This is a genomic window from Pontibacillus chungwhensis BH030062, assembly GCF_000770675.1.
GTDB lineage: Bacteria > Bacillota > Bacilli > Bacillales > BH030062 > Pontibacillus > Pontibacillus chungwhensis.
This window is the reverse complement of record NZ_AVBG01000003.1, coordinates 230,188-287,057: the sequence shown is the minus strand read 5'-3', so window position 1 is coordinate 287,057 and position 56,870 is coordinate 230,188. Positions and strand designations below refer to the sequence as shown.

At 42.2% G+C, this 56,870-nt stretch carries 63 protein-coding genes and 3 riboswitches (2 of these 66 only partly in view); of the genes, 30 read left to right on the top strand and 33 right to left on the bottom strand.

Translation table 11 applies throughout. The features are described from left to right. Window positions 1–225, top strand: partial view of a LysR family transcriptional regulator gene (locus tag N780_RS06165; RefSeq protein ID WP_036781441.1) — the end only. 660 nt of this gene lie to the left of the window's left edge; the window shows 225 of its 885 coding nt (coding positions 661–885); its start codon lies beyond the left edge, outside the window; the stop codon is at window positions 223–225. Window positions 226–312: 87 nt separating this feature from the next. Next, window positions 313–1,476 (top strand): iron-containing alcohol dehydrogenase, encoded by a 1,164-nt coding sequence (locus N780_RS06160; protein WP_036781437.1) that lies wholly within the window; start codon window positions 313–315, stop codon window positions 1,474–1,476. Between the two features lie 222 nt (window positions 1,477–1,698). Next, window positions 1,699–1,784, top strand: a riboswitch (cyclic di-GMP riboswitch). Between the two features lie 391 nt (window positions 1,785–2,175). Here N780_RS06160 and N780_RS06155 read toward each other — a convergent pair. The 5 genes from N780_RS06155 to tenA form a co-directional block, all read right to left on the bottom strand. After that, window positions 2,176–3,867 carry a methyl-accepting chemotaxis protein gene (locus tag N780_RS06155; RefSeq protein WP_036781435.1) on the bottom strand — a complete coding sequence of 564 codons (1,692 nt, stop codon included), beginning with the start codon at window positions 3,865–3,867 and terminating at the stop codon, window positions 2,176–2,178. Between the two features lie 203 nt (window positions 3,868–4,070). Beyond that, window positions 4,071–4,709: a thiamine phosphate synthase gene (gene thiE, locus N780_RS06150; RefSeq protein WP_036781432.1), complete on the bottom strand. Its 639-nt coding sequence runs from the start codon at window positions 4,707–4,709 to the stop codon at window positions 4,071–4,073. Next, window positions 4,706–5,494, bottom strand: a complete 789-nt coding sequence (thiM, locus tag N780_RS06145; protein ID WP_036781430.1) for a hydroxyethylthiazole kinase — start codon at window positions 5,492–5,494, stop codon at window positions 4,706–4,708. Before thiM ends, thiE begins: the two co-directional genes overlap by 4 nt. Then, window positions 5,494–6,309, bottom strand: a complete 816-nt coding sequence (thiD, locus tag N780_RS06140; RefSeq protein WP_036781428.1) for a bifunctional hydroxymethylpyrimidine kinase/phosphomethylpyrimidine kinase — start codon at window positions 6,307–6,309, stop codon at window positions 5,494–5,496. The genes thiM and thiD overlap by 1 nt, the downstream gene beginning before the upstream one ends. Further along, a complete protein-coding gene (gene tenA, locus N780_RS06135; RefSeq protein WP_036781426.1) occupies window positions 6,302–7,000 on the bottom strand; it encodes a thiaminase II in 699 nt (232 codons plus the stop codon). Before tenA ends, thiD begins: the two co-directional genes overlap by 8 nt. A gap of 176 nt (window positions 7,001–7,176) precedes the next feature. Then, window positions 7,177–7,283: riboswitch (TPP riboswitch) on the bottom strand. Window positions 7,284–7,743: 460 nt separating this feature from the next. Continuing rightward, window positions 7,744–7,853, top strand: a riboswitch (TPP riboswitch). Window positions 7,854–7,938: 85 nt separating this feature from the next. Between tenA and thiW the strand changes: the two genes are divergently transcribed. Continuing rightward, window positions 7,939–8,427 carry an energy coupling factor transporter S component ThiW gene (gene thiW / locus N780_RS06130; RefSeq protein ID WP_036781424.1) on the top strand — a complete coding sequence of 163 codons (489 nt, stop codon included), beginning with the start codon at window positions 7,939–7,941 and terminating at the stop codon, window positions 8,425–8,427. A gap of 474 nt (window positions 8,428–8,901) precedes the next feature. Here the strand turns inward: thiW and ilvA are convergent, their stop codons facing one another. From ilvA to ilvE, 10 genes are all read right to left on the bottom strand, one after another. Continuing rightward, window positions 8,902–9,888, bottom strand: coding sequence for a threonine ammonia-lyase (gene ilvA, locus N780_RS06125; RefSeq protein WP_052114910.1), 987 nt, complete (start codon window positions 9,886–9,888; stop codon window positions 8,902–8,904). A gap of 43 nt (window positions 9,889–9,931) precedes the next feature. Continuing rightward, window positions 9,932–10,522 (bottom strand): 3-isopropylmalate dehydratase small subunit, encoded by a 591-nt coding sequence (gene leuD / locus N780_RS06120; protein ID WP_036781421.1) that lies wholly within the window; start codon window positions 10,520–10,522, stop codon window positions 9,932–9,934. Between the two features lie 111 nt (window positions 10,523–10,633). Then, on the bottom strand, window positions 10,634–12,052 hold the full coding sequence (leuC, locus tag N780_RS06115; RefSeq protein ID WP_036781419.1) for a 3-isopropylmalate dehydratase large subunit: 1,419 nt from the start codon (window positions 12,050–12,052) through the stop codon (window positions 10,634–10,636). Window positions 12,053–12,120: 68 nt separating this feature from the next. Next, window positions 12,121–13,227, bottom strand: coding sequence for a 3-isopropylmalate dehydrogenase (gene leuB, locus N780_RS06110; protein WP_036781416.1), 1,107 nt, complete (start codon window positions 13,225–13,227; stop codon window positions 12,121–12,123). A gap of 13 nt (window positions 13,228–13,240) precedes the next feature. Continuing rightward, the gene (locus N780_RS06105; protein WP_036781414.1) at window positions 13,241–14,785 is read right to left on the bottom strand and encodes a 2-isopropylmalate synthase; all 1,545 of its coding nucleotides are present in this window, start codon (window positions 14,783–14,785) and stop codon (window positions 13,241–13,243) included. Continuing rightward, window positions 14,772–15,809 carry a ketol-acid reductoisomerase gene (ilvC, locus tag N780_RS06100; protein WP_036781412.1) on the bottom strand — a complete coding sequence of 346 codons (1,038 nt, stop codon included), beginning with the start codon at window positions 15,807–15,809 and terminating at the stop codon, window positions 14,772–14,774. Before ilvC ends, N780_RS06105 begins: the two co-directional genes overlap by 14 nt. Before the next feature lie 77 nt (window positions 15,810–15,886). After that, the gene (gene ilvN, locus N780_RS06095; RefSeq protein ID WP_036781410.1) at window positions 15,887–16,408 is read right to left on the bottom strand and encodes an acetolactate synthase small subunit; all 522 of its coding nucleotides are present in this window, start codon (window positions 16,406–16,408) and stop codon (window positions 15,887–15,889) included. Beyond that, window positions 16,405–18,141 (bottom strand): biosynthetic-type acetolactate synthase large subunit, encoded by a 1,737-nt coding sequence (gene ilvB, locus N780_RS06090; protein ID WP_036781407.1) that lies wholly within the window; start codon window positions 18,139–18,141, stop codon window positions 16,405–16,407. Before ilvB ends, ilvN begins: the two co-directional genes overlap by 4 nt. Window positions 18,142–18,542: 401 nt before the next feature. Further along, window positions 18,543–18,788 (bottom strand): dihydroxy-acid dehydratase domain-containing protein, encoded by a 246-nt coding sequence (locus N780_RS19440; protein WP_084599410.1) that lies wholly within the window; start codon window positions 18,786–18,788, stop codon window positions 18,543–18,545. A 38-nt stretch (window positions 18,789–18,826) separates the two neighbouring features. Then, a complete protein-coding gene (ilvE, locus tag N780_RS06085; RefSeq protein WP_036781406.1) occupies window positions 18,827–19,735 on the bottom strand; it encodes a branched-chain-amino-acid transaminase in 909 nt (302 codons plus the stop codon). A gap of 515 nt (window positions 19,736–20,250) precedes the next feature. Here ilvE and N780_RS19725 point away from each other — a divergent pair. Further along, window positions 20,251–20,421, top strand: a complete 171-nt coding sequence (locus tag N780_RS19725) for a hypothetical protein (RefSeq protein WP_156969092.1) — start codon at window positions 20,251–20,253, stop codon at window positions 20,419–20,421. A 157-nt stretch (window positions 20,422–20,578) separates the two neighbouring features. Further along, a complete protein-coding gene (locus N780_RS06080; protein WP_036781405.1) occupies window positions 20,579–21,706 on the top strand; it encodes a DEAD/DEAH box helicase in 1,128 nt (375 codons plus the stop codon). 158 nt (window positions 21,707–21,864) lie between these two features. Here N780_RS06080 and N780_RS06075 read toward each other — a convergent pair whose 3' ends face one another. After that, window positions 21,865–22,158 carry a 4a-hydroxytetrahydrobiopterin dehydratase gene (locus N780_RS06075; RefSeq protein WP_036781404.1) on the bottom strand — a complete coding sequence of 98 codons (294 nt, stop codon included), beginning with the start codon at window positions 22,156–22,158 and terminating at the stop codon, window positions 21,865–21,867. A 239-nt stretch (window positions 22,159–22,397) separates the two neighbouring features. Between N780_RS06075 and N780_RS06070 the strand changes: the two genes are divergently transcribed. Then, window positions 22,398–22,649, top strand: a complete 252-nt coding sequence (locus N780_RS06070) for a hypothetical protein (RefSeq protein ID WP_036781402.1) — start codon at window positions 22,398–22,400, stop codon at window positions 22,647–22,649. A 38-nt stretch (window positions 22,650–22,687) separates the two neighbouring features. Here N780_RS06070 and N780_RS06065 read toward each other — a convergent pair whose 3' ends face one another. The 5 genes from N780_RS06065 to N780_RS06045 form a co-directional block, all read right to left on the bottom strand. Then, window positions 22,688–23,335 carry a LysE family translocator gene (locus N780_RS06065; protein WP_036781400.1) on the bottom strand — a complete coding sequence of 216 codons (648 nt, stop codon included), beginning with the start codon at window positions 23,333–23,335 and terminating at the stop codon, window positions 22,688–22,690. A gap of 69 nt (window positions 23,336–23,404) precedes the next feature. Then, window positions 23,405–24,103, bottom strand: coding sequence for a YqjF family protein (locus N780_RS06060; protein WP_036781397.1), 699 nt, complete (start codon window positions 24,101–24,103; stop codon window positions 23,405–23,407). Window positions 24,104–24,234: 131 nt separating this feature from the next. Beyond that, window positions 24,235–25,038, bottom strand: coding sequence for an alpha/beta fold hydrolase (locus N780_RS06055; RefSeq protein ID WP_036781395.1), 804 nt, complete (start codon window positions 25,036–25,038; stop codon window positions 24,235–24,237). A gap of 718 nt (window positions 25,039–25,756) precedes the next feature. Beyond that, a complete protein-coding gene (locus N780_RS06050) occupies window positions 25,757–26,134 on the bottom strand; it encodes an SET domain-containing protein (protein WP_036781392.1) in 378 nt (125 codons plus the stop codon). Window positions 26,135–26,334: 200 nt separating this feature from the next. Further along, window positions 26,335–26,955, bottom strand: coding sequence for an acetate uptake transporter (locus N780_RS06045; protein ID WP_036781390.1), 621 nt, complete (start codon window positions 26,953–26,955; stop codon window positions 26,335–26,337). A gap of 505 nt (window positions 26,956–27,460) precedes the next feature. Between N780_RS06045 and N780_RS06035 the strand changes: the two genes are divergently transcribed. The 4 genes from N780_RS06035 to N780_RS06020 all read left to right on the top strand — a co-directional run bounded on the left by N780_RS06035 (window position 27,461) and on the right by N780_RS06020 (window position 31,316). Further along, a complete protein-coding gene (locus tag N780_RS06035; protein WP_036781385.1) occupies window positions 27,461–28,579 on the top strand; it encodes an endonuclease in 1,119 nt (372 codons plus the stop codon). A gap of 96 nt (window positions 28,580–28,675) precedes the next feature. After that, a complete protein-coding gene (locus N780_RS06030) occupies window positions 28,676–29,329 on the top strand; it encodes a YdeI/OmpD-associated family protein (RefSeq protein WP_036781383.1) in 654 nt (217 codons plus the stop codon). A 157-nt stretch (window positions 29,330–29,486) separates the two neighbouring features. Beyond that, window positions 29,487–30,032, top strand: a complete 546-nt coding sequence (locus tag N780_RS06025) for a TetR/AcrR family transcriptional regulator (protein ID WP_036781380.1) — start codon at window positions 29,487–29,489, stop codon at window positions 30,030–30,032. Between the two features lie 165 nt (window positions 30,033–30,197). Continuing rightward, a complete protein-coding gene (locus N780_RS06020) occupies window positions 30,198–31,316 on the top strand; it encodes an MFS transporter (RefSeq protein WP_036781378.1) in 1,119 nt (372 codons plus the stop codon). 351 nt (window positions 31,317–31,667) lie between these two features. Here N780_RS06020 and N780_RS06015 read toward each other — a convergent pair whose 3' ends face one another. Continuing rightward, a complete protein-coding gene (locus N780_RS06015) occupies window positions 31,668–31,910 on the bottom strand; it encodes a YuzF family protein (protein WP_232299499.1) in 243 nt (80 codons plus the stop codon). Between the two features lie 175 nt (window positions 31,911–32,085). On the opposite strand from N780_RS06015, the gene N780_RS06010 reads away from it, so the two are divergent. After that, window positions 32,086–32,667: a cell wall hydrolase gene (locus N780_RS06010; protein WP_036781375.1), complete on the top strand. Its 582-nt coding sequence runs from the start codon at window positions 32,086–32,088 to the stop codon at window positions 32,665–32,667. A 127-nt stretch (window positions 32,668–32,794) separates the two neighbouring features. On the opposite strand, the gene N780_RS06005 is transcribed toward N780_RS06010, so the two are convergent. Next, complete coding sequence (locus N780_RS06005) at window positions 32,795–33,847, bottom strand: M14 family metallopeptidase (protein WP_036781373.1); 1,053 nt, start codon at window positions 33,845–33,847, stop codon at window positions 32,795–32,797. Window positions 33,848–34,105: 258 nt separating this feature from the next. On the opposite strand from N780_RS06005, the gene N780_RS06000 reads away from it, so the two are divergent. Then, window positions 34,106–34,648, top strand: coding sequence for a histidine phosphatase family protein (locus N780_RS06000; protein ID WP_036781370.1), 543 nt, complete (start codon window positions 34,106–34,108; stop codon window positions 34,646–34,648). A 171-nt stretch (window positions 34,649–34,819) separates the two neighbouring features. Here N780_RS06000 and N780_RS05995 read toward each other — a convergent pair whose 3' ends face one another. Next, window positions 34,820–35,053: a helix-turn-helix domain-containing protein gene (locus N780_RS05995; protein WP_036781368.1), complete on the bottom strand. Its 234-nt coding sequence runs from the start codon at window positions 35,051–35,053 to the stop codon at window positions 34,820–34,822. 11 nt (window positions 35,054–35,064) lie between these two features. Beyond that, window positions 35,065–35,541: a DUF2975 domain-containing protein gene (locus N780_RS05990; RefSeq protein ID WP_036781365.1), complete on the bottom strand. Its 477-nt coding sequence runs from the start codon at window positions 35,539–35,541 to the stop codon at window positions 35,065–35,067. 155 nt (window positions 35,542–35,696) lie between these two features. On the opposite strand from N780_RS05990, the gene N780_RS05985 reads away from it, so the two are divergent. The 4 genes from N780_RS05985 (at window position 35,697) to N780_RS05970 (ending at window position 37,512) form a co-directional block, all read left to right on the top strand. Beyond that, window positions 35,697–36,002 carry a hypothetical protein gene (locus tag N780_RS05985; protein WP_036781363.1) on the top strand — a complete coding sequence of 102 codons (306 nt, stop codon included), beginning with the start codon at window positions 35,697–35,699 and terminating at the stop codon, window positions 36,000–36,002. 39 nt (window positions 36,003–36,041) lie between these two features. After that, on the top strand, window positions 36,042–36,395 hold the full coding sequence (locus N780_RS05980) for a hypothetical protein (RefSeq protein ID WP_036781360.1): 354 nt from the start codon (window positions 36,042–36,044) through the stop codon (window positions 36,393–36,395). Window positions 36,396–36,544: 149 nt separating this feature from the next. Next, on the top strand, window positions 36,545–36,793 hold the full coding sequence (locus tag N780_RS05975; protein WP_036781358.1) for a hypothetical protein: 249 nt from the start codon (window positions 36,545–36,547) through the stop codon (window positions 36,791–36,793). 101 nt (window positions 36,794–36,894) lie between these two features. Then, complete coding sequence (locus tag N780_RS05970) at window positions 36,895–37,512, top strand: NUDIX hydrolase (RefSeq protein ID WP_036781356.1); 618 nt, start codon at window positions 36,895–36,897, stop codon at window positions 37,510–37,512. Window positions 37,513–37,867: 355 nt separating this feature from the next. Here N780_RS05970 and N780_RS05965 read toward each other — a convergent pair whose 3' ends face one another. Next, complete coding sequence (locus N780_RS05965; RefSeq protein WP_036781353.1) at window positions 37,868–38,914, bottom strand: NAD(P)/FAD-dependent oxidoreductase; 1,047 nt, start codon at window positions 38,912–38,914, stop codon at window positions 37,868–37,870. Between the two features lie 134 nt (window positions 38,915–39,048). Between N780_RS05965 and N780_RS05960 the strand changes: the two genes are divergently transcribed. The 4 genes from N780_RS05960 (at window position 39,049) to N780_RS05945 (ending at window position 42,848) form a co-directional block, all read left to right on the top strand. Next, a complete protein-coding gene (locus tag N780_RS05960) occupies window positions 39,049–39,894 on the top strand; it encodes an ABC transporter ATP-binding protein (RefSeq protein ID WP_036781351.1) in 846 nt (281 codons plus the stop codon). Next, a complete protein-coding gene (locus N780_RS05955) occupies window positions 39,845–40,774 on the top strand; it encodes an iron-hydroxamate ABC transporter substrate-binding protein (RefSeq protein WP_036781350.1) in 930 nt (309 codons plus the stop codon). The genes N780_RS05960 and N780_RS05955 overlap by 50 nt, the downstream gene beginning before the upstream one ends. 71 nt (window positions 40,775–40,845) lie before the next feature. Beyond that, window positions 40,846–41,841 (top strand): FecCD family ABC transporter permease, encoded by a 996-nt coding sequence (locus N780_RS05950; RefSeq protein ID WP_036781348.1) that lies wholly within the window; start codon window positions 40,846–40,848, stop codon window positions 41,839–41,841. Next, entirely contained in the window at window positions 41,838–42,848 is a 1,011-nt protein-coding gene (locus tag N780_RS05945; protein WP_036781347.1) for a FecCD family ABC transporter permease, read from the top strand. Before N780_RS05950 ends, N780_RS05945 begins: the two co-directional genes overlap by 4 nt. A 137-nt stretch (window positions 42,849–42,985) precedes the next feature. On the opposite strand, the gene N780_RS05940 is transcribed toward N780_RS05945, so the two are convergent. Together N780_RS05940 and N780_RS05935 are read right to left on the bottom strand one after the other, a co-directional pair. Beyond that, window positions 42,986–44,233: an MFS transporter gene (locus N780_RS05940; RefSeq protein WP_036781346.1), complete on the bottom strand. Its 1,248-nt coding sequence runs from the start codon at window positions 44,231–44,233 to the stop codon at window positions 42,986–42,988. A 4-nt stretch (window positions 44,234–44,237) separates the two neighbouring features. Next, window positions 44,238–44,723 (bottom strand): ArsR/SmtB family transcription factor, encoded by a 486-nt coding sequence (locus tag N780_RS05935; protein ID WP_036781345.1) that lies wholly within the window; start codon window positions 44,721–44,723, stop codon window positions 44,238–44,240. Between the two features lie 218 nt (window positions 44,724–44,941). On the opposite strand from N780_RS05935, the gene N780_RS05930 reads away from it, so the two are divergent. From N780_RS05930 to N780_RS05920, 3 genes are all read left to right on the top strand, one after another. Next, window positions 44,942–45,970 (top strand): serine hydrolase domain-containing protein, encoded by a 1,029-nt coding sequence (locus tag N780_RS05930; RefSeq protein ID WP_036781343.1) that lies wholly within the window; start codon window positions 44,942–44,944, stop codon window positions 45,968–45,970. 12 nt (window positions 45,971–45,982) lie between these two features. Beyond that, a complete protein-coding gene (locus tag N780_RS05925; protein WP_036781341.1) occupies window positions 45,983–46,333 on the top strand; it encodes a cupin domain-containing protein in 351 nt (116 codons plus the stop codon). A gap of 320 nt (window positions 46,334–46,653) precedes the next feature. After that, window positions 46,654–47,013, top strand: a complete 360-nt coding sequence (locus N780_RS05920) for a helix-turn-helix domain-containing protein (protein ID WP_036781340.1) — start codon at window positions 46,654–46,656, stop codon at window positions 47,011–47,013. A gap of 26 nt (window positions 47,014–47,039) precedes the next feature. Here N780_RS05920 and N780_RS05915 read toward each other — a convergent pair whose 3' ends face one another. After that, window positions 47,040–47,948 carry a DUF1002 domain-containing protein gene (locus N780_RS05915; protein WP_036781338.1) on the bottom strand — a complete coding sequence of 303 codons (909 nt, stop codon included), beginning with the start codon at window positions 47,946–47,948 and terminating at the stop codon, window positions 47,040–47,042. A 378-nt stretch (window positions 47,949–48,326) separates the two neighbouring features. Here N780_RS05915 and N780_RS05910 point away from each other — a divergent pair, with 378 nt between their 5' ends. After that, window positions 48,327–49,217: a vanadium-dependent haloperoxidase gene (locus N780_RS05910; protein WP_036781336.1), complete on the top strand. Its 891-nt coding sequence runs from the start codon at window positions 48,327–48,329 to the stop codon at window positions 49,215–49,217. A 111-nt stretch (window positions 49,218–49,328) separates the two neighbouring features. Here the strand turns inward: N780_RS05910 and N780_RS05905 are convergent, their stop codons facing one another. Both N780_RS05905 and N780_RS05900 read right to left on the bottom strand, forming a co-directional pair. Then, the gene (locus N780_RS05905) at window positions 49,329–49,838 is read right to left on the bottom strand and encodes a LiaF transmembrane domain-containing protein (RefSeq protein ID WP_036781334.1); all 510 of its coding nucleotides are present in this window, start codon (window positions 49,836–49,838) and stop codon (window positions 49,329–49,331) included. Window positions 49,839–49,868: 30 nt separating this feature from the next. Next, window positions 49,869–50,384 (bottom strand): ribonuclease H-like YkuK family protein, encoded by a 516-nt coding sequence (locus N780_RS05900; RefSeq protein WP_036781332.1) that lies wholly within the window; start codon window positions 50,382–50,384, stop codon window positions 49,869–49,871. A gap of 213 nt (window positions 50,385–50,597) precedes the next feature. On the opposite strand from N780_RS05900, the gene ggt reads away from it, so the two are divergent. The 5 genes from ggt (at window position 50,598) to N780_RS05870 (ending at window position 55,208) form a co-directional block, all read left to right on the top strand. Continuing rightward, the gene (gene ggt, locus N780_RS05895) at window positions 50,598–52,208 is read left to right on the top strand and encodes a gamma-glutamyltransferase (protein ID WP_036781329.1); all 1,611 of its coding nucleotides are present in this window, start codon (window positions 50,598–50,600) and stop codon (window positions 52,206–52,208) included. A gap of 536 nt (window positions 52,209–52,744) precedes the next feature. Beyond that, window positions 52,745–53,296 carry a chromate transporter gene (locus N780_RS05885; protein WP_036781324.1) on the top strand — a complete coding sequence of 184 codons (552 nt, stop codon included), beginning with the start codon at window positions 52,745–52,747 and terminating at the stop codon, window positions 53,294–53,296. Continuing rightward, the gene (locus N780_RS05880) at window positions 53,293–53,823 is read left to right on the top strand and encodes a chromate transporter (RefSeq protein ID WP_036781322.1); all 531 of its coding nucleotides are present in this window, start codon (window positions 53,293–53,295) and stop codon (window positions 53,821–53,823) included. The genes N780_RS05885 and N780_RS05880 overlap by 4 nt, the downstream gene beginning before the upstream one ends. 175 nt (window positions 53,824–53,998) lie before the next feature. After that, complete coding sequence (locus N780_RS05875) at window positions 53,999–54,661, top strand: DsbA family protein (RefSeq protein ID WP_036781319.1); 663 nt, start codon at window positions 53,999–54,001, stop codon at window positions 54,659–54,661. A gap of 124 nt (window positions 54,662–54,785) precedes the next feature. Continuing rightward, on the top strand, window positions 54,786–55,208 hold the full coding sequence (locus N780_RS05870) for an Hsp20/alpha crystallin family protein (RefSeq protein ID WP_036781316.1): 423 nt from the start codon (window positions 54,786–54,788) through the stop codon (window positions 55,206–55,208). Between the two features lie 42 nt (window positions 55,209–55,250). On the opposite strand, the gene rpiA is transcribed toward N780_RS05870, so the two are convergent. Together rpiA and ytzI are read right to left on the bottom strand one after the other, a co-directional pair. Then, window positions 55,251–55,946: a ribose 5-phosphate isomerase A gene (rpiA, locus tag N780_RS05865; RefSeq protein ID WP_036781314.1), complete on the bottom strand. Its 696-nt coding sequence runs from the start codon at window positions 55,944–55,946 to the stop codon at window positions 55,251–55,253. 125 nt (window positions 55,947–56,071) lie between these two features. Next, window positions 56,072–56,239 (bottom strand): YtzI protein, encoded by a 168-nt coding sequence (gene ytzI, locus N780_RS19720; protein WP_232299498.1) that lies wholly within the window; start codon window positions 56,237–56,239, stop codon window positions 56,072–56,074. A gap of 269 nt (window positions 56,240–56,508) precedes the next feature. On the opposite strand from ytzI, the gene dapF reads away from it, so the two are divergent. Then, on the top strand, window positions 56,509–56,870 hold the start of the coding sequence (gene dapF, locus N780_RS05860) for a diaminopimelate epimerase (RefSeq protein ID WP_036781313.1). 610 nt of this gene lie beyond the right edge of the window; only the first 362 of its 972 coding nucleotides appear in the window; the start codon lies at window positions 56,509–56,511; its stop codon lies off the right edge, out of view.

Here is a 56,870-nt window from a genome sequence, read left to right as displayed (position 1 = left end):
TTTACTAGCCTCGAAGCGATCAAGCAATGTGTAGCAGATGGTCTTGGGATTGCGCTCTTACCTAAGATTACGGTAGAACAGGAATTAAAGCAGAATAAGGTAGTTGAGCTACCGTTTCACCATGAGAAGTTAACCTTATGGACGCAGCTTGTATACCAAAAGAAGAAGTGGATTACACCTCCAATTCAAGAGTTATTGACCCTTATAACAGATCAAGCAGAGTAGCCATCATTTTTATTGATATCTATCATTAAAAACCTTGCATAATGGTTGGCTCCCTTAGCATGGTATGATGGCCGGTGAGGTGATTTTATGAATACATTTTTACAACACAATCCAACTAAACTTTATTTTGGCGAAGGTCAAGTTGAACATATTGCAACAGAAATTCCTGAAGACAGCCGGGTTCTCCTTGTATATGGGGGCGGAAGTATTAAAAGGAATGGTGTCTATGATGCCGTAATGGGTCAGTTGAATAGTATGAATGCTTCTGTCTTTGAACTTTCTGGGGTTGAACCGAATCCTCGTTTAACAACGGTAGAGAAAGGGGTTGCGATTTGTAAAGAAGAACAAATCGACTACCTTTTAGCTGTTGGAGGGGGGAGTGTAATTGATTGTACAAAAGGAATTGCGGCTGCTGCTCATTATGATGGTGAGGCGTGGGATTTATTTACACAGAAAGCTCCTATCGAATCAGCCATTCCCCTTGGCACTGTGCTTACATTGGCAGCAACAGGATCTGAGATGAACCCTGTATCTGTCATTACAAATTGGGACACGAAAGATAAAATTGGCTGGGGTTCACCACATGTGTATCCAACATTCTCTATTCTTGATCCATCCTATACGTTCTCAGTACCTGAAGAACAAACGGTATATGGAATCGTTGACAGTATGTCCCATGCATTAGAGCATTACTTTCATCGTACAGAGAATACGCCAATGATCGATGGGTTTATTGAGTCCTTATTAAGGACAGCCATTGAAACAGGACCGAAGCTTGTTAGAGATCCTCGATCCTTCGACCACCGTGAAACGATGATGTACCTTAGTACCACTGCTTTTAATGGAACACTCTCTAATGGAACAGATGGCGGAGATTGGGCTACACACCGCATTGAGCATGCGATCAGTGCAGTCTATGACATACCTCATGGAGGCGGATTGGCGATTTTGTTCCCTAACTGGTTAGAGCACGTACTTGAAGAAGATCCAACACGTGTAAAGCAGTTAGCTGTGAGAGTCCTTGGAGTGTCACCTGAAGGAAAAGAAGATAAGGAAGTGGCGCTTGAAGGGGCAAAAGCCTTACGTGACTTCTGGAATTCAATTGGAGCACCCGATCGATTAAGCGACTACGAGATTGATGCTGCCCATTTCGATGACATTGTTAAGAAAACATTTATCAAGCCAGGTGTCGGGACGTACAAAGAGATGGACCATGCTAGCGTTCTTGATATTCTGAATCGTTCATTATAGCACGTTACATATAAAAGGAGCGCATCTATCCAATAGAGGCGCTCCTTTTATTTAGTAGGCGAAGCTAGTTGCTTTCATAATCAACTGAATTAGCTATATCAATCAGTGACTCCATAGTAACTTTACTAGAAATCTTTAAAGAATAATAAATCCAACACTAACAGAGCCCAAGAAATATATAGAAAAAAAGTCACATATATGGTACTTTTAATACTAGATTACAACGTAAATAGGCAAATATATCGAAAGGTATGGACGCAAAGCCACGAGCCTAAAGTCTTAAGGAACACGGTCGTCGGGCTGCAACTTTCGAGAGGTCTTCGTTTGAGACTTCTTTTTTTAATCTATTCCTTTTCATTGTGTCTTTTATGTTTACTTGGAGGGAATCAAAACGAAGAACGTGTATTTTTTCGCTAAACGATTAAAGTTCTAAGGATAGGGTATAGTGAAGAGGAGTGTTCATAAGCATATAAAGACTGTACTATTTGCTTGATCATGAGGCAATCGCATACCAAAAAAGAATACATTGGATATGAGGAATCAATCAACCATGGAAAACAACCCAAACAATCGAATTACAAAAGAAGATATTGATCTACTTATTCAGAAGTTAGATGACTTAATTAATGAAGAAGAGGACAATATTTCTTGTAAATAAGAAATAAAACGCCCAAGCTTATCATAAGCTTGGGCGTTTCTTTATAGGGAGAACCTATTTACTTCATCGTCTAATCGCTCAGAAAGTTCAGCTAATTCTTTAGAGCGGTTAGAGATCTCTTCCATAGAACTGCTCGATTGCTCTGCAGACGCTGCGGCTTGTTCAACACCTGCTGCAGATTCTTCTGAAACAGACGCGATCTCTTCTATAGAATGATTCATTTCTTGGCTGTTATCTACGATTTCGGTTAGCGTTGTGGTGACTTGCTGGATGTTTGAGGCCATATCTGACACGGACTGATAAATACTCTCGAATGTTTCACCTGTCACTTTAATTTGTTTTGATCCCTTATCAACCTCAGCATATCCTTGTTCTAAAGACTGCACAACAGTAGCGGATTCCGACTGAATGGTTTGAACGATTCCTGTGATTTCGACAACAGAATGGGAGACTTGTTCAGCCAACTTCCTTACTTCATCAGCCACAACCGCGAACCCTTTACCGTGTTCTCCTGCACGTGCTGCCTCAATTGCCGCGTTTAACGATAAGAGGTTGGTTTGGTCGGCAATGTCTCGGATGACTTTAACAAGTTTTGATATTTCTTTCGACTGAGCATCTAGCCCTCTTACGCTATCAACCGATGTTTTCACAATGCCATCGATTCGCTCCATTTGCTCAACAGACTGATTCATTAAGTCTGTGCCTTCTTTTGTCATCGTTAACACGCTTGCTGATGTGTTTGAGATCGTTTCGCCGCTCCTGTGCGCTTGTTGAATTTCTTTGAGGAGATGATCCATCATGACTGCAAGGCGAGAGGAACTAGTCGCTTGTGTTTCAGCTCCAGACGATAACTCTTCCATGGTTACTGCGATTTGTTCACTTCCTTCTTTTACTTCATAAGAAGACTGTGTGAATTCCTCACTTTGTTTTGTGACAGTAGAGGAGACGCTCGCGATGTTTGAGATCATATCCTTTAAATCGTTTTTCATTCCATTAATAGCGATTGTAAGAGAACCAATTTCATCTTTTGAGTGGTGATGAATGTCATCTGAATCTAACCTTCCTTGAGCGACTTCGTTTGCTAAGTTGGTCACTTTACCTAGTGGCTTAATTCTGCGATAAAGCGTCAGATATGTAGTCGCGCTTAACAAAATCATAAGTCCTACTGCACCAATCGTTAAGTATAAAAAGGTCTCCATTTGGCGTTTGGCTGAGCCTGCTTTACGAGCTCCGAGGGCTACAAGCTCAATCTGGAATGTTGCTAAATTCTCATCAATACTAGCTTTCATACTTTGATAATTCTGATCAAACACTCTCATTTGAGCCATCTCCATATTGTTCTTCTCAACAGAAGAAATGGCTTTTGCTTCGATTTGTGCTAATTCATTTGATTTCTTCACAGCTTCTTCTACATGAGCCATGATATCGTCAGGAACATTGTATGTAGCTAATTCGTCTAAGGCGCTGTCTCTCCGCTTTGTTTTCTTTACTTCGGTGTTATAGTTTTCAAGATTTTCCGGTGCTCCGTATTGGGAGTAAATGCGTACCTGGTTCGTCAAAAAATCTGACGCTTCCTGGACCTGACGTCCTAGGCTTTGAAACTTCATTTGTTGTTCGACTGCTTCTGTTCGGTTGCTGATACTCATAAATAGCAATGATAAACTAATGATGGCAACTGCACCAAGCAACGTAACGGTTAACCCAATTCCTTTTACTAACTTGGATATTTTCAAGTGACCCACCCTTTCTTTTCAATTCTTATAAACGCATCATTCATAAGGCTCCCTCTAATTCCAAATATGTGGGTAAAAAAACCTATCCTCCTTTTTATCGGTCATTATGAAACAATATCAATTAAAATAGGTTAAAATGTTAGAAAATTAAATCAACTATTGAGTTGAGTAGAAAAAAGCCAGGGAGAGATCCCTGGCTTTGGTTATAGTGTAGCATTGTAAAGTTGTTTGGCTGCATGTGTACCATTTGGATGTGCGGTGATAGCGGATATGAAAGAGCCGCCGTCTGCGCCTGCTTCGAACACATCTTTTAGATTACCTGAATGAATACCGCCGATAGCGACGATTGGGAAGTCATGAACTTCTTTTCTAATCTTAGTTAAGCCTGTTAATCCGATAGGTGTTTTGGCGTCTATTTTTGTAGACGTTTGATAGATGGGACCGACCCCAATGTAATCGATGGAATCGAAGGGTGAGCTTAAGGCCTCTTCTAGAGAAGTGATGGAGAGACCGATCATAAGCCCGCTACACCGATTCACAACTTCACGAATATCGGAGTCATCCTGCCCAACATGAATGCCATCAGCTTTTATCCTAAGAGCAAGATCAACATCATCGTTGACGATAAAGGGGATCTGGTACTCCTGGCAAATGAACTGCAAGTCTTTTGCTAACTGGATTTTCTGATCACCTTTAAGGGAATGGGGACCTTTCTCCCTATACTGAAAACAAGTAATTCCACCCTGAATCGCTTCTAACAAAATATCTCTGGGGTTTCTTTGACAATCTTGACTCCCCATAATGAAATAGAGCTTTAATAAGGATTTAATCTGAGCTTTCATCTTGTTTCTACTTTCTGACGCTTTCTAACTTCCTCAGGTGTGATGGTGTAAAGGGCATCTAGGAAGTAAGGGTGAAGGGTCCCAGGTCCTTCAACGTGCGGGTGTTCCACAGCGATTTCACTTGCGATTGTATAGACGGATATGGCTTCAACGACTTTCTGGACGTTTGGGCCTTCAAGAGAGAGGAAGGCCGTTAGAATAGAGCTGAGTAAGCACCCGGTGCCTGTAATGCTACCTAAGAGCGGGGTGCCATTCAGGCATACAACGGTTTCATTTTGGTTGGCGATCACATCCGTTTCCCCGGTTAGGGCGATTAGACAAGTAAGGGAAGTGGCTGCTTTTTGAGCAAGCTTTACTACATCTCCATCTCCAGCTGAATCGACACCTCTTGATTGCCACTGATTCTCACCAATTAAGGCTGCAATTTCACTGGCATTTCCGCGAATCGCTGTAATATTTAGTTCATCTAGAAGTCTATGACAAGTTTCCAGACGAAAAGGAGTAGCACCAGCGCCTACAGGGTCTAATACAACGGGAATCCCTTTTTTGTTGGCCGCTTTTCCTGCCAAGAGCATGGCTTCTACATCTGTTGAGGAAATCGTTCCAATATTTAATAGAACACCACTTGAAATGCTTGCCATGTCAGATACTTCATCAATAGATTTTGACATAACAGGAGCGGCTCCAATGGCATATAACCCATTAGCGGTAAAATTCATGACGACCTCGTTTGTTAGGTTATGAATAAGTGGCGTTGTTTCTCTTAACTTTTGCAAATAAGTCATTATACATATTCTCCTTTCCGTTTTGTGTTCTGATAAGCCCAATGATTCGTAGGTCCTTGGCCGTGCCCAATCTCGAGTGTATGTTCAATGGCTGCTGATATGAAGGTCTTAGCCACACTCACGGCTTCATTTAAGCTTTTGCCTTTTGCAAGTTCAGCTGTGATCGCAGCTGCATAGGTGCACCCGGTCCCGTGTGTGTGCAATGTATCAAAGCGAGGAGAGGTAAAGGTTTTGAACGTATCTCCGTCGTAAAAGAGATCAGTTGCTTCTCCATCAAGATGACCTCCTTTAATGACAACAGAAGAAGAGCCAAAATCGTGTACAATCCTTTTGGCAGCATCGTATCGATCTTCTTCTGATTCCAAGCTTCTCCCTGTTAACGCCGCTGCTTCCGGAATGTTTGGTGTGACAATCGTTGCAAGAGGGAGGAGCTCATCGCGCATGGCTTGCAATGCTTTATGATCAACGAGAGCATCACCGCTTTGGGCAATCATGACAGGATCCACGCAAAGAGGTAACGTAAGAGGACGCAGGTGCTCTGCAATGGCTTCAATCATTTCAGAATTTGCAATCATTCCTGTTTTGACCGCGTGAACAGGCATATCGTTCGTAACAGATTCAAGCTGCTCTTTTATAAAACTAGCTTCTAAATGGCGAATTCCCTTCACACCTAACGTGTTTTGAGCAACAACAGAAGTGATGACAGACATACCGTACACCTCTAATTCTTGAAAGGTTTTAAGATCTGCCTGAATACCTGCGCCCCCACTAGGGTCCGTGCCCGCAATTGAAAGAGCACCTTTCACGTTACGCATGACTCGTCACCTCTTTGAGAGAGGAAGTTGGCCATGTTTCCAAGCGGTACGCCATTTCCCAGAATGCCCACTCTAACTGACAGCTCTTTATAAAAGCATCTTTCATGGCTTTCTTTTCCCGAGGTGAAGCAGTCTCTGCCCAGGCGTCTAGTTTTTTGCGAAGTTGATTCGTTGTGGCTTTTATTTCATCGTTCACATAAAAGGTGATCCACTCATAAAAAGGGTGGTCAGGTGTTGGCTGCACGTGCTCCATTAAATAGTCCCCAATTTCTAGGTACGTCCAAGGGCATGGAAGGAGTACCGCCAAGATTTCTCCAAGTGTCCCTTCGTGGGCATGGGTCTTCATATGTTTAATGTAGTGGTCAGCCGTAGGGGGAAGGGGATATCCCTGTAAATCCTCATACGGGGTTTCAATATAAGCGCATAGATTGTGATGGGGATGAATCTCGCTATTAAGAACAAATTCGATATTTTCTTTGAAAAACGCGATATCCTCCCGATCGCTACATTTAGAAATCGCAATTCCATACACATTCATGAATGCATGAAGGTACTCGGCATTGGCTTTCACGTAATGAGCTACGGCTTCTTTTGGGAGGTCTCCTTCTCCAATCCCTTTCACAAAAGGATGGTTGAAAATTGCTTGAAAAATCGGCTTTGCATCATGACGAAGTTGGTCAGTAAATGACATAGTAGTTGCCTCCTGGTTTTATTTATAGGAAGTGAACCAGGTAGTGAGGAGGGAGGGGGTTGGGGGTGTTGAACATAAAAAAACCGCTCCTAGAACTGGAGCGGTTTCTGGATTATAAAATAATAGATTGAGAGATCACATGAGAATAATGCGCCCACAAATCTTAGGTATAACAAATCCAACCGACTCCACTTCCCTTCGCTGGTACTAACCAGATCAGGTTCAAAGGGACCAAGGATTTCTCCTTATCTCAGCCAAAAAATGGGCGCCCCTAGTGGACTTCCTATATTGTACCGATACCTTAACATAGGTTTCCTGGATTTGTCTACATTGGAAAGGGTCCGTTACTTTAAAAGGGTTTGGGCTGGATGGGGGACAACTCGCTTTCCTGCGGCCCCACACGATGGGGGGTCGTTCGACGTAGTCACAGGACGTGACGTTTCTAGTCGAACTTCCTCTTTCTTTTTTACCTCCTCGTTCGCTGTCGCTCACTGTGGGGTCTTGCCTAGGCTCATATTTCCGCGGGAGTCTCGCAGTCCCCCATCCAGCCCTGGCTGTTAATAGAAAAACGGACCCACAGAAAAAGGAATGTATCACGGCTTATGTTAAGAAAGCAACGGAGGAATTTTTTCTCGAACTAAAGCCTTCCAGGATTAATAGACCATTTTTCTAGCTAAAAGATTAGGAGATTTGCAAAGTTGGAAGGTTGTGTTAGTCTAATAAACAAAGTTTACAAGATTTAATGATACTACTAGGGGAGCCTGAATGGGCTGAGAGGGGAGCAATGGAGCTTCCTGACTCTTACGAACCTGATCTGGGTCATACCAGCGGAGGGAAGTAGTCAGGCGATACGTCTGTATACTCTACCATTCGAAGTCAGGTCTATTACAAGATCTGGCTTTTTTGTTTCCCCTTATTTAGAAAGGGAGAGGAATGTAATGAACAAAACAAGAATGATCACGACAATGGCAATCTTTGTAGCGATTGGGACGTTAGGGGCGCAAGTGTTATGGTTTCCGGCTGGGATCGCCAAAGCCTATCCTGTACAGCATGTTGTCAATGTACTGGCAGCAGTGACTTTAGGACCGCTCCCGGCTGTAGCCATTGCGTTTGTGATTGGCATTTTACGTGTTCTTCTAGGGTTAGGGACGCTTTTAGCTTTTCCAGGAGGGATGATTGGGGCTCTACTGGCAGGGATTTTTTATAAGATTTCCAAGAGAAAAGGATTGGCTGTTGTTGGGGAAGTGTTGGGTACAGGTGTGATTGGTGCGTTGTTTGCAGTACCTTATGCGCAATTATTTATGGGTACTTCCGTAGGGGCTCTAGCGTTTTTACCGCCTTTTTTCGTAAGTAGTGTGTCAGGTGCTTTTCTTGGGTGGTTTGTGCTGTCGAGAGTTGGGGAGAGGTTGAGTGTTCGTAGGGTTTGAAGTGTATGGTGTGATGCAACTCGGTTTTGAGTATAGATATGCTTATTTCTGACCTTTTATAGTCGATGACCAATCAAAAGGTAAGAGAAAGGCTTGATCTGTAACCTTTTAATTGCTAGAAACGGTAAAAAGGTAATAGAACAACACTATCTACGCCCTTTTGAGAGATAAGTGCTTCAAAAGGTCAGAGATAACCTGAATCAGTGACGTTTTATGGTGAGAGTTTTAGAAAAGGTAAGAGATCCAGTCAGCGGATAGCCTAAATCAAAAGAAAAAGCCCAGACCATATTGGACTGGGCTTCTCATTCACTTGTTTGCATCTAGCTGCGGCGCCCGGCAACTAGTAGACTTCCCTCACCTCCGGTCGATTAGTCAACATCGATTCGCTTATGCTCATCGTGTTTCCTAGATCTCGCGGTGGTTCAGTCCAGTCTATACGTTGCTAAACGGGCACCTCCGCTTTTGTTATAGCTTTCAAGAAGCTACAAATGACGTGCTTTTTTGAGCTGCTGATACAGGGGTTGGTTCTTCCTGCTGGCTCAAGTTTTGAATCATGGGTAATCGTGCAAGATCCATGTTGCCTCCGCTTACGATGATTCCCGTATGATTCGATTGGATGTTGGAACCGTGCTCGAGAACAGCTGCAAGTGCTGAGGCTCCGGCTCCTTCGACAAGTGACTTGTTTCGCTCAAGCATCGTAACGATGGCTTTTGCGATGTGTGTTTCTGACACGGTTACGATCTCATCGACGTATTGCTTGATGAGTGGGAACGTGTTTTGACCAGGTTTCTTCACGGCGATTCCATCTGCAATGGTGGAAACACTCTTTAAGGTGGAAGGTCCTTGTTTGTAATACTGATTGTACATAGCACTCGCTCCTGCAGACTGCACGCCGATGATCTTAATAGACGGCTTCACAGATTTAGCTGCAACGGCGACACCACTAATCAGTCCGCCTCCTCCGATTGGAACAACTAGCGTATCAAGGGATGGATTTTGTTCAAGCATTTCAAGAGCAATCGTACCTTGGCCGGCCATCACGTCATAATCATCAAATGGATGAATAAAGACGCTGCCATTTCGGCGCTGATCAGCACATGCTGCCTCAAATGATTCTTGGAAAGATTCGCCGGTCAGCACGATTTCAGCTCCGTAGCTCTCTGTTGCCTTGACTTTAGCCTCTGGCGTATGCTCAGGCATAAAGATTTTCGCCTTGATTCCTCGTTTGGAAGCGGCAAGGGCTACACCTTGTGCGTGATTTCCTGCAGATGCAGCGATGACACCTCTTTTAGCTTCTTCTTTAGTTAGCTGAGAAACTTTAAAGCTGGCCCCCCGAACTTTGAAAGCACCTGTTTTCTGCATGTTTTCCATTTTGAAATAAACTTGTTTTCCTGTTAGGTCGTTGATTGATGTTGAAGTTGTTAGTGGGGTGCGGTGGACCACGTCTTTAAGGTGCTCCATCGCCTCCGTGATTTTGGTTCCTGTTAAGCAATTCCCAATGTCTTCACACTCCTACTTTTTTAGATTCGTATTGCTTGATCTTATTTTCATGGGTGAGGGTGACGGATATGTCATCCCACCCATTGATCAACATTTCTTTTTGGTAATCATTGACTTCAAACGACGTTTTGAATCCTTCATTGTCGTATATAACCTGGTTTTCAAGGTCAGCGGTTAAATGATACGTTTCGTTTTCTGCTTTTTGAATGAGCTGGCTAATTTCTTCTTCTGGTAGTGTGACAGCAAGAATGCCGTTCTTCACGCAGTTGTTAAAGAAGATATCGGCAAAGCTTGGGGCAAGTATGACTTTGAATCCATAATCTTCAAGTGCCCAAGGAGCATGCTCACGAGATGAGCCGCAACCGAAGTTCTCACCTGCAACGAGAATAGAAGCCCCGTTGTACTTAGGTTGATTTAATGAGAAGTCTTCTTTCTTTGTTCCATCATGATGAAAGCGCCAGTTGTAGAAGAGAAACTGGCCAAACCCTTGTCGTTCAATGCGTTTTAAGAATTGCTTCGGTATAATCTGATCAGTATCTACATTGGAGCGGTTTAACGGATAAACCAAACCCTCATGCTTCCGAATCGGTTCCATTGTCTTATCCCTCCTGGTAAAGGGGGGAGAGATCGCTTTTCTGCATTAAAGCAGAAGAGCGTGCCAGTCCCCCTTTGTTGCTTTAGCGTAATGAACGGTGTCAGGCACGCTTTAGTGTTGTAAAGCGCTTGTGAATTGGCGGACGTCTGTGAAGTGGCCGGTGATGGCTGCGGCTGCGGCCATTTCTGGGCTCACTAGGTGAGTACGTGCGTCTGTTCCTTGTCGTCCTTCGAAGTTACGGTTTGATGTGGAAGCACAGCGTTCTCCTGGTGGAATGACGTCATCGTTCATAGCTAGGCACATGCTACAGCCGGCATCCCGCCATTCGAAGCCTGCCTGTTTGAACACGACATCTAATCCTTCTGCTTCAGCTTGTAGTTTTACGGATTGAGAACCAGGGACCACGATAGCTGTTATAGAAGAGTGAACCGTTTTGCCTCGAACAATTTCGGCAGCTTTTTGCAAGTCACTGATCCGTGAATTGGTACAAGAACCAATGAAGACGTGCTCAATTGCAATGTCTGAAATGGGCTGATTCGGCTGTAAATCCATATAGTTTAAAGCGTGTTCAATCTCTGCCCGCTTATTATCTGAAGTAGCTTCAGCAGGGTCTGGAACTGATGCTGAGACCGGCAGGCACATGCCTGGGTTTGTTCCCCACGTAACTTGTGGTTCGATTTCAGAAGCATCGATCTCAAGCGTATGATCGTACACAGCGCCTTCGTCTGAAGCTAGAGCCAGCCATTCATCTGCGGCTTCATCGAAAGCCGCACCTTCTGGAACGTGGCGTTTACCGCGAAGGTACTCGACTGTTGTTTCATCAGGGCTAATTAAACCAGCACGTGCACCGGCTTCAATCGACATGTTACAAACTGTCATACGCTGTTCCATCGTAAGGGAGCGAACCGCATCGCCTGTATATTCAATCACATAACCTGTTCCGAAGCGTACCCCGTATTTCCCGATAACAGCTAGTATTAAATCTTTCGCTGTAACGCCTGTGCCAAGCTCTCCGTTTACTTTTATGTTTAAAGTTTTCGGAGATGCTTGCCAAAGAGTCTGTGTGGCTAGCACGTGTTCAACTTCACTCGTTCCAATACCAAATGCTAACGCGCCAAATGCACCATGTGTAGAAGTATGACTATCTCCACAAACGATTGTTTTGCCTGGCTGAGTAAGACCAAGCTCAGGTCCGATGACGTGAACAATGCCTTGATCAGGGTGATCAATATCAGCTAAAGGGATGCCGAATTCATCGCAATTTTGTTTTAACGTCTCCATTTGTTTCTTAGAGACGGCATCTTTAATGATATGACGTTCACGCGTCGGTACGTTATGGTCCATCGTGGCGTAGGTGCGTTCTGGGCGACGAACAGAACGACCGTTCATGCGTAATCCTTCAAACGCCTGTGGTGATGTGACTTCATGAATTAAATGGAGATCGATATAGAGTAGATCTGGCTTTCCTTTTTCTTGATGGACAACATGTTGATCCCAAATCTTTTCAACGATTGTTTTGGGCTGGGTCATGGTCTCACTCCTTTATGAAAAAATAGGGGAGGGGACATAAGGTGTTTGGTCACCTTATGTCCATCTCACTAAACGTAACAAGTCATAATACTGTGTGTGGCATCTTGTGTCGTCACTCGCTCTAGGACGAGGCGAGTCATTTCTTTAGTGCCGACTTGTTTACCGCCTTTAACGTCTAAATCGCCTGTGCAGTAGCCATCCTCTAGTACTTGTTGAACAGCTTCTTCAATCACAGCTGCTTCTTTCTCTAATCCGAATGAATGGCGAAGCATAAGTGCGGTTGAAAGAATCGTAGCAAGTGGATTTGCAACTCCTTGACCTGCGATGTCTGGTGCTGAACCGTGAACTGGTTCGTATAACCCCATACCGTCTTCTCTGAGACTAGCAGAAGGAAGCATCCCGAGTGATCCCGTTAATACAGAAGCCTCATCACTCAAAATATCGCCGAACATGTTCTCTGTAACGATGACGTCAAACTGTCTTGGATTTGTGATGAGCTTCATCGCAGCTGCATCGACTAGCAGGTGTTCTACTTCAACATCCGGATAATCTGCCTTTTTCTCCTCAACGACTTCTCTCCAAACTTTACTTGATTCTAAGACATTCGCTTTATCCACGCTTGTTAAGTGTTTGCGTCTTAAGCGAGCGCTCTGGAACGCATTATCTACAATTCTCTCAATTTCATGTCGCTGATAGGAGAGGGTATCAACAACTTCTTGGCCGTTGTTCCGTCTTTCACTAGGTGTTCCAAAGTATAGACCACCTGTTAATTCACGAACGATTAGAAGGTCACTCCCGGCAACAACTTCATGTTTCAACGGGGAAGCGTGGAGAAGTTGATCGAACCCTTTGATTGGACGAAGGTTAGCGAAAAGACCAAGCTGCTTGCGGATCCCAAGAAGCCCTTTTTCTGGGCGAAGGTGAGAAGGATTTTGATCCCATTTTGGTCCACCAACGGCTCCTAGTAAAACAGCATCGGATTGCTGACAAGCTCGAACTGTATCTTCTGGGAGAGGAGTGCCATGTTTATCAATGGCTGCTCCTCCAATATCGTGTGTATGATACGTAAATGTATGGTGGAAGCGTTCAGTGACGGCTTCTAGAACTTGTTTAGCAGACTCGATGACTTCCTGACCAATTCCATCACCAGGTAACAATACGATTTGCTTTTCCAATAGTAGAACCTCCTTATACGGGCGCAGATTGTTTATTTAATAGTTGTTGATTTAAAATAACGCGGTTAACGGCATTTAAGAATGCGTTCGCAGAAGCTTCAAGAACATCTTGTGCTGCCCCACGGCCGCTCGCTGCCGTTCCGTTAACAGTTAGCCTTACGTGTACTTCTGCAAGGGCGTCGCGTCCTTCACCAACTGAACTCAAGCGATAATCTTCTAAGTGAATATCCTCATGGATTAGAGCCTCAAGGGTGTTATAGATGGCTTCAACACTACCTTGGCCTGTTCCAGCTGTCTCTACGCGTGTATATTCTGGTGTCGTCATAGCTACTGTGGCAGTAGGGATGTTGGCGGAACTATATTGAACCTGGAAAGCTTCTAGTTTATATTTGGCAGCATCCGATGAGTCGGTTTGAACATCTGTCAAAATTGTAAACAAGTCTTCGTCTGTTACGTCTTTCTTCCGGTCTGTTAAACTCTTGAAAGCTTTGAAAGCATCTTTAAGCTTTTCTTCAGAAAGGTCATAGCCAAGGGATTTCACTTTATCTTCGAAAGCGTGACGGCCTGAATGTTTCCCAAGAACCATATTACTAGCCCCGATGCCAACCATTTCAGGCGTGATGATCTCGTAGGTGGAAGCGTTCTTCATCATGCCATCTTGGTGAATACCAGATTCATGGGCAAAGGCGTTCTTTCCTACGATCGCTTTGTTGCCAGGGACAACCATCCCAGTAAACTTGCTGACTAGATCACTCGTGCGTTTGATTTCGTTTAATACGAGATTGGTAGAATGCTCGTAGAAATTGTTGCGGATCTGAAGGGCGACAGCGATTTCCTCAATGGAAGCATTACCTGCACGTTCCCCAATGCCATTAATGGTTCCTTCAATCTGAGTTGCGCCGTTTTCAATAGCAGCTAACGAGTTTGCAACCGCCATGCCAAGGTCATCGTGACAATGACAGGAAAGGGAGACGCGATCAATGTTTGGGACATTTTCTTTCACGTAACGGAACAGTTCTCCGTATTCATATGGAGTTGTATAACCAACCGTATCTGGCAGGTTAACAACCGTAGCTCCAGCGTCAATGACCTTCTCAATGATTCGAACAAGGAACTCTTTATCGGATCGACACGCATCTTCTGCTGACCACTCAACTTGTGGGAATCGTTCCCTTGCATATTCGACCATTGCAACAGCAGTTTCAATGACTTCATCAGGAGTCTTCTTCAGCTTATGCGTCATGTGAATAGGGGAGGTGGCTAAGAATACGTGAAGACGAGGTTCTGAAGCGTCTTTCAATGCCTCCCAAGCTGTATCAATATCCGATTTCTTCGCACGTGCAAGCCCGGTTACGGAACTGTTTTTAACGGTGCGTGCAATCTCCTGAACCGATTCAAATTCATTTTGGGAGGAAGCGGGGAATCCCGCTTCCATAATATCTACTCCAAGTTTCTCTAGTTGTTTGGCGATCTCAAGTTTCTCTAGCTTATTTAGATTGACTCCAGGGGACTGTTCTCCGTCTCGTAGGGTTGTGTCGAATACCTTAACGTGCGCCATTTGCGACCACTTCCTTTTCTTTTTTAGATTTGGCCTGCTCTTTCACGAAAGGCATTAATTCACGGAGCTCCTTTCCAACCTGTTCAATTTGATGGCTGTTTTCTTTTACATTGATGGCGTTGAATTGAGGGCGATTTACCTGGTTCTCAAGGATCCACCCTTTAGCGAATGCACCTGTTTGAATATCAGTCAGAACATCTTTCATGCGAGCTTTCGTATCTTCGTTCACAACGTGAGGGCCGGATACGAAGTCACCCCACTGAGCTGTGTCAGAGATTGAATGACGCATGCCTTCAAGACCGCCTTCGTACATAAGGTCAACGATTAGCTTCAGTTCGTGCATACATTCGAAGTAGGCAACTTCTGGCTGATACCCTGCTTCTGTTAGCGTTTCGAAACCGGCTTTTACAAGGCTTGTAAGGCCACCACAAAGGACGGCTTGCTCACCGAACAGATCCGTTTCTGTTTCTTCCTGGAAGCTAGTTTGAAGAACACCTGCACGACCTGCGCCAATTCCTTTTGCGTATGCTTGAGCGAGCTTCTCTGCCTGACCGCTGTAATCTTGATACACACCATAAAGGGCAGGAACTCCAGCGCCTTCTTCAAATGTGCGTCGTACAAGATGCCCTGGTCCTTTTGGAGCAACTAGGAATACATCCACATCTTCTGGTGGTACGACTTGATTAAAGTGAACGTTGAAACCATGGGCGAATACAAGAGCATTTCCTGCATCTAGGTTTGGTTTGATTTCTTCTTCGTAAACAGAAGGTTGATATTCATCCGGAAGAAGAACCATAACCACTTCTGATTCTTTAACAGCGTCAGCAACGCGTTTTACTTCAACCCCGTCTTGTTCTGCTTTATCCCAAGATTTCCCCGGGCGAAGGCCAACGACAACGTCAAATCCGCTTTCTTTCAAGTTTTGTGCATGTGCATGACCTTGAGAGCCATAGCCTACGACTGCGACCTTTTTATTTTTTAAAACCTCTTCGTTAATGTTCTGATTGTAAAGTACTTCTGCCATTTTCAATCCATCCTCTCTGATTTTGGTTTATTCATTGAATATTCAAACTACTTAAGGTGTGAAAGTTCCCGGTTCCCTTACTGCAATAGGGATTGTGGGGTGAACTCAGCGACTTGTGGCTGTTGTCCTCTTAAGAAGGCCGTCAGCCCTGTTCGCGCTAATTCCTTCACGCCGTAAGGGCGGAGGAGGTCTATCAGCGCTTCGACTTTCTCTGATTTTCCAGTAACCTGAACCGTCATGCTCTCTTTACTGACATCAATAACGGTGGCTCGGAAAGGCTCAATAATCGTCTGGATTTCGTTGCGGTTTTGAATGTTGCTGCCAACTTTGATTAGCGCCAGTTCACGCGCTACGATCGCTTTATCGGTAATGTCTGATACCTTTAAAACATCAACTTGTTTATTGAGCTGTTTTGTTAATTGTTCAAGCTTTTGATTATCCTCGACTTCTACTACAAAGGTCATTTTGGAAATGCCTTCTGTTTCTGTTCTTCCAACAGAAATGCTTTCGATATTGAATTGGCGTTTGTGCAAAAGGCCGGTAACGCGGTTTAGTACGCCACTTCGGTTCTGCACGGTTGCCGTAATGATTCGTTTCATCGTTTCACCCCAATCATTTCGTGTAGCCCTTTGCCTGGGGCGATCATTGGATAGACATTCTCTTGTTGAAGGACGCGACAGTCTAGAAGGACCGGTCCATCGTAGTCAAACACATCCGGCAATATTTGAGAAAGTTCATCTTGCGACTGAACGAGTTCGCCGCGAATGCCGTAACTCTCTGCAAGCTTTACAAAGTCTGGTTGTGTTTGAAGAAGGGATTCAGAGAATCGCTCATCGTAAAATTTCTCTTGCCACTGGCGAACCATGCCAAGCGCACCATTGTTCACGATGACAATTTTGACAGGTAATTTCTTTTCTTTTAAGACAGACAGTTCTTGCAATGTCATTTGGAAACCACCGTCTCCGACGACCGCGACGACAGGTTCGTCAGGGGAGGCAATTTGTGCACCGATTGCAGCAGGGAAGCCAAAGCCCATCGTGCCAAGTCCGCCTGAAGTGACCCAGCGGTTTGGTTTATTAAAGGAATAATACTGAGCTGCCCACATTTGGTGCTGTCCGACGTCTGTTGTCACAATCGCATTTCCGTCTGTAACTCTGTGAAGGGCTGAGATGAGCCATTGTGGCACCATTTCTTTTTCAGGGTTATCGAACCAAAGAGGGAAGTTTGCCTTATTCCCGGATACTTCTTTCAACCAGTCACCATGGTTTTTCATATCAACATCCATGTTTTCAATTTCTGTGAGCGCCTTTTTAGCGTCTGCAACAATTGGGATGTGCGTCTCTACGTTTTTGCCAATTTCAGCAGGGTCGATGTCAACGTGAGCGACAGTTGCTTTAGGAGCGAAATGTTTGAGATTCCCTGTTAAACGATCATCGAAGCGAGCTCCGATATTAATAAGCAGATCGCACTCATAAAGGGCTGTGTTAGCGGCATAGGTTCCGTGCATACCGGCCATTCCTAGGCTTAATTCATTCTCGCCAGGGAAGCTGCCAAGTCCTAAAAGCGTTGTTGTTACAGGAAGCGCGTGCTTTTGGGCGAAGTTTTTCAATTCTTCAGAAGCACCAGCGTGTATAACGCCTGCACCAGCCAGGATAACTGGTTTCTTAGCTTGAGATAGAGCTTCTTTCAACTTCGTTAGCTGAAGTGGATTAGGCTTTACCGTTGGCTGATAGCCTTGCAGGAAGAAAGTTGTATCATAGGATTCCTCTGCAATGCTTGATGAGATATCTTTTGGAATATCTACAACAACAGGACCAGGTCGACCAGTAGAAGCAATGTGGAATGCTTCTTTCACTATGCGAGGCAGGTCGCTTAAGGATTGGACTTGGTAATTGTGTTTCGTGATCGGTGTTGTAAGACCCATTACGTCAGCTTCTTGGAAAGCATCTGTTCCAATAACGCCGCTAGCCACCTGACCTGTGAATACCACAAGTGGGAGTGAATCCATCATCGCATCCGCAATACCGGTTATTAAGTTTGTAGCACCTGGCCCAGAGGTTGCAATCACAACGCCAGGTTTGCCTGAAACGCGAGCGTAGCCTTCCGCTGCATGAATGGAGCCTTGTTCATGGCGTGAGAGAATGTGATCAAATGCGTCTCCTGCACGATATATGGCATCATAAATGGGTAAAACGGCTCCTCCTGGATAACCAAATAACGTATCAACACCAACTTGCTGAAGTGTGTCTACGAGAAGGTCTGCTCCTGTTTTAGGAGCTTTTGTGTGCGACGCAGCAGATTGCTGCGTTTGATGTTTTGCTTCTACCTTCACCTGTAATCCCTCCATTTCATTTGAATTTGTTTAGTAAGAACTAGCTTAAAGCTAGTTATTCATTGATTTTTTTCATAATAAAAACCATCCCACCCCATATAAACTCCACGTGTGTTGTGAAGAGTTAGGGGCGAAATGGTTATTTTCGCGGTACCACCCTGATTTCGCAGCATGATGCTCACTGCCTTACGAGACAAAAGCACGAGGTGTGCATCGTCTCTTTCGATAACAGGTGCTCATTGTACACCTGACTTGAGCCTACTAAACAGAGTCGTTCAGCCAAGCACTCAGGGAGGATGTCAGAATAAGGTGTATTTCCGGGCTTCCAGCAACCCCGGCTCTCTGTGAATACAGGTTCTTACTCTTTTATTCCCGTCGTAGATTTATTCGATATCCACTTTTTATACTTTCATGACTCCGCCTGTATTTGCGGACGTAACGAGCTTCTGGTATTTAGCAAGGTAGCCGCGACCATCTATTTTACTTGGCGGCTTCTCCCATGCTGCTCTTCGTTCTTCTAATACATCGTCTTCTACAAAAAGTTTAATCGTTCTTGCTTCTAGGTCGATCTGAATTGGGTCACCGTCAGCGGCTAAGCCGATCGGGCCACCTTCAGCGGCTTCTGGAGAAACGTGACTGATTGAGATGCCACGTGTTGCATATCACTTCTCATGATTCGTTACTCCTAACTAACAGCAACATCTTTTTGATTCTCTGGGTAACACTGAACACCGTCACGTACGACAAGATCGCGGAATAATTGGAGTAATTCGTTTGTCATTTCACCTGGCTTACCATCTCCAATTTGTCGCTTGTCGACGTCAACAACAGCAATTACCTCAGCAGCTGTTCCTGTTAAGAAGACCTCATCAGCCACATATACATCGTGGCGTGTGAAAGGTTCTTGTTTTAGTTCATATCCATGTTCCTCAGCAAGGTCGATAATCGCATTTCGCGTTACGCCTTCTAATGCTCCGAGGTAAACAGGAGGGGTATAAATCGTGCCGTTTTTCACGATAAAGATGTTATCGGCAGATCCTTCTGTTACGTACCCTTGATCGTTTAACATAAGAGCTTCGTCTACACCGGCTTGGTTCGCTTCTAATTTCACTAGGATATTATTTAAGTAATTCAATGATTTTACTTGTGGACTTAGTACGTCTGGGCGATTGCGTCTTGAAGCAACGGATCCAAGGCGTAAACCTCGTTCATATAATTCCTTAGGGAAAAGCGCGAGTGCTTCTGCGATGACAACAACGCGTGGTGTAGGGCAGCTTGCTGGATCTAAGCCAAGATTGCCAGGTCCGCGTGATACAACAACTCTGATATATGCATCAGACAATTCATTTTGACGAATTGTATCCACAATGACTTGCTTAAATTCCTCCTTTTCGTATGGTAATTCAAGCAAGATTGACTTCGCGGAGTCATAAAGGCGGTTTACGTGTTCGTCTAGTTTGAAGATATTGCCGCTATAAGCTCTAATCCCTTCGAACACCCCGTCTCCATATAAAAATCCATGGTCGTAGACTGAAACAACCGCCTCTTCTTTCTTAACAAATTGGCCGTTTAGGAAAATCCATTGACTGCTCATACTTACACTCCTTCCCTTTAATGTATTAATGCTTAAACTCAGTAAAGTATGATCGGTAAAAATGTAGCCCGATTGCTTCATCTAAATTTTTAACTTGAAACAAGGGGCAATTGGTTCATGAATCAATCGCGAAAAGTTCATTTGCTTTTCAATGAATGATTTAAATTATGGATAATCATAAGCCGTATTGAAGGCAAGGTCAACAGCTATTTCTTAACTTTTCTGACAGTTGTGATAACTCTGTAAATTAGAAAACGCTTACATCCTTGAGAGCGTAGAGGTTGGGAAAAATGAGAAGAAATGAAGAAAATAAAGAAAAAAAGTAAGGAGGTTTGAAAGCTTTACACAGTCGGGTCTATACCTTTGTGAAAGGAGTAGAAACTAGTGTGAATGTAAAGGTTTTATTCATTTTTTTCTAATTTTTATTTAGTCATTGAGCGAGGAATGTCTAAAGGTGCCGAGGAGTGCGGGGGATTGACTGAAGAGGGTCTGGAGTTACGAAAGGGGGAGTTGAATTGACTAAAAGAGGGTCTGAAGTTACGAAAGGAGGAGTTGAAGTGACTAAAGAACGGTGGGAAGTTACGAAAAGGAGCAGGGGAATTACTAAAAGGAGGTCTGAAGTTACGAAAAGAGGAGTCGAAGTGACTAAAGATCGGTGCGAAGTTACGATAGAGGAACTCGCATAGACGAAAAATGTTAATAACGACTCTTTTAATAGCAGATATGCATTTCAAATAACTTATTTATACTTCTTCTTCATAAAAAATGTAGATAGCCTCGCCTTGTAACGGCTATAATAGAACAAGTAACCGTAAGAGCGGTAGATTAGAAAGGATTTGTATAATGGAACAACAATCACCATTTTTTGAAAGCTTAAAACCTTTCATTCAGGAAGCATGGAATAAAGCAGGGTTCGAACAACCGACTGCAGTTCAGAACGAAACAGCTCCAATTATTGTGGAAGGTGGAGACGTTATTGCAGAAGCTCCAACAGGGAGTGGGAAGACATTAGCGTATCTCTTGCCTGTACTACAAAAAATTGATCAAGAAGCGAAGCAGGCGCAAGTGTTGATCTTAGCATCTTCTCATGAACTTGTGATGCAGATTTTCGACGAAGTCAGGAAGTGGACAGAAGGAAGCGGCATTAGAAGCGCGTCCCTAATCGGTGGAGCGAATGTGAAACGCCAGCTTGAGAAATTGAAAAAGAAACCTCACGTAATCGTTGGAACACCAGGGCGTGTGAATGACTTAATCGAGAAGAAGAAGCTTAAAATGCATGAAGTGAAGACGATCGTTCTTGATGAGGGAGATCAGTTGCTTGTGCCAGAACATATGAAAACGGTCCAAAGCATTGTCAAAACTACACTCAAAGAACGTCAACTTCTAGTCTTCTCAGCTACACTTTCTGAAGCTGCGGTCGAAGATGCACGAAGCATGATGAAAGATCCGGAAGTGTTGAAAGTAGAAGATAAGGAATCAGAACAGCCTGATGTAGATCATTACTATATTGTGAGCGAAGGCCGCAAGAAAGCCGATACGCTTCGTAAACTTGTTTATTTAAAAGAATTTAAAGGGCTTGCGTTTATGCGCGATATTGGCAATTTAACTGTATTTGCTGAGAAGCTCGACTACCGTGGCATTGATGTTGGTACCCTTCACGGAGAGACGAAAAAGCAGAATCGTGCTCAAGTATTAAAGAAATTTCAACGTAACGAGTTCAGATTAGTCATGGCAACAGATGTCGCCGCACGCGGGATTGATATGCCTGATATTAATCATATTATCAACGTTGATCTTCCACGGGCAACGGAATACACACACAGAGCAGGACGAACGGGGAGACTCGGTTCTTCATCTGGTACGGTTATTACAATCGTTACCCCTGACGAAGAGAAACAAATGAAAAAGTTAGCCAAAGACCTAAACCTAACGATCAAGAAAACAGAAATCTACAAAGGTCAACTTAAATAAACAAGAACCGCATGCTCCGATGAGCATGCGGTTCTTTACTGTGTTAAAGCGTGCCAGACACGCGCTAGCGCTTTAGAGCAATGAAGCGTGGCAGACACCCATTAGTGCTTTAATGCTATAAAGGGTGTCTGGGGTCCAGCTTTTGCTTTAAAACGTGTCTAGTCTTCTAGGTTTGTGTAGGCTTCGTCGTAACGTTGGGCTAGATCGAAGTCTCTTGCTGACAATCCTTTCACGTCATGGGAAGTTAACGATACAGTTACTTTGCCGTAATCCACGCCAATGTATGGATGGTGGTCTTTTTCTTCTGCAATGGCGCCTAGTTTGTTGACGAATTGGATGCCATCTAAGTATTCGTTAAACGTGTAAGTACGTTCAATTGAACCGTCTTTTCGACTCCATTCTGGTACGTCTCGTAGTGAATGTTGAATTTCTTCTTCTGTATATGCTGCCATGATTCATCACCTGCTTTTGTATTTTTATAAAATCATTTATGGCTCCTGCTCAGAGAGGAAGCTCTTTAGTTTTTTTACCTTTTTAGTCTTTCCTTTAAACGTCTGTTCATGTTATCATCTCATCCTTTGGGAAATCTCTCACCCAAAGCCCATTTATGCATATTATTAAGATTATCTTGCTGTGATATGGGTAACGATAAGAATAAGAGTTATTTTTCAGGAGAGGTGAAACAGAAACAATGAGGCTTTTTACACAAGAAGACATTAAAGCCGACAACGGGCATTACGAAATTTATCTGACGATTAACAAGCAACAACTGCTTAAGCACATTGATGATGAAATGACAGCTTTTATAAAGAAACAAGCCATTGACCATATACAAGCCAAGTACGATCACGTACCGATTCGGGTCGTCCGAATCATGATTGGATCTATGCTCTACTTTTCTTTTGCCGTAAATCAAAAGAAACAATTAAGTCCACTCACGTAAAAAAGAGGCGCCTCCTTACTATATAGGAGGCGTCTTTTTTATAGTGCTTTTAGAACTAAAAGAAAACACTGATACCCGAAATATACCCCGAATCCCATCAGCACACAGCTTGCTACGATGCAAATCATCTTCATAGCGACTGCGTTCATTAAGGTGCGACCAAAATGAACGGTCAACGCAAGGTTTGCGTTCCAAAGACCGATTCCTACAAAAACCAAACTACTCGTAAAAAAGGCGTAAAGGTGATTTTCCTGCTGTAAACTGGAGCTTAAAACAGAGCCATAAATGCTAATCCAAAATAATAAATTCATCGGGTTCGTCCCAGCGATCGTCATGCCTGTTGCATAGGATCTCCAACCTACGTTTGGGAGACTTCGTTGGTCGTTTTCATCATGCTCTTCAGGTTCAAAGCTCGTAAAAAAGTTAGCCCATCCTGAGTGAAGGAGAATGAAACAACCGAGTCCCATCAGGGCGATCTTCACCCATATAAATCCTAAGACTTGCGATAGTCCAAAAAACATCGCCCCCATGAGGATCAAGTCTGAAGACATGCCTCCAAGCCCAACTAAAAAAGCAGGCCAAAACCCATAAAGTAACCCGCGTTTCACAATTTCGATGTTAATGGGGCCAACAGGTGCTGCAATGGATAAGCCAAGTACAATCGAACTAATCATCATAGGAAACATAATCTAACCCTCTCATTAGCTTGTCTATAACTAGTAAATGAGAGAGGAGGGGGAGTTTAGAACATTATTTTATAGGTATCGTTCAAATGGAAAGATACTTGTATGAAGGCTTTTTGAAAAATACACGACAGGCTTCTGGTCAAATACATAAGAGGGGAGAAAGTCTGTTAATCCATTCACTGGCATCTCAACCTCTGCTTTTTGTAATTGCCAATTTTGATGAAAAATAGGTCCCTTATATATACGTTTGCCTCGATTTATCCAAAGCGCATAACGTTCTGTAAGCCAGTACATCAAGGATCCTGGTTGAGTTCTAAGTACAGGTGACAATGGACGGTACCTAGCGTGAAAATGAGCGGGTGGCATACCGATATGCGTTCTTCTGCTTAAGGAGTGATAGGTATCATCATTTTGACGTAAAGACATCCTGGCTGTTACATAGTTTAAACCAAACACATACCTAGCGATGCTGACACCCGTAATATGATTTGCATCTAGTGTATAAAAATAAACACCTGGCTCTCCATTGTACCTAACGTAGGTCCTGACGTTTAGTTCAAGTAACTGATTAAAGCCAGGGACAACAGGAAGCCCGCGAAGTTGAATGTTGGCCATTCTAAACGGTACTATAGCGATCCATGCCCACCCGTCGTATGTATCGATTTCAAAGCAATCCGGAACGTGTGGCCTTAGGTCACTTACTTTAACAGGCCAATGTATAAATAATAAGTCATTCCACTCTTGTTTCATAATCCAAGGTCTTCTCATGCGAAAACACTCCCCTCATTCTTCTTTTGTTTACCCCGACAGACGTTCGAACATACATGACAAAAAGCTCGGGGATGAGATAAAAAAGAACTAATCACTGCATTAGTGATTAGTTCTTCAAGTGCGTCAACTTATTTTAAAAGCTTCAATAATTCTTCATTACATTTTTCGCGTTCGTCATAAATGAGACCATGGCCACTAATTTCAAAGGAAACAAATGTAGACTCCTTAATCTCTTCGTGCAAAATTTCTGAGAATGCATAGTCACAAATGTTGTCATCTTCTCCGTGCATAATTAGTGTGGGTACGTTAATGTACTCTAGTACATGGCGTAAGTCTTCATCGCGTAGGGATTTTGCCGTCTCGATTGTCGCATGTCCGCTTGCCTCTAATCCTAAATGGAAAAACCACTCATTGAATGGAGCTGATGTAGCTTTATGGAAGAAGTTCACACCGAAATCTTTCAGTGCGTTTGGACGATCGTTTTGAAAAGCGTTAATGAGACCATCCACTTCCTCTTGTGCCATACCGTGCTGGAAACCATCACGACTCGTAAAGCTCGGTGCAGCGGCTCCAATTAAAATAAGTTGTGCGAGTTGATCGTTCGCATGCTTCGTGGCGTACTGAATACTAATCGGTCCACCCATCGAGAAGCCTGCTAGGAAGAAATTCTTGAGATCTAATGATTCCACAACGACTTTAATATCATGAGCGAGCGTATCGTAATCGTAGCCAAATGCTGGCTTATCTGATTGACCAAATCCTCGTAAATCAATGCCTATAAAACGGTATCCTTTCTGAGGAAGTTCATTCATTTGATACTCGAACATCTTATGATTTAAAGGCCAACCATGAATGAAGACAATGGGCTGTCCTTCTCCTATATCTTCTACAAAAAGCTTAACCCCTGGTTCTACTTCAATAAAATGAGACATTCTTACACTCCTTTTAAGTACATAGATAGTGCACGTATTCCCTCATAATGGAAGGATAAACCCTGGGAGAAAGATCGTTTATTGTTCCACATACTCCTTATGTGGAAGACTTGAAGCTCAGGCGTTAGATATAGAATAGGGTCGTTACGAAGATTGAGCGGTAGGGGTGTCTAGGGAACGACTCGCTTTCCGCGGGCGGTCCCACTCGATGTGGGATCGTTCGACGTTGTCACAGGACGTGACGGTTTTAGTCGAACTTCCTATTTCTTTTTAGAGCCTCCTCTTTCGCTGGCGTTCTCTGTGGGGTCTCGTCGACCTCTTTTTCCCGCAGGAGTTTTCCTATTCCCCAGTCACCCCTTGCTATATTTTATACTAACGTCCCCTTAGCTTGAGCTTTATATAAAACCACTTGAGGCAGTTTCCGTTACTCTTGATATGGCAAGGTGGGCCTGGAAACTGCGAGACTCCCGTGGGAAGAAGAGCCTAAGTGAGACCCCGGAGACCGGCATTGCCGGTTGAGGAGGCTCACCAGCTCCCCACAGGAAAGCGAGTGGTTTCCAGGCCCACCTTAAACTCCACCAAAGCAAACGGAAACAATGTCTCAGATTTGAGCCCTCAAGATTACTTCCTAATTCTTAAGTAAGCATATAAAAAACAGTAAACTTTCAAAAAGCCTTAAATATAAAAATACGCCCCGTTTAGGGGCGTATTTTAAAGATTATTCTTTATCGAACCATAGAAGTTCTTGGTCATCAACAAAACCGTTATAGTTAATGAGGATTTCCTCACCAGCTTTAATATCCGTATAGGCGTAAAACTCGAACGTATCATTATCAAAGTTAATGACGTAATTTGAATTTGGTTGATACGAGTGGTTAAATAGCATGCCGTACCCTAGAAGAAGGGCGGTATGGTTTGCGCCGTATTCAAAAGCATAATCAGCAAGTAGCGTTTTTTCAATATGCTCATGGTCTTCGTTTGGATAAGGGATGACAGGGGCTTCATGGATTAGCTCACGCTTCTCTATGTCACGCGTAGCGAAAACTCCTCTGTTATACTCTCCATCTGAGAGACTTGATGTTTTAATTTCAATCATGTGTATCACCACGCATTCTAATAAACTATACCTAGTCTGACACGTCTCAACCAAAAAAACAACCCACCCTTTAGTGGGGTAAAAGAGTAAAACGTGCCAGACACCCTTTATTGCTGTAGTGCGTTGCAGGGTGTCTGGCACGCTTCATTACGTTAAAGCCCTGAACGGAAAACCGTTCAGGGCTTCTTTGAATTCTTCATTTAGTCTTTGAAGATGCCAAATGGCTTTCCTACTGGCAGGGTTACGCGGCCGAAGTGGGTATTGAGTACACTTGCAGCGGAGCCGTAGAAGCTTAAGAGCGCGATACAAAATTCTGCAATAGCAGCTAATGAGTGCATAGCGTGTGGCATAATTCCTAATGTAGATAAAGATAAGCCGATAAATAAGAAATCAATAAAGACAAAGATAAAGAATAATACTTTATGGGTTTCCATGGCACCGACTGTCATGAAAAGGCTGAAGATTAAGTATCCAATATAGGCAATACCTAACTGGTTAGGGTCTACAGCCGCAGCAGCAGCCTCACCAAATACGCCAAAGTCGATTAACCAAGATGTTCCAACGCCGAGCCAGAACAAACCGAACGCACCAAAGGCTGTTGTACCAAATGTATTATTGTGTTTCGAATCCAGCATACTTGCGATAAGCTGTGCGATTCCTCCTAAGAAAATCGCCCATGGCAAGACAAAGGATACACCGTCTGTCCATCCTAACTTAGCTGAAGATGCCACAAGCGTAACCATCGCAAGACCGAATAAGCCAATAGCAGATGGATCTGCTGTTGCTACTTGAACTCGTTGAGTCGATTGTTGTTCATTCATGATGATACCTCCTATTAAACATACTTAGCTAATTTACATAAAAATGAGCGAGCATGCAATAGGAATTGTTATGTAAGCGTGATTTTCATTAAAAAGAACGAAGAAAAATCCAATAGGGGAGAAATTGATTGCTTCATGGTAGCCGATTTTATTTTAAAGAGTTTAAAATAAATGGAAGAAAGTATAGTGATATGAATAGGAGGTATATGGAAATGGATCAATCTGAAAATATAGAGGGCGTTTACTTTGGAGACATGTTTATTCAGTATGGTGTTTTTGTAATCGTCATAGCCATAGTAACTTATCTAATAATAAGAAAGTTAAAATCGTGATAACGGATTACATTCAATACATACGTTCACTTACGTAAATACGGAAATTTTGTTGAGCGTTTTGTTGAGCCTCTACTATAGAAAACTGTGTTTACTCAAAAGAGAAGGAAATCATGTGTGAAGCACGAAACTGTTCATAAAAATAAGACTGTCCACCAAGGGAGTGTCAACGCATGAGAAAATCTATAATTTGCCTAATCAGCCTGTTGCTCTTGTTAGGTGGGTGTGTTTCGGAAGTTAAGTCCTTTCTTGAGGTAGGGGAGGGGATAGGGACTCCGAATGGAACAAAAGTTACGGTAGAAGGTTATATCGTCGGAGTACCAACAGCGATTGATTACGTTGAGCAGAGTAACTTCTCAAGTGACTACGCCTTAGCACTAGCTGATGATCCAAGTGAGACCGATGTCTCGAACATGCTCTTCGTTAAACTTGATTCTGGCTACCGAAGCGAATTTGGTCTCCAAACCAATCCTGATAAGTTCGGAGAAATCATACGTGTAGATGGTACGCGTGATGATTACTTTAATCATGAAGGTGTGGAATCCATTACATCGATCACCTTAGAAACGGATTCTGGAGATGATGGTGATTCGGGTGATGGCGGAGAAACGATTGGTGACTATTACCGATCGGCTGAAGGACTAACAGGAAGCACCCTGAAAGAAGAACTTCACACGATAATAGATGATCATGCGGAATTATCATATGATCAGGTATGGGATGCACTCCGTCACACAGATGAGGATCCAACGAACTCAAATCATGTACTACTTTTATACACAGGGGATTCCATTTCAAAATATAAAAACGGTGGTCTTGTTGACGAATGGAACCGTGAGCACGTTTGGGCTAAATCCCACGGTGACTTCGGTACTTCGATGGGGGCTGGGACAGATATCCATCACTTACGTCCAACAGATGTCTCTGTCAATTCGACTAGGGGAAATTTGGATTTTGACAACGGAGGAAATCTCCATTCAGAAGCACCAGACACCTATTATGATTCAGATTCATGGGAACCTCGTGACGAGGTGAAAGGTGACGTAGCGCGGATGATCTTTTATATGGCCGTACGCTATGAAGGAGACAGCGGTGAATTGGATTTAGAGGTTGTAGATAGCGTTGGCACTAGTGGACCTTCTTTAGGGAAGCTATCGACGTTAAAAAAATGGCATGAGAGTGATCCGGTTGATGCCTTTGAACGAAATCGAAATGAAATTATTTTTACAGACTATCAAGGAAACCGAAATCCATTTATTGATCATCCTGAATATGTCAAGCAGATTTGGTAGAATCCATCTCTAAGTCCTCCTTTCTTTAAGAAAGGAGGACTTACTTTATATGAAAGAGAATATCTCTATATACAAAAAGCAGGGGAGTTTTTCGATATGTCTATTGCAGAGAAGTTAAAATTGAATAAGCTTAATCATTTTGTTGTATTAAATAAGCCGGAAGATGTGCTCGGTATTGAGGCTGATACTAGTTATTTAAAGGAAGCGCATGACGGTGTGATGATCTTTGTTCAGTCCAAAGAAGATTTGCAAGAAAGGATAAGCATTTTCCTCCAGAATCCTCACCTTTTAACAGAGAAAGGGTACCTTTATGTGGCCTATCCTAAAAAAGGGAATAAACGTTTTAACACATATATACATAGGGATGAATTATTCGAGCTTATAGGTATTGGCGAAGACCGTTATATAAATGGTACAGATATAAAGTTTTCTCGTTTGGTGAGTATGGATGAAGACTATACAATCGCTGGGTTGAAAAAAGAGAAAAAGAAACCGAAATCCACCACCGCACCTAGTCAATGCGTAGCAGATTATGAAGAACACATTGAGGATGTTAAAGCCCTTCTCGAAGACCATCCAGAAGTTTTACGTCAATTCGAAAACTTAACTCCAGGGTACCAAAGGGACTGGGCCCGACAAATTTATTCAGCAAAGCAGCAGAAGACAAGAGATAAACGAACGGAAAAAATGATTGAAGTGTTATCCCAAGGATATAAATCTCTTGATTTATATCGGAGAGAGCAAAAGTGATGAGATAAAGAAAATGGTTGTTAGAGCAGAGAGTCCACTCTTTTTAGAGGGCTCTTTTTTTTTGTAAAAAGTAATGCCATTTTTCCTTTGACTTAGCACCCCTACCATGCTAACTTTAAAATAGAATGAACGTTCTATCTAAACTGGAGGTTTGCCATTGAGTAAGAAGAGGGAACAACTTTTAAACGTAGCCGAACAATTATTTTACGATTACGGATTTCACGGTGTTGGTCTAAAACAAATTATTCAAGAAGCCAATGTCGCTACCATGACGCTGTACAATCACTTCTCTTCAAAAGATAAGTTAGTAGAGGAGTCCATACGACACCGTGAGGAGCGTTACTGGGCGTATATGGGTAAGGTTGACCAACATACAGACATCCCCTTTGTTACATTAGCTGAACAACACGGACATTTCTTGAAGGACGTATCTCCTCAAGGGTGTATGTTTCTAAGAGCAATTGAAGTATATGCAGAAACAAATCCAGAGATCGCGCAAATTGCCCGTGATCATAAAGCAAAGCTACTCCGATTTTTTGAAGAACTTGGGGAAAGCATAGGAATCAAGGAACATAAGGATTTCTCTTATCAATTCTTATTGATTTTAGAAGGTGCGACCTCGATGACACAGATAACAGATTCGGAGCAAGCAACCGCACACGCCATCACCATGACAAAACGATTACTAGAGACCTATCACTAAAAACGGCATCCGAACCTTGGGTACCGTTTTTCGTATAAGCTCATAAGCCAATAGAAAGAAAGCGTGACTGCGACGATCTGCTTGCCCAACCGGTGAGCGTATCTTTTTTTACACAAAGTAGAAAGAACGTTCTATCTAAATTTCATGAAAAGGTGGGAATGAATAATGAAATTTACGAAACTCGTTTTTCCTGGCGTAACGATGATCGCGGTCACGTACGGACTAGCCCGTTATAGCTATGGCTTATTGCTGCCAAACATTCATGCCGCCTTTGGCATGTCAGATCTAGTATCTGGTATTATATCTTCTTTATTTTATCTTGCGTACTGTTTTACCATTCTCTATTCCACTGTTATGACTTCAAGAAAAGGTCCAAGACAAATGATCTTGCTCGCTGGTTCGTTTGCTTTGTTTGGGCTACTTATTATAAGCGGTGCAAGGTCGGAGTGGACACTTGCGCTCGGGGTCCTGTTAGCAGGTGGCAGTACGGGACTCGTGTCACCACCTTATGGGGCAGCCATTGCCTTATGGATTAAAGAACCTTTGCAAGGTAAAGCCAACACATGGATCAACTCCGGTACGAGCATTGGAATTGTGGTGACGGGAATGGCCGCGATCCTGCTGACACCTCATTGGCGCATAACGTATTTAATCTATGCAGCCATTGCCTTAATCGTATTAATCTGGAACTACAAAATCATTCCACAAGAGGAACCTTCACTTCGATTTGAACAAGGACGCTTGACGCTTAGTGCTTTAAAAGGGAGTCCTTCCATTGTAATAGGTTCGATCTTAATGGGAGCATCTAGCGCTTGCTTCTGGACATTCTCCCGTTCTTATATCGAAGTATCAGGTGATTATACCAATCTAGAACTCTCTTTATTTTGGATTGTGATCGGTTTATTTGGCACACTAAGTGGCCTTGGGGGTGCCGTTATTGAGAAGATTGGTTTGCAAGCGGCTTACACGATATTTGGTGTCATGATGGGCATTGCGCCTATTCTACTCGCTGTGGCACCTGGAGATCTACTCTTAGCCTATACAGCAGCGGCTTTATTCGGTATTGCAAACTTGTTTATGTGTGGATTGCTCATCGTATGGGGGATCCGGGTCTTCTCATCAAACGCTTCATTAGGCATAGGGGTTCCATTCTTAATGCTATCCATTGGCCAAGTGATCGGTTCCATTCTTGCAGGTGGGTTAGTAGGCGGTATCGGATACGCGTTAACGTTTGGTATATATGGTATCGTTTCAATTGTAGCTTCTTTCTTACGCACGGCATAACTCGGTGGGACGCTTCCTATTCATAGGGAGCGTCTTTAGTAATGTCTTTGTATTGGAGGTGGTCCGTTACGGTAAAAGTGCTTGGGCTGGCTGGAGGACCACTCGCTTTCCTGCGGGGAGCTGTGAAGCCTCCTCGTTCGCTATCGCTCTCTCCGGGGTCTTCCCTAGGCTCCTATTCCCGCGGGAGTCTAGCAGTCCTCCAGCCAGCCCTATCATATATAGATAAACGGACCGTGGTTAGAATTTTTAGAGTAAGCAGACCAACTAGCATGAGCAACAAAAAAGGCTTTAAACTCTTAGTTAGAGTCCTTTTGGGGTTACGTGTAATATGATAGATTGATTCCATTATAGTTATAAAGGCATAATCGAGACAATTTGTTGAATACGTATGAAAAATGTTGAATCTCCGATCTGAAGTACAATATGATCGGGCTGTACTTCTGTTAAGGTTCCTCTTGTCGTATCTTTTGTTGTTTCGATGATTAATTCATTCCCCACTACGGATTGAAGGCGTTGAATGACAAAAGGATCTACTAATGTCTGATATTGCGGGGTCATCCACCCTTCACGCCAGTCTGTGTGTTGATAATACATTCGATTTCCTCCTTAGGCCAATGTCCATATAAACTATGCAACTTGTGGCCTAGGGGTTCCCATCCTTTCTATCTTCGGCTATCTCTTCCAGTAGTGGCAACAATTAATAGTGAAAACAGGTGAACTCTTGTGTTACCTTAATATCAGAAAACAGCAACTTGGAGGTCGATACAACGTGTTAAAGAAATTAGGAATTATTGCAACTATTACTTGTTCCATTTTCGCTTTTTCATTCCCAGGCCAAAGTGAAGCTCATGCCAACACTCATACCGTCCAAAAAGGCGAATCTATATATAAAATCGCAACGAAATATGGAGTATCTTACAAACAACTTCAGGAGATGAATGATAAGGGTGAGTCCACTATTCATGCTGGAGAACAGTTGAAGCTTCCTGTCGTTCCTAATGGCTATGAAAGAGATTTATTGAGTCGCCTTGTTGAAGCAGAGGCTAAGGGGGAGAGCTATGCAGGAAAAGTAGCCGTAGCTACGGTTGTCTTGAACCGTGTTGAAAGTGATCTTTTCCCTAATTCCATTCATAGTGTCATTCACGATGGGATTCAGTTTTCTCCTGTGTTAAATGGAACCATTAAAGAAGCCGCTAGCGCTGAATCGAAGCGTGCTGTTGAAGAAGCTCTTGACTATCAAGGTTATGACAATGACTCTCTCTTTTTCTATAACCCTGATAAAGCACAAAGTGACTATTTAAGTCAACGAGAGGTTACCACTGTTATTGGTGATCACGTATTCATGAAATAATAGATGAATAGAGCAAGCACTCCCTAATGAGTGCTTGCTTTTTTTGTATAAACATGGAATAAGGGAGGTGAGAAGTCGCATGAAAGTAAAACGAGCCCCTATTCACAAGGGCTCGTTTTGGTATGGTTTATTCTCCGGAATAGTTGCTTTCAGGAAGCGTTTCCCAAAAGGAGGCGTCAGTGGATTCTAATGTATCATCAGCTAAAGCTTCTAGTGTAGATTTCATAGCTACAACAGCTTGTTGAATCAAATATCCGTTACTTTTCTGGCCTAAAACGTAATCTTCACGGTAATGGTCAGCCATGCCTCTCATCTCAAATAATAGAGTAGAAATTCCGTATTCAGCAGCCAGCCCATTTCGGCTAATCGTTTGAGCAGTTCCGCCAGGATATTTTGATAATAATTCGTATCCTTTTGAGTCAACAGCGTTGTATACGACAGCTCCTAGTTTCTTTGATTGCTCTCTAACTTCCTCTTCTACTTCAGCATTCGTTGGATAAAGAATTGAACCTGATACAAGTTCACCTGTGTCACCAAGAGTCGTTTGTGTACCTTGATGGTGTAGATCAATCATATAGTCTGGACTATATTTCTGTAAAACATTCTCGTGTAAAGCTTTCGTTTCTGGTTGTTTTCGGTCAACGTGGTCGCGGTTTAAGTCAACACCATTCGCATTGTACCTTGTATGTGTACCTGAAACGTAATCATCTAATGAGAAGTTAACGTCTCCTTCAGCACCGTCAACATTTAGTCTTGGGGCTACAAGAATATTCACGTTGTCTATGATATGTTTCACTTCTTTACTGTTGTTTGTTAAGTATTTGATCAGTTGAAGTGCTCCCTCAGTTGTTAAGGTCTCATTCCCGTGTTGTTGGGTAAGGAAAAGGATCGTTGGATTGTCTTCGTTCATTCCAAACTTCGCAAGATACAAATCGCGTTCTTTGACAGATTGTCCAAATACCTCTAGTTCAAGTGCTTCTGATTTTTGATCAAGCTTTTGAAGAAGGTCAGACATTTCTTCATATGAATGCAGACGCTCATTTTTAATGGTTTCGTTCCCGTTGTAGTTCGGTCCGTTTGGTCCGTTTTCTCCTGCAATAATAGTGCTGGTGTTAGCGAAAGCACCTGTTGAAGTTATTAAAGCTCCTGCTAAAGTAAGTGTCACTAATTTTCGTTTCATTTGTCATTCCTCCTTTAAGTCTGTACGCGTTCACTTCTTCTTGTTCTGTTAAAAGACCTTTCAGAAATACGTGAATTCGTCCATATTCACTAGCAGAATAGCTGAAAAGTCTTGGTTATAAATGGAATGATTAACAGAATATCCTTCTTTCGATTGGAGTAAAAGGGACCACATTTTTTGTCAGAAAAAGTATGTTCGTGCAGGTAATCGTATGAAAACATAGAAGTATGTAGTAGTGAATTTGGGAGGTGCAAAGGTGTGAATAAGGAAGTTTATATCATACGACATTGTAAAGCTGAAGGGCAGGAGCCAGAAGCTACGCTAACAAAAGAAGGTATGGTTCAAGCACAGAAGTTACAGGTGTTTTTTCAAGATAAAGAAATAGATCGCATTCTCACTAGTCCATATAAACGTGCGATTCAGTCAATCCAACCTCTTGGGCGAGAGAAACGTCTAGCTATTGAAGAAGATGCGAGACTTGAAGAACGACGTTTAAGTGGTGAGCCTCTCGCAGACTGGTTAGAAAAGTTAGAACGTACATACTCTGACAGGGAGCTTACTTATGAAGGAGGCGAATCTAGTCGTATCGCATCGGAGCGGGCTATGTCTGTTTTTGAAGAGGTGCTTCAGGGAGAAGGGAAGACTATTATCCTTGTCACACATGGAAACTTGATGTCCCTGATAGTAGGAGAATTCGACCAAAGCTTTGGATTTGAAGAGTGGAAGAGATTAAGTAACCCGGATGTTTATCGTATTATACCTTCTAGCAGAATAGTAGAACGAATATGGGGAGAGGATTAGTCATGTATGAGTGGAAGGGAGCATCCGGAGTATGTGTGAATCAATATAATGATTTGCTGATGGTGTTGCAAGGTAAACCGGCAGAAGTGAAGAAGTGGACTGTACCCTCAGGTGCTTAAAGATGATTACATAAAGTAGAAAGAGCCACTCGTCTAGCGAGTGGCTCTTGTTTTATTCGGCTTCATCTTCATCTTCATCTTCATCTTCCTGGTACTCCAAAATGTCACCAGGCTGACAATCAAGGGCTTTACAAATCGCATCAAGCGTGGTTATGCGGATAGCCTTGGCTTTCCCGTTTTTTAGTATGGACATATTCGCCATTGTGATCCCAACTCGTTCAGAAAGCTCTGTCACACTCATCTTTCGCTTCGCTAGCATCACATCGATGTTAATAATTATCGCCATGTCATTTCACCTCAAACTGTTAGGTCGTTTTCTGATTTTATATCTGCAGCACTTTGTAGCAATTCTTGCAAGACGGTAGAGAAGACAGAAATAATTAGGCAGGCAAAGATGATGGCAAGCCACATCAAGATAATGCCAGGTTGTAGAGCGCTTTGAGTGATGAGTATAACCATTCCTACAATATACATTCCTATAATAATAAGGGCATCGTATTTAATCTTCCGAAGTAATTCAACAGCTCGCTCAGAGAAGGCTGTTTTCTCTTCAATTAGTTGTAAAAGTTGATACGCCTGATAAAGCGCCATTAAAAAGGGGACTACCGTTAAATTAATCCCGATTAATACAGGATACTGCAAATGGCTGAACTCCGGATAAGATTGTGCTGCTTCTGAAGCTAACCGGGGAAGAGCGAATAAACTTAAAGAAACTACAATGATGCCAAACAGGATAAGGGATCCTTTTAAAAAGACCGTCGTTGCTCGTTTCATAATGCACCTCGTTTTATGTATGATGCTCTCATTATAATGCTTTATTTATTGATTTACAATAAATTATTATCTGTTTATAATAAAGTTATGTTCGTTAGAAATTATTTGGAAATTAGATTTTGATGGAGTACATGCAAAATAGAGGGGGAGTCTTTGTGAGGAAGAAAGTTCTTGCAGGAATTGGTTTGTTGTTTCTTGTCATAGGGCTTACTATATTTAGTCCTTATAACGTACTATCTGAATTTAACGAGAAAGGTGCTGTTAAATCCTTTATTTCTTCAGATCGTAAATTTAAAGGGTTAGAGGTTGTTGATATAGATTACAGAGGGTCTGATACTTACTTAATCCAGACCAAAGACGGTGATCTTAAGAGATACTTTATCGTGATGAGATATAACTCTTCTGTAATGAATGGGCATTGGAAGGTGTTTGAAGAAACCTCGCGAGAACACTATTATTAATGAACTATGCAAGCATTTATGTGAAGGGAGGATTAGCTTATGGCGATTTTGCTCCTTATTATACTCATTGTGATCTCTGTGTTCTTATTTAATGTTCTTTTAGAGACGATTGAAGAAAGAGGGTTTGGGCCTTTCCCGAAGAAGTTAACACTATTCGTTTGTTGTTTTTTAGTGGTACATTGGGTTTTATTATTTATAAATGGATACATGCAGCCTCATAAGCAAATGGGTGGGGAGCACTTCTTTTCGAAAAGTTTTGCTTTAGGTATACTTGGGAACCTATGTGCTATTAGAGAAGTAAATCATAATCGATTTGTAGCTGTAGTGCTAGGTTGCTTCTCGACTTTTAGTATATTATTTACATACATGGTTCACGGAATTTCTAAGATGTAGCTGATAATACGAACGGAACCTCTTATAAAAAAGGTAAGCAGGATGGAAGTCAAGGAGAGGAGTAGCCCAAAAACGAACAAGAATGGACATTCGTGACGAAAATGGGTAAAATAACGGAAGTAGCTTAGAGAAGAAATGAGGACATTTAAATGAAGGATCGTACATTTCTGTATATCATTGGTGGCGTGGCCATCGTATCTTGGTTGCTTTATTTTGCAGCTTATTTTAACCATTACAAAATGCATTATATCGTAGAAGGATTGATATTCAGTGCATCTGCCACTATTCTTTACTTCGTACTAGTCGCAAGTTTCTTTAAGGGAAGCGGCGGTAGGAAAGTAACAGGTACTATTCTTGGACTTGTAGCGGCAACATTTGTTGTTGTCATCGCTTTATAAAGGGTGAAAGCCAAAGGGCTTTCACCTTTTATTTTAAGCGTAAAGAATGGGGGATCCATTAAAACATGCTATAGTAGATATGTAGGGAAAGGGGAGAATTCATGAACCTGAAAACCGTTCAAGATAAATTAGAACAACACACCCCAACTATTATCGGGGAAGAATCAATGAAAAAGTACTCATTGTTTTTACCGATTATAGAAAAAGAAAATGAACTCCACCTTATGTTTGAAGTACGTTCTCATACAATGAGGCGGCAGCCTGGTGAAGTTTGTTTCCCGGGCGGAAAAATGGATCGTGACGATCAAGGTCCATTGCATACGGCTGTTCGAGAAGCATCGGAGGAGCTTGGCGTTCGTCCTGGTGCGATGACCGATGTCTATTCCTTTGGTCAAATGATCTCGCCATTTGGTATGAAGATTGAAGCGTATGTTGGCTTGCTTAACTGTGAAGAAAAAGAGCTAGAGCCAAATCCAGATGAAGTAGCTGAAGTATTTACCGTTCCTCTACAATACTTTTTAGAACATGACCCGACCGTGCATTATGTCCAAATGGAGATCAAACCTGATCCAGACTTCCCTTATCACTTAATTAGCAATGGCGAAGATTACGAGTGGCAAGCCCGGAAGTATGAAGAATATTTCTATCAGTATAACGGCCGTGTCATCTGGGGATTAACAGCTCGTGTGCTGCGTTCGTTCATTCATATGATTCGATAAGACCTGGCTTTGAGGCCGGGTTTTTTTGTTGGAATTGTTTTAGTTTTACTCGGTGCGTGGAGAAGAACTCGGAGTCAGAACCCCTCAGCTTGAGTCACTGGTCAAAGGTGGGGCACTTGCTTGAGCCGGAATTGCGAAAACATGAGCCAGTAAAGCGAATCATGAGCCAATAAAGTTCAACACAAGCCAGAAATGGTAATCTTGAGTCGAGAAAAATTAAACATGAGCCGTTTTCTTAAAAAGTTGAGCCACAATGGACTGGACTTGAGTCAGAAACTCATAACTTGAGCCACTCGTTCGCCACTGCTTGAGCCACTCCCCAACTACTGCCAGGCCATATAAGAAGGTCCCTTAGCTACCTCACAAGACTCTCTACAATATCCTTATTCTTTTCCTTAAAAATCGCATTATGAGAAGACACCATCGCCTTAGCCGTTGCGTCTGGTTGAATGTATTGCTTCGCTTTATTCACAGCATTGGCAGCATCCTGGAAGGCACCGGCAATGAGATTTAGCTTCCCCTCGTGAGCTAATATATCTCCTGCTGCATACATTCCTGGGATCGAGCACTCACTGTTTTCATTCCCTGCAATAAAATAATGATCTTTCCGCTCAACAGGGAGGGGGCTGTGATCAAGAAGGGATGCATCCTGGTCGAAGCCATGATTGATGAGAACTTCATCCACATCTACCGAGATTGCGTCACCGCTTTTATGGTTAACAAGCTCCACTGTATCAATGTGATGTCCATCATCTGTACATAGTTTCGTAATTTCCGTATGTAACAAACAAGTTGCTGAGCTTTCAAGCAGTTGAGATACTTGGGCTTCGTGTCCTTTTAGCTCTCCTTTTCGGTAAGATATGTACACCTTCCTCGCGATTGGAGTCAGTTCGTTCGCCCAATCGATGGCTGAGTTACCGCCTCCTGAAATAAGAACGGTTTTATCTTTAAATTCTTTTAACGATTGAATCGTGTAGTGAAGATTCGAAACTTCAAAGCGTTCAGCTCCTTCAATCTGTAGTTTTTGTGGCTGTAAAATCCCGCTCCCTACAGCGACGATGACCGTTTTGGAATAATGCACGGTTCCAGAAGAAGAGGTTAATTCAAATAAGCCTTCGGCGTTTTTCTGTATTGAATCTACTTTTTCCCCTAAAACTACCTCAGGGTCAAATGAGAGCCCTTGCTCTACAAGGTTCTCAATTAGTTTCACACCAGGAGTGGGGAGCAAGCCTCCAACATCCCAAACAATTTTCTCAGGGTAGACGTGAACCTTGCCACCAAGCTGAGGTTGGAATTCAATAATTTTTGTTTTCAGCTCCCTCAATCCGCTATAGAACGCAGAATATAAGCCGGCAGGACCACCGCCGATAATCGTTACGTCAAAACATTCTTCATTATGCATGTGTTCCACTCCTTTTATAAAAACAAACTTCTAGTTGACACCGATTCTCATTCGCATTATAGTTTACATTGTACTGCTAGTGATAATCATTATCAACATAAATTGTGCACAATTTTGAAATCAGGAGGGTACATATGACTCGCCTTTTTACTGAGAACGTGAACGTAGGGTACGGGGAGAAGACAATCGTGAAGGATTTGCACGTTCAGATCCCTGATCAACAAATAACCACTATTATTGGTTCGAATGGCTGTGGGAAGTCGACGCTCTTAAAAGCAATGACACGTATTCTTTCCCATCAATCTGGTTCCATTATTTTAGATGGTGAATCAATTACACGACAGAACACTAAAGAATTGGCCCGTAAGCTTGCCATCTTGCCTCAAAATCCTGAAGGGGCTAGTGGATTAACCGTAGGTGAACTTGTTTCATATGGTCGATTTCCTTATCAGAAAGGTTTCGGCCGCTTAACAAAGCGGGATATGGAAGTGATCGAGTGGGCACTTCATGTGACAGGTACAGCGGAATTTAAATACCAGGCAGTTGATTCCTTATCAGGTGGACAGCGCCAACGGGTTTGGATTGCGATGTCACTGGCGCAGGAAACGGATATGATTTTCCTCGATGAGCCAACCACTTATCTTGATATGGCTCACCAGCTTGAAGTATTAGAGCTATTGCAGAAGCTGAATCAGGAAGAAGGGCGGACGATTGTTATGGTTCTTCATGATCTGAATCAGGCCGCTCGGTTTGCCGACTATATTGTCGCTATGAAAGACGGAGAGATTGTAAAGGCAGGAAGCCCTGGAGACGTTATTCAGCGTGATGTGCTCAGAGACGTATTTAGTATTGATGCCGAAATCGGAACCGATCCAAGAACCAATAAACCAATGTGTGTAACGTATAACTTATGGAAGGGAGAACAACAAAATGAAGAAAATTCAAATCACACTGCTTCTTATGCTAGCGCTTGTTCTTAGTGCTTGCTCCAATAGTGCAGGAGGGAATACAGAAGAAGACACAACGAAGAAAGAGGAGACAGGTTCAGAAACCTTTACATACGAATCGGAAAATGGACCTGTAGAAGTTCCGAAAGATCCTGAACGCGTTGTCGTGTTATCCTCTTTTGCAGGGAACTTAATGAACCTTGATGTGAATATGGTAGGTGTTGATTCCTGGTCGAAGAACAACCCCAGATTCCAGGATGAGCTAGAAGGGGTGGAGGCTGTAACAGCTGAGAACCTTGAGAAGATTATTGAAATGGATCCTGATCTTATCATTGGATTATCTACCACAAAAAATATAGATAAGTTAAAAGAAATCGCGCCGACGGTTACATATACGTATGGAAAAGCGGATTACCTAGAGCAGCATATTGAGATTGGTAAACTTGTAAACAAAGAAGAACAAGCTCGTGGATGGGTAGAAGATTTCGAGAAACGCGCCCAGGAAGCAGGGGAGAAAATTAAGAATAAAATTGGCGAAGACGCAACGGTTTCTGTTATTGAGAAATTCGACAAGCAAATTTACGTATTCGGCGATAACTGGGGACGCGGTACAGAAATTCTCTATCAAGCAATGGATCTGAAAATGCCTGAGAAAGTTAAGGAAATGGCGCTAGAACCAGGCTACTACGCGATCTCACCAGAAGTACTTCCAGAGTACGCAGGAGATTACGTGATTTTTAGTAAGAACAGTGACCAGGATAATTCATTCCAGGAAACGAAAACGTATCAAAACATTCCTGCTGTAAAGAACGATCAAGTATTTGAAGTAGATGCAAAAGCCTTCTACTTTAATGATCCAAATACGCTAGATTACCAGCTTGATTACTTTAAAGAAGCCTTCCTAGGTGAATAATAATAAAGAGGATCACCCAGTGATCCTCTTTTTTTGCATAGCCAACAATTTATAGTAGAAAGATGATGAGAATGAAAAAACTATCCTTTCCTATCCAACTTACAATCGGAATCGTCCTTTGTGTTCTCTCCTTCCTCATCGCTTTACGTTTAGGAGCAGCGGATCTTTCCTTTAAAGACATATGGATGACGTTCATGACAGATGTAGAAAATGACTCAACCCTTCTCTTGTCGGAAATCCGTATCCCGCGTGAAGTGGGCGCAATCGTGGTAGGGGCAGCACTTGCTGTTTCCGGTGCGATTATGCAGGGACTCACTAAAAATCCCCTTGCCGATCCAGGTCTTCTTGGATTAACCTCAGGCGCGAATATGGCACTAGCGATTGCGCTTGCATTACTACCGGGGGCCAATTACATTTGGATCACGATTGCTTGCTTTATCGGTGCAGCGATTGGTGCAGGTCTCGTTATGGGGATTGGCTCTATGAAAAGAGGTGGCTTCTCTCCATTTCGAATCGTGTTAGCAGGAGCAGCGGTGTCGGCTTTCCTTACAGCGATTGGAGAATTTATTGGCTTATATTTTCACGTTTCAAAAGATATTACAATGTGGACCGCCGGCGGTTTAATGGGAACCTCCTGGAGTCAGCTTCAGCTTATTATTCCTTTTATTTTCATAGGAATTTTGGTAGCTCTAATCTTATCGAAGCAGCTCACCATTTTAAGTTTAAACGAAGAACTAGCGGTTGGCTTAGGTCAGAAGGTAACCTTTATCAAATTAGCCTTATTTACCGTTGTGATTATACTAGCGGGGTCAGCTGTTGCGTTAGTTGGAAATATGGTCTTTATCGGCCTTATGATTCCTCACATCGTCCGAGCGATGGTAGGAACGGATTATAGGTTTATTATTCCCTCATCTGTTTTCATTGGAGCGGCGTTTATGCTTATAGCAGATACCCTGGGACGGACGATTAACGCTCCCTATGAAACGCCTGTAGCGGCCATTATTGCCCTACTTGGACTGCCTTTCTTCTTATATATTGTGAAAAGGGGAGGGGGAGTCTTCTCATGATTCATCCAAAACTTGTACGAAAACAACGTCTACTAGTAGCTTTGCTTACGTTTTTCATGATTGTTACTGCATTTGTAGCAACAGGCCTTGGATACTCTTCGGTGTCCTTTGATCGAATTCTTCCTACACTTATGGGAGATGGGACCTTTAAAGAATCATTTGTGATTTTCTCTGTTCGCCTCCCGAGAATTGTCATTACTGTGTTGGCAGGAATGGCCCTTGCTTTATCGGGGGCGATTTTACAAAGTATTACGAGAAATGACCTTGCTGATCCCGGAATTATTGGTATTAATGCAGGTGCTGGGCTTGGAATAGCCGTATACTTCTTGTTCTTTCCTGTACAAGTAGACACATTTGTATACATGATCCCGGCTGTTGGTTTTCTTGGTGCGATTGTTACTTCAGCTCTTATTTATTTCTTCTCGTATCAAAAGCATATGGGATTCCAGCCAGTTCGATTAGTCCTTGTTGGGATTGGTTTTGCAATGGCCTTATCAGGTGCGATGATTATTCTTATTTCCTCCGCTGAACGAAAGAAAGTCGATTTTATCGCCAACTGGTTAGCGGGAAATATCTGGGGAACGGACTGGCCTTTTGTTCTGGCTTTACTTCCATGGCTTCTGATACTGATTCCATACACGCTTTACAAAGCGAATCGTATGAATCTATTAAGTTTAAGTGAACCTGTTGCAATCGGAGCGGGGGTATCCATTGAACGAGAACGTCTCACGCTTCTCATCACAGCCGTGGCTCTAGCAGCAGCTTCAGTCTCTGTCACAGGCGGGATAGCCTTTATCGGTCTATTGGCCCCTCATTTAGCCAAAGCTCTCATTGGACCAAGAGCTCAAAGCTACATCCCTATATCGATTCTTTTAGGTGGGCTCCTATTATTAATTGCTGATACAGTGGGGAGAAATGTGATGGACCCAGAGGGAGTCCCTGCAGGTATTATGACAGCACTTATCGGAGCTCCTTACTTTATCTATCTTCTTATTCGGAAGACTTAAGGGTATAATTACTTATAAACTAAACCGTTTAAAGAGGCGTGGAAATCTATTAATAGATTTCCACGCCTCTTATAATAATTGTTGACTTGTTTACATACACGCTTTATTAAGCTTTACAACATCTTAATTAAAACAACTTATGAACTAAACAGATTTACATGATCGATACCAGGAAGTTTACGTAATACAGAGCTACTTAACCAAAAGATACCGAAGATAATCATTGAAATACCACAGATCATAACAGGGATTTCTGGAGCAAAAGTTTCACCCAGAACTCCACCGATCAGAGAACCTACAGGCATTCCTAGTGCTGCTGCGCTAGTTAAGACAGTAATGACTCTTCCGATATAAGCTGTTTCTACCTGCTTCTGGATAGATGAAAAGACAAGGATGTTTAGGATTCCAATAGAAATGGCGCCAGTAGAGAATAAAATCATAGAGGGAATTAATGGTAAAAGGGAGGTCCCGATCCACATAAAGCCTGTGCCTGTAAATGTAGTGATAATCAACTTTCCGAAATGGATATGTTTTAGTTTTGGAGAAACAATTGAACCTACCAACATCCCTAGCGACATAGAAGCTAAATAAAAGCCATACACCGCTTCAACACCACCCCCCTTTATAAGTGAAAAGGCAGGTAAGTTGGTTGTCATGATCGCCATGGACATGTTGATAAAGACTAATGAAAAAATCATGTTTGTAACTAACGAATTACTTATATAGTTAAATCCAGCTTTTAGATCTGTAAAATAATTCGTAATGGCATCTTTAATAGACTGTGACTTTTCTCTGTCCTGTTCTGGTTGTTGGAAGTTAAAAAATGCATATAAGAAGGATACGACGATTAGACAAAGAGCGGTGATGGTGATAGATGGAATCGTTCCGATAATGGATATAAGTATACCTGCTCCTGCAATGAATGCGATATCCATTGATTCACGGATCGTTTGTAAATAGGAGTTTGCTTCAACGACATGATCTTTCCCTACGATTATCGGTAAGATGGTAGATTCGATTGGATATGTGTATTGAGTGAGGAGAGCGGTGATGAATAGCAAGGTAATAACAAACCACACATTTAGTCCAATTGTATAGTTTGCTAAAGGAATGGTGAATAGAATCATCGCTTTAATAAGGTTGCTATATACCAAGCTGTTTTTATATTTAGCATAGTTAGCTAATGGGGCAATTAAGAAAGATAATGTACCCGCTAATGTGATCGCAAAAAATGCAAATCCAGAATAGAGAACACTTCCACTTACATTCAAAACGAGTAACATGCCTGCCACAGAGTATATCCCGTTTCCTAGTCCATTAATAAAAACACCTGACATGAGTATCAAAAAATTTCTTTCCATTACAAATGGGGCGATTTTTTTCATTCGTTTATTCCTCCTCACTATTGGATTCTTTTATAAGAAATTCAATAGCATATGGTAATTGCTCTTCTTGATCCTTCTCTTTAAAAGATAAGTGTCCATATTTAAAAAGAAGGTCCTCTAACTCTTCACTGAATTGATCTAAAAGTTTCTTAGATAAATAAATATTTGTAGCCTTACTATCAACATGTCCTTCGGGATAGACTTCATCTGGATTCTTAAATACCGAAGCTTTAGCTTTGTAATATTTTTCCACAATTCCTTTTTCAGTATTAACACTTTCTATTTCTAGAATTTCGTGCTTTACAAGCTGTTGTATATGGTAGTAAACAGTTCCAGGGTTTTTCCCAACTAAATCGGCAACTTGTTTAGGTGTCATGGGTTGTTCGTATAGCAAAGCTACCAATCTTGATCTTAGTGGATTAGATAGTACTTTTTGTTGTTCCCAATTAATGTTCATGACTTCTTTTTGCATCTCATGTTTCTTGTGCATTGTCATCACCTTCCCTATTGTTTATTTATATTTGCAAATCGATTTGTAAATGCAAATCGATTATTTATAAACATGGTACGATTTGTAAATACAAATGTCAACGTATAACTTTAAAAGGACTAATCTTCTAGAAAATAAAGGATATTCTCTGTTAAGCTTGAAATAAATCATTAGAAGGAAATATAGTACATAAATGTAAAAAAGGGGTGCGAATTCATATGAATCGATCAGCTATTGCGATTCGGCAGAAGCTTGAGGATCAGATGCTACGGACACATTTCTCTGGATCGATCTATATAGAGCAAAAGAACGAAGTCTTATTTGAAGCCGCTGGGGGAGATGCCGATCGGTCAGAAGCAAGGAAGAATACCATTGATACTCGTTTTGGGATCGCATCGGGATGTAAGTTATTTACGGCTATCGCAATTTGTCAGCTTGTTGATAAAGGAGCGATCTCTTTTTATTCTAAGCTGTCCCAATGCATCGATGAAACATTCCCTAATTTTGATGAGGGAATTACTATTCATCATTTACTTACTCATACATCGGGCATTCCTGATTATTTTGATGAAGATGAAATGGATGATTTTGAAGCATTATGGAAGACCATTCCGATGTACACATTGAGAAATTGCCGTGATTTCTTACCAATGTTTGAAAAAGGTAGGATGAAATTTCAGCCTGGTGACGATTTTCATTACAACAATGCGGGATATATCATACTTGGGCTTGTAGTAGAAGCTCAGACAGGTATGAACTTTCAGGAATACATAGAAGAGCACGTATTTAAACCAGCTGGGATGATGAGTTCTGGGTACTTTGCTCTCGATCAGCTTCCGAGTAATGTGGCTTTTGGTTATGTGGAATTAGATGATGGTTCTTGGAAAACGAATCAGTATTCCATTCCTGTTATTGGTGGAGCTGATGGAGGGGCATATGTAACCGCACCTGATATGGGCAGACTTTGGAAGGCGCTTTTAGGAGGAACTCTTTTAGGGGAAGAAACGCAGCACGAAATGTTTACAGCCCATGTAGATGTGAGGAAAGACGTTTACTATGGATATGGGTTATGGATTCATAAGAAGGAAGATCAACTATATAAATACCATGTCATGGGTTATGACCCTGGTGTAAGTTTTCACTCGGCTTATTATCCGAAAGCTGATATTGTAATCGCTGTGCCTTCGAATCATAGTGATGATGCTTATGATGTGATGAAAGCAGTTGAGGACACACTAATTGATTAAGGCGGGGTAGATATGGAGTGGTTTCGGTTTGATGAAAGGGTAGGGAAGCCCATTACAGAATTCGGTTCAGATTTCATTATGTCTAAGGTAGTGGTGACAGAGGAAAAAACACATGTGACGTGCATGCATTTACCTGAGGGAGGAAGAATCGGGTATCATCCCGCTGTTGTGAATCAACTGCTCCTCGTTGTAAAAGGAGAAGGAACGGTTTGCGGAGAGGAGCGAGAATACGTTTCGATTTCTGAAGGAGAAGCTGTGTTTTGGTTGAAAGGGGAGAAACATGAAACCCGAACAGAAAAAGGGTTAATCGCTATTGTCATTGAAGGGGACGGAGTCACGCCTTCTTTGTTGGCATCACAATGATAATAAGGGGAATAGAAGTTGCTTATAGAACATAAGAACGGAGTACTTTTAAAACGAAATGAAAGATTGGGTGAACGAGATTGGAGAATAGATCCATGTTATAAAGTTATCTTTTCTCCTTTTGAAAAAAGGTAAGTAAGCAAAAGTGCAAGCTGGGGGATACTGTGATCGAGAAAGTATTCTATTTCCTTTTCATCATCTGCTCCATTGAGTGTAAGAGTTTTTGGAGTAAGGATCTGCTCAAATATTGCCGGTTTAATTAGCAATTTTTCGAGTGGAATAATTTATTAAAATTTTAAATTGATTTTGGGAGGAGTAAGGTGAAAAAAGAGTATTCCATTATAATAATAGCTGTCTCAATCATTTTCAGTGGTTTGTGGATTGGGAAATCTATAGAAGGAAATAGGAGTAATGAGGCATTAGCGAACGAGGAGGAAGATACGCAAGAATTTGGTGAAGTCCTCTCACTTTCTGATGCTGCTAATTATTTAGGAATTAGTAATTCCTCACTAGAGAGAGTTATAAGACTAGAAGAGAAATATCCTCACATGATAAGTGGTAAACGTTTTCCCTATACAACAGTAGAAGACGAAATTATTATTAAAAAGTCTCTTCTTAATGATTGGTTGAGAGATGCAAATAACACAGGGAGACAATACATTGATGGTCATATAAAATAAAAAGGACGCTTAAGCGTCCTTTTATATTAGGCAAAAATACTTCGAAGTCCATTAATCAACGAACTAATCAAATCACTGATTGCATTTAAAATCTTCTCAAAGAAATTTGCAACGCTGTTCCAAAATCCTTCATCATTTAATAGTTCCTTCGCACTTGCAGTAATATCTTCTAGCTGCTTTTGAAGTTCATCAAAGTTAATGTTGAGTGAGCGTATTTGATCAAAGAGATTCGTTAACAGTTCAACATCTTCAGGGTTTAAGTTGATGTTTAGTGAATCCAATTGGTTTTGAACGATTCTTTCAACTTCTTCTCTTGTCGCAGGATTTTGTTCTGCGATTTCTTTCTTAATTTGAGAGATAAGCTGACTGACCTTTTCTTTACTTACCCCAGACTCTTCTGCGAGTTTAGTAGCTACATCTAGTTCCTCACTAGCCACCTTCATTCGATCAGAATCTAACTTAACTCCTTTTTCATCATATGCTTTATAAATTCCAGTTAAGGCAGAATGTCCACTCACTTTAACGGGTGAAGCCACATCAACTGTCGCATCTGATACGCCTGCTGTTAAAAGGGCGTTTTTATACATTTCTTTTGTGACTTGCGTAATGTTGTCAGGTGTTACTAGATTGACCGTTAACCCTGTGCCTTCTTCTTCAGGAGTAATTTTGACAGAAGAATACATTCTGGAATTAGGGTTGCCTCCAATGTAATTGGCGATATCCTGACCGTTTACACTATATTCATCAACTGAATCGCGATCTTCTACCTCTAATTGATTTCTTACTTCTTTTTGCTGAGCATCCGTCAGCGTTTCTCCGTATACCACAATGGGCACGCCTAGCTTCTCATTAATTGATGTAGAGGCGGATACAGATGTACTTACACTTAAGCTTAATAGGATAATGACTGCAATGAATGAGAACCATCGTTTCATATTCCACACACCTTTTCTTTTCATTCCTTTTTATCTACCCTTTCAATGTACGTTTCGATCTTCGTATTAGAATCAGAACATATATGCTCATTACGACAAAACTTGAGGAATTCCTTTATTTATAAGATCTTTGTATAAAGGATTCGGAATAAATTCTGTAAGAAGAGGGTCCGTTTCGAAATAAATGCAAAGAAGCATGTACTTTTGAGGCTACATGCTTCCTATATGAATCACTTTAGCTTGAATTTCCATTTTATTCAATAGTTGATCTTTATAGTTGTTCATTAAACTTATTAAGAAATGGGCCACTGAACTATACGCTTTTACCATACAACCATAAAGTAATTATAAGACACTATGGAAAAGGTGAGGATCAACATGAATAAACATGGTTATGAGCTATGGACAGAATTACCCTATGCTGGCGAAAATCATCCCCCTCTTAACCCCGAAACACCTTACTCTGAATCATGGAGCACTTATTACGTGGAGCGCAATAATGAAGGTGGCTTTTCAACAACAGATGGAAAACCAATCGTATTAGATATCCGTCATCCCAACACCATTAATTGGGATGCTCAATTAAACAGGGTGAAGCGAACTCTAGCTGAACTGACGCCTGAGGAAGAAGATATAGCCTATTATTGGTCTAGAGGTCCTGCGACGAAACAATGGACACCAATTGCAGACATTCTGATTGATACGTATGGTGTAGAAGCGCCGCGAGCTGGGAGGATATTAGCTGCCCTTCAAGCTGGAATAAATGATGCGTTTGTAGTCGCTTGGCACTTGAAATTCAAGTGGCTTGTGGCTCGACCAAATCAACTAGATCATGAACTTGTTACATTCATTTGTACACCAAGACACCCTTCTTACCCATCAGGTCATGCTGCGGTAGCGGGTGCAGCTGAAGTGATTCTTGGCTACTTCTTTCCAGCAGAAAAACGTCGCCTTCGTGAGTTAGCAGAAGAGTGTGCAACATCCAGGTTATATGCAGGTGTTCATTTTCCGATTGATAATGACGAAGGCTTAAGACTTGGAAGACAAATAGGTCAAATCGTAGTAAATGAGCTTCAGCAGGACTATGACTCAGAAGGGGACTCTGTGGACATTCATTACAGGCAGAGCAGGGGAGCTAAACTACTTCCGCCTCCTTACAAACAAGCGATTCCTTTTGATTTCAATGCCCCATGTGATTCATTAATAGAGAATCAAACTAGTTCTCATAAGAGGCAAAGCAAGACTTCTAAACCTAAACTGTTCTTTTAGCTTAAGTTTTGTATATATAGTAAAGATACGAAAAAAGAAAACGCATGGCACTCCTAATATGAGGGATGCCCTGCGTTTTTATTCATTTGAACGTTCATATGAAATGATCAGCTAAACCTTGTCATTCCCTTTTGTTTTCCTTCTCCCGAATAGTAAGTACAGTCCGATGATGATAAAGATGACAGGCCATAATCGCCCAACTGCAGACATGAGCATTTCACCCCATGAAAAGAGTGCAATACCAGTGAGGATGCTAATGGGGATTAGGAGTCCCTTCTCACGTTTGCCAAAGTACCAAAGTTCAAACAATCCAAAAGCAGGTGCTAGTAGATAGACAGGCCAAGTGTATGCTGAATAAGCAAACCCTGTTGCTGTTTCAAAGAAGAATAATAGACTGATGACAAGAAGAATTCCACCGGGTACAAGTAATCCGGCTAATTCTCTTTTTTGCCCTGATAAGAAAAATCCGGCGTGAAAGCCGACTGCAGGCAGTAAAATAAAAGCCGGCCAAGCTTCAGATGCGCTTGGCATTGGAATAATTTCTAAGTTCGCAAGGAGAATGAAAATTCCGGTTATAACAAAGATCATGCCTGTGATCGCATTGGCTGGTTTTGATTTCATTTAGGTCGCTCCTTTACTAGAAAGGTAGAGTTATTTCGTGTACCGATTGGCGTAACTAGAAGCAGCATAGGCATCAGGTTTAATTTTAACATCGATTCCCATTGCGTCGATGCGTTCTGTCATGTCTTTGATGAGATCTTTACTACGGCCTTTTGTGCCTATGTCTAAATGAATTTCAAATTGAAGAGAAGCGCCCTCCTTCTCATAAGGGGCTAAGAGTTGTCCGAGACCTGCTAAGTATTCAGGTGTAAAGTGAAAGGCGACTTCTTGACTTAGCCATGTTTCAATAGATATTTTTTCTTTTAAACTCATGATTTTTCTGGAGACGGTGTGGTTTCTTAAAGCTCCCCAAGCTCCTTTTCCGATTCGGTGAATGTGAATCGCTGTGATGAAACGGGTGTGGCTTTTGTGTACGTGGGAGTCTGTACCAATGGACAAGCGATACTGATTTGCGGGGTCTTGTGCGATAAAGGATTCGATTGATTGAAGAACATCTTCTACAGTCATGTGTTGTTTAGATTGGTTGTAAAAGGTGGAGTATTCCATAATCTTTTCACCTCAAATTAAGTTTTTCGGTGCTATTTATAGTATATTCGAATTTTGAAGGACATGTGCATCAAAGCAGATTCTTAACACAATTGTACAAATTCATTATTTCGTTTATCTAAATAATGTGTCCAAAAATATAGAAAATTGTCAGAAGAGTCTTTATAATGAGAAACAGAATGCTTACTAGAATGGGGATAGGTGGGGTTTACAATGAGTACAGATTATAATCATTATCCATATGGATCACAACGAATGACGACATTCGCTCAAAACGGTATGGTAGCTACGTCTCAGCCTTTAGCGGCTCAAGCTGGACTAGATATTATGAAGCAAGGTGGTAACGCCATTGACGCAGCAATCGCTACAGCGGCGTGTTTGACGGTCGTTGAACCGACATCAAATGGAATTGGTGGAGATGCGTTTGCCCTTGTGTGGACAAAAGGGGAATTACATGGTCTAAACGCGAGCGGGCCAGCCCCTAAGAGTATATCCATTGATGCTGTTAAAGAAAAGGGATTTGAAGAAATCCCTGCTTTTGGCTTTATTCCAGTAACGGTTCCAGGTGTACCAGCAGGTTGGGCGGAGCTTTCAAAGCGCTTCGGGAAATTGCCTTTTAAAGAGGTCATTCAACCAGCGATTGAATACGCAGAAGAAGGCTTTCCAATCTCTCCGGTTCTCGGAAAGTTTTGGCAAGGCGCGTATAAGAAATTTAAAGAAACGTTAACAGATGAAGAATTTACATATTGGTTTGACACATTTGCTCCTGACGGGAAAGCTCCTGAGATCGGTGAGGTGTGGAAGTCTAAGGGCCATGCCGAAACGCTTCGATTGATCGCAGAAACAGACGCAGAAAGTTTTTATCACGGGGAATTAGCTGAAAAGATTGATCAGTTTTCAAAAGAACATGAAGGGTTCTTAAGAAAGGAAGACTTAGAAGCGTTCTCACCAGAGTGGGTAAATCCGATTAAGGTCAATTATAAGGGATATGACGTCTGGGAGATCCCACCGAATGGCCAAGGGTTAGCCGCACTTATGGCGTTACGTACACTTGAGGATTACGAATTTAGAGAAAAAGAATCTGCTGAGACGTATCATAAGATGATAGAGGCCATGAAGCTTGCATTTGTAGATACGCAAAAGTACGTTACAGAAGAGAAAGAAATGTCAGTTTCCGTTGAAGATTTATTATCAAAAGCGTATGCGGAGGAACGACGAAAGCTGATAGGTGAGGAAGCGATCACCCCAGAAGCTGGCACCCCTCCAACAGGGGGGACGGTGTATTTAGCAACAGCGGACAATGAAGGGAATATGGTATCCTTTATTCAGAGTAATTACATGGGCTTTGGATCTGGTTTAGTTGTACCAGGGACAGGGATTGCCCTTCAAAACAGAGGGCATAACTTCTCCATGGATCCTGAACACGATAATGCCTTAAAAGGTGGAAAGCGAACGTATCACACCATTATCCCGGGTTTCCTTACAAAAGGAGATGAGGCGATTGGACCATTTGGTGTAATGGGTGGCTTCATGCAGCCGCAAGGGCATCTTCAAGTCGTGATGAATACAGTGGACTTCCACCTCAATCCTCAAGCAGCTTTAGATGCCCCTCGTTGGCAGTGGATGGAAGGGAAGACGGTTATGGTAGAACCTCAATTTCCGAATGCCATTGCTCAAATATTGGCGCGTAAAGGGCATCAAATTAAAGTCGCACTCGATGGCGGTGGATTTGGTCGGGGACAAATTATATGGCGGGACCCTGCCACCGGCGTCTTGCAAGGTGGAACAGAAGCAAGAACTGATGGATCGATCGCAGCCTGGTAGACTAATGAAGGGGCATCCTAGTGCCTCTTCTTTTGTTTTTTAAGTCTTCCATATATGGAGGTTATGTGGAAGACTGGAAGCTAAATGAAAGGGGCCGTTTGCGTTTAGGAGAGGTAGGGGGGACTGGGGAACGACTCGCTTTCCGCGGGCGAGCTGTCGAGCCTCCTCGTTCGCTAGCGCTCTCTGTGGGGTCTCGTCGACCTCTTTCTCCCGCAGGAGTCTACTCGTTCCCCACCCCCCCATGCCATATTTTGTGTAACCGGCCCAGGCGCTTATGTGTGATGCGTGAACATATCCTGGCATACGACATGTTTCCGTTAATTTTAATATGGCAAAGGTGGTTCGGGAAATTGCGAGACTCCTGCGGCAGAAGGAGCCTAGGGGAGACCCCGGAAAGCGCGTAGCGCTTGAGGAGGCTCCCCAGCTCGCCGCGGAAAGCGAGTGATTTCCCGAACCACCTTACGCTCACTCAAAGCTAACGGAAACGTTATCTCAATAGCGAGACTAAAAAGATTAAGTATAGAAAGGAACTAACTATGAAAGCAGTGCATCTATTTTTAGCATTTTTTCGAGTAGGTATATTAGGTTATGGCGGTGGACCGGCGTCGATTCCGCTTGTACATAAGGAAGTGGTTGATAAGTATAAGTGGATGAATGAGGATGAGTTTTCAGATGTGTTAGCGTTGGCTAATACACTACCAGGGCCGATTGCTACGAAACTGGCTGGGTATATCGGTTACCGTGTTCAAGGTGTGCGTGGGATGGTGAATGCAACTTTAGCCGTGATGGTACCAACCATTGTCCTCATGATTGTTTTGTTAACGTCGATCTCTTCTATTAAGGATCAAGCATGGGTTCAGGGAATGACAGAGGCTGTTGTGCCGGTTGTTGGTGTGATGTTAGCAGTATTGACGTGGCAGTTCTTGAAGAAGTCAAAGAGTGGTCTTGGTTGGACCGTGACGCTTGTCATGGCTATAGTGACTGGACTTCTAATGGAAGTAGCAGGGATCCATCCTGGAATTATTATTGCAGCACTCCTCATTGTAGCGATCTTTAAGAAAGATAAGAAAGCGGGGGATGCAGAATGATGTACTGGGAGATCTTTTTAGCCTTCTTTATTCCAGGAATTCTTGGTTATGGTGGTGGCCCAGCGTCGATTCCTCTTGTTGAAAATGAAGTTGTCGGTCGCTATGGATGGCTAACTGTTAATGAATTTAGTGAGGTACTGGCGATGGGGAATGCGTTGCCTGGTCCGATTGCGACAAAGATGGCAGGGTATATTGGTTTTGAGGTAGGTGGTGTGACAGGCGCCGCTGTAGGAGTGTTTGCAGCCGTGGCCCCGTCGCTTATCTTAATGATCGCTTTGCTTGGATTATTGTACAAATACAAAGATTCTCCAAAAGTAAAACGTATGACTCTTTATGTACGTCCAACCATTGCTGTATTGCTTGGTGTCATTGCTTTTCGCTTTTTCGTTACATCCTTTGAAGGGGGAGGAACAATTCACACGATTCTTTTAATCGTTACGAGTTACGTGTTACTTGAGAGAGTTAAAGTCCACCCTGCTTTCGTGATTGCTGGATCACTTTTATATGGCGCGTTATTCATGGGGTAAAGTGTCACACAAATTTCGAAAAGTGAGCAGGGATTCGAGCGCTACTTGCTTTCTGACAATCCGCTGAAGTATGTTACCTTGACTCTTAGAGAAAAGTGTTCCTATAATAGCCTCGAGTGTAGAATTAAAAAATACATATTCAATAGAATCGTGAAACCAAGAAGGGTGAGAAAACATGGCGAAGACAAAACAAAAAAGCAGCAACGCTTGGATTTATTGGATGATTGGAATTGTCATAGCAGCGGTCGTTATTATTGTAGTTATCGATCGCCAAATGGCTGATAATACTGCAGAGTCCATCTCATATGAAAATCAACCATACATTGGCGAAGAAGATGCTCCTGTAACGTTGGTTGAGTTTTATGACTACTTATGTCCGCACTGCCATGATTATCAGGAAGCAGCAATACCTGAAATTAAACAGAAGTTAGTGGATACAGGAAAAGCAAAACTTTACTTAGTTAACCACGCTTTCATTGGTGACTCTGATAAAGCAGCAAGATTTGCTGAAGTTGTATATCAGGAATTAGGCAACGACACATTTTTTAAGTTTCATGAACACCTTATGAGTGAGAGGGTTCAAGAAGCAGGTACTTTCACTAATGAATACCTTAAAGACGCTTTAAGTACAGTTGTGGAAGATGATTCAAAAGTTGAATCGGTTATGTCGGCCTATGAAGATGGTGCTGGTGAAGAAGCTTTATCAACAGATAAGAACATCGTTTCTGATCTAGGTGTTACATCAACGCCAACACTTGTTGTAGATGGAGAGATTTTCGAAGGCGGCACCTTTGAAGAATTAGAAAAAGCGGTTGAGGAAGCGGCTGAAGAAAAATAAAGATAGATGTTAAAGGGGCACCTTGATAAGGTGCTCTTTTTTGTGGTTTTTAGGCAAGTGTCTAGTCACTTTTCTTTCTTTTGCATAGGCTGAAGCATAGAGCTTTGCAGGGAGGAGTTTAGTTATGGGTCAATCAAATAAACCAGCTCGCGGAAAGAGTATGTTCGATGAGCTGTTTCAGATTAACCCCAACCGTTCTTTTTTAGATGCGATTGATGATTTTTTTACAGAATCGTTTCAAGGTGGATCTGGGGTAAAGATAGATGATACAAAGTCAAGGTTTACGGTGTGGATAGAGCTTCCTGGTGTAGCGAAAGAAAATATTGATATTGAACTGTATGATCAAAGTTTGCGCATTGCAGTCGATCATAATGAATCCGTTTCTGAATCAACAACCGGCTATTTCAGGCGTTCACAATCCCATTTTGAAAGGAATATCTCACTTCCGGATAACATTATTGTCCGTGATATGAAAGCTAAACATCAAGATGGTATCTTAGAAGTATCTTTTCCAAAAAGAAGAGGTAAAAAGATAGAGATTGAATAGTGGGAAGCGCTTTGCCAGTTTTAGAGCAAAGCGCTTTTTTCATCAGGATAAAATGTTAACTTTGTATTGTTGAAATAGGCCTGATTCGATCATACCCGGTAGCTTTGAAAGAGTTGATTCTAAGTCGGGTGCGATGGTAGTAAAGTGAACATCTAAAATGACGTTGCCGGCTTCAGTTAGAACAGGACCATCTTTTGATTGTGCCATCCTTAGGGAAACGGATTTTATAGGGAGCTCCTCTAAACGAGTTTCAACTAAATGGATGGCTCTTGGGTCCACCTCAAGTGGAACGGGATGTTTTGAGCCTAATACGTCAACGAATTTAGACTCATCAACAAGGATGTAGGTTTCACTACTACTCGCTATTACAAGCTTCTCATGAAACATGGCACCACCGCGGCCTTTGATTAAGTGGTGATGAGGATCCACTTCGTCGGCACCATCAAAAGCCCAGTCAGGTTTGGCGGATGCAAGGGAAGTGGTCGGTATTCCGAGAATACTGCATGTTAAGGCGACTTCGTGTGAAGTGGGGATCGCTTGGACGGATAATTGTTGGTCTTTAATCTTTCTCGCGATGGATTGAATAGCTAAGAAAGCTGTAGACCCTGATCCTACTCCGATGACATCACCATCTTTTACACGTTCAGCCATTCTATTGGCTACTTGTTGTTTTGCATCTTTATTTGAAATCTCGCTTGACCATTGAAGGTCGTTTGCAAGTGAATTATGCCATGACATTGGGATTCCTCCTTTTTTGGGTGGTTTTCCCTAAACGTTGTTGTTTCATTCCTGGATTATGAAAGTTTGTGGAGGATGTTGGTAAAAATATAAAATCGCCTCCTTACTATAAAGGAGGCGAAGCATTATTCAGCAGTTTTATGATTCGTGTCATGATTACTGTGGTCTTCATAAGGATTGTCTGGTAACGGATCGACGGTTTCTTTATGATTATAGCCAGCTGAAATCGTGGCCATGGTAAGTGCTAATACAGCGATCATGATGATAAGGCAGATAACAATTACTCCTACCAAGGACATGACCTCCTTATACATAATCTCGAGAACTATGAAAACACTTCCATTGTACCACAGCCTAAGTACGAATAAAACATCTGCTCCTTTAGTGCTGTAAAGAACCACCGCGTGCCAGACACGCTTTAATGCTTTAGTGAAAGTATGGGTGCCAGACACCCTTTAGTGCTGTAAAGTTTTGATGAAGTTCAGGCGACTTTTCTTGAAAATTAGCTTAGAAAAGGAGAGAATGAGAGGTAATGTAGTTAACTGTGAAGGAGTGTTTTGGATTGAATATTGAAATTTTAAAATGTCATGGGTCAAACAATGATTTTGTGTTAATAGATGAAATGACAGGAGCTTATTCCTTTAGTGAAGAAGACCGAATCATGATTGCTAAAACTTTATGTAATCGAGAAGGGATCGTTGGCGCTGATGGGATCCTTTTTGTATTAAATAGTAATGTGGCAGAAGCTCAAATGCGTATGTTTAACCCGGACGGATCAGAAGCTGAAATGTGTGGAAATGGCCTGCGTTGTGTAGCTCGTTACGTGACAGAAAAATTAGGGAAAGATGAAGTTGTGATTGAAACCCCAGAAGCGAATTTACCTGTTGTGAAGCGAGAGGAAATGTATGAAGACATTCCTTCCTT

Coding starts and splice junctions, on each gene's coding strand:
- N780_RS06035 (WP_036781385.1), top strand. CDS start 27,461: ATGAGAAAATCTATAATTTGCCTAATCAGCCTGTTGCTCTTGTTAGGT.
- N780_RS05880 (WP_036781322.1), top strand. CDS start 53,293: ATGATGTACTGGGAGATCTTTTTAGCCTTCTTTATTCCAGGAATTCTT.
- thiM (WP_036781430.1), bottom strand. CDS start 5,494: ATGACTTATTTGCAAAAGTTAAGAGAAACAACGCCACTTATTCATAAC.
- N780_RS06045 (WP_036781390.1), bottom strand. CDS start 26,955: ATGAATGAACAACAATCGACTCAACGAGTTCAAGTAGCAACAGCAGAT.
- leuC (WP_036781419.1), bottom strand. CDS start 12,052: ATGACCCAGCCCAAAACAATCGTTGAAAAGATTTGGGATCAACATGTT.
- N780_RS06070 (WP_036781402.1), top strand. CDS start 22,398: ATGAGGCTTTTTACACAAGAAGACATTAAAGCCGACAACGGGCATTAC.
- ilvE (WP_036781406.1), bottom strand. CDS start 19,735: ATGAGCAGTCAATGGATTTTCCTAAACGGCCAATTTGTTAAGAAAGAA.
- rpiA (WP_036781314.1), bottom strand. CDS start 55,946: ATGTCATGGCATAATTCACTTGCAAACGACCTTCAATGGTCAAGCGAG.
- N780_RS05885 (WP_036781324.1), top strand. CDS start 52,745: ATGAAAGCAGTGCATCTATTTTTAGCATTTTTTCGAGTAGGTATATTA.
- ggt (WP_036781329.1), top strand. CDS start 50,598: ATGAGTACAGATTATAATCATTATCCATATGGATCACAACGAATGACG.
- N780_RS05955 (WP_036781350.1), top strand. CDS start 39,845: ATGAAGAAAATTCAAATCACACTGCTTCTTATGCTAGCGCTTGTTCTT.
- tenA (WP_036781426.1), bottom strand. CDS start 7,000: ATGTCATTTACTGACCAACTTCGTCATGATGCAAAGCCGATTTTTCAA.
- ilvN (WP_036781410.1), bottom strand. CDS start 16,408: ATGAAACGAATCATTACGGCAACCGTGCAGAACCGAAGTGGCGTACTA.
- N780_RS05900 (WP_036781332.1), bottom strand. CDS start 50,384: ATGGAATACTCCACCTTTTACAACCAATCTAAACAACACATGACTGTA.
- N780_RS05935 (WP_036781345.1), bottom strand. CDS start 44,723: ATGCACAAGAAACATGAGATGCAAAAAGAAGTCATGAACATTAATTGG.
- N780_RS05940 (WP_036781346.1), bottom strand. CDS start 44,233: ATGAAAAAAATCGCCCCATTTGTAATGGAAAGAAATTTTTTGATACTC.
- N780_RS05915 (WP_036781338.1), bottom strand. CDS start 47,948: ATGAAACGATGGTTCTCATTCATTGCAGTCATTATCCTATTAAGCTTA.
- N780_RS05905 (WP_036781334.1), bottom strand. CDS start 49,838: ATGAAATCAAAACCAGCCAATGCGATCACAGGCATGATCTTTGTTATA.
- N780_RS05875 (WP_036781319.1), top strand. CDS start 53,999: ATGGCGAAGACAAAACAAAAAAGCAGCAACGCTTGGATTTATTGGATG.
- N780_RS05925 (WP_036781341.1), top strand. CDS start 45,983: ATGGAGTGGTTTCGGTTTGATGAAAGGGTAGGGAAGCCCATTACAGAA.
- thiE (WP_036781432.1), bottom strand. CDS start 4,709: ATGAAAGCTCAGATTAAATCCTTATTAAAGCTCTATTTCATTATGGGG.
- ilvA (WP_052114910.1), bottom strand. CDS start 9,888: ATGGAGCACCTTAAAGACGTGGTCCACCGCACCCCACTAACAACTTCA.
- N780_RS06055 (WP_036781395.1), bottom strand. CDS start 25,038: ATGTCTCATTTTATTGAAGTAGAACCAGGGGTTAAGCTTTTTGTAGAA.
- thiD (WP_036781428.1), bottom strand. CDS start 6,309: ATGCGTAACGTGAAAGGTGCTCTTTCAATTGCGGGCACGGACCCTAGT.
- N780_RS05970 (WP_036781356.1), top strand. CDS start 36,895: ATGAACCTGAAAACCGTTCAAGATAAATTAGAACAACACACCCCAACT.
- N780_RS06015 (WP_232299499.1), bottom strand. CDS start 31,910: ATGTATTATCAACACACAGACTGGCGTGAAGGGTGGATGACCCCGCAA.
- N780_RS06105 (WP_036781414.1), bottom strand. CDS start 14,785: ATGGCGCACGTTAAGGTATTCGACACAACCCTACGAGACGGAGAACAG.
- N780_RS05960 (WP_036781351.1), top strand. CDS start 39,049: ATGACTCGCCTTTTTACTGAGAACGTGAACGTAGGGTACGGGGAGAAG.
- N780_RS05950 (WP_036781348.1), top strand. CDS start 40,846: ATGAAAAAACTATCCTTTCCTATCCAACTTACAATCGGAATCGTCCTT.
- N780_RS05980 (WP_036781360.1), top strand. CDS start 36,042: ATGGCGATTTTGCTCCTTATTATACTCATTGTGATCTCTGTGTTCTTA.
- N780_RS06050 (WP_036781392.1), bottom strand. CDS start 26,134: ATGATTGAAATTAAAACATCAAGTCTCTCAGATGGAGAGTATAACAGA.
- N780_RS05965 (WP_036781353.1), bottom strand. CDS start 38,914: ATGCATAATGAAGAATGTTTTGACGTAACGATTATCGGCGGTGGTCCT.
- N780_RS05945 (WP_036781347.1), top strand. CDS start 41,838: ATGATTCATCCAAAACTTGTACGAAAACAACGTCTACTAGTAGCTTTG.
- N780_RS06005 (WP_036781373.1), bottom strand. CDS start 33,847: ATGAAACGAAAATTAGTGACACTTACTTTAGCAGGAGCTTTAATAACT.
- N780_RS06030 (WP_036781383.1), top strand. CDS start 28,676: ATGTCTATTGCAGAGAAGTTAAAATTGAATAAGCTTAATCATTTTGTT.
- N780_RS06065 (WP_036781400.1), bottom strand. CDS start 23,335: ATGTTTCCTATGATGATTAGTTCGATTGTACTTGGCTTATCCATTGCA.
- N780_RS05930 (WP_036781343.1), top strand. CDS start 44,942: ATGAATCGATCAGCTATTGCGATTCGGCAGAAGCTTGAGGATCAGATG.
- N780_RS05870 (WP_036781316.1), top strand. CDS start 54,786: ATGGGTCAATCAAATAAACCAGCTCGCGGAAAGAGTATGTTCGATGAG.
- leuD (WP_036781421.1), bottom strand. CDS start 10,522: ATGGAACCGATTCGGAAGCATGAGGGTTTGGTTTATCCGTTAAACCGC.
- N780_RS06060 (WP_036781397.1), bottom strand. CDS start 24,103: ATGAGAAGACCTTGGATTATGAAACAAGAGTGGAATGACTTATTATTT.
- N780_RS06075 (WP_036781404.1), bottom strand. CDS start 22,158: ATGGCAGCATATACAGAAGAAGAAATTCAACATTCACTACGAGACGTA.
- N780_RS05975 (WP_036781358.1), top strand. CDS start 36,545: ATGAAGGATCGTACATTTCTGTATATCATTGGTGGCGTGGCCATCGTA.
- thiW (WP_036781424.1), top strand. CDS start 7,939: ATGAACAAAACAAGAATGATCACGACAATGGCAATCTTTGTAGCGATT.
- N780_RS05990 (WP_036781365.1), bottom strand. CDS start 35,541: ATGAAACGAGCAACGACGGTCTTTTTAAAAGGATCCCTTATCCTGTTT.
- N780_RS05995 (WP_036781368.1), bottom strand. CDS start 35,053: ATGGCGATAATTATTAACATCGATGTGATGCTAGCGAAGCGAAAGATG.
- ilvC (WP_036781412.1), bottom strand. CDS start 15,809: ATGGCAGAAGTACTTTACAATCAGAACATTAACGAAGAGGTTTTAAAA.
- N780_RS06080 (WP_036781405.1), top strand. CDS start 20,579: ATGGAACAACAATCACCATTTTTTGAAAGCTTAAAACCTTTCATTCAG.
- N780_RS06020 (WP_036781378.1), top strand. CDS start 30,198: ATGAAATTTACGAAACTCGTTTTTCCTGGCGTAACGATGATCGCGGTC.
- N780_RS05910 (WP_036781336.1), top strand. CDS start 48,327: ATGAATAAACATGGTTATGAGCTATGGACAGAATTACCCTATGCTGGC.
- N780_RS06160 (WP_036781437.1), top strand. CDS start 313: ATGAATACATTTTTACAACACAATCCAACTAAACTTTATTTTGGCGAA.